The following is a 57489-nucleotide window of genomic DNA, read 5'->3' as shown; positions in this document are numbered from 1 at the left end:
GGCTTTCGCCGCCTGCTGCTGATTAACGGCGCATTAAACGTTTTGTCGCTGCTGGCCTGCGCTTTTTTAACGCCGCAAACGCCGGTTTGGCTGATCTTTGTGATTCTCTATCTTGGCGGGGTCTTCCGCTCTATCCAGTTTACCGGCATCAGCACGCTCGCGTTTGCCGATGTGCCTTCCGCGCAAATGAGCTACGCCAATACCCTGTTCAGCACCGCGTCACAGCTGGCCGTGGGGCTGGGCATCACGCTCGGCGCGATAGGTATTCGTCTTGGGGAAACGTTCAGCGAATGGTTTACGCTTTCTCACCTGCCGGGCATCAGCTTCCGCCTGTCGTTTATTTTTATCGCGCTGATTTGCCTGGTCGGCATGATTGATAGCCTGCATCTGGCCAAAGAGGCGGGTAGCAGCGTATCGAACAAAAAGAAGTAGCCAAAGAAAAGGCCAGCAGCGCTGGCCTTTAGCATCTCATCATGATGGGATATTAACCGACGATCTGGCGCACAAACGCTTCGATCTCTTTATCCTGGCAGTTCTCAAAGAAGCACTGCTGGAAACGAGGGCCAGAAACGGCGGTTTTCACCAGCTCCGGATCGATCGCGCGCAGCGTATCCAGATAGTTTTCCTTAACTACCGCCGCTTTTACCGCGTTCAGGATCCCGGCGTTACGCACCTGAGGCTCTTTACGCTCCGGCGGATAACCTTCACCGTTGCGGCCGGTAAAAGCTTTTTCAAAGATAAAGCGTACGTTCAGCTCTGCGCCCCAGCCAAAACCCTTCGCAAACGGCAGAGAAAGCGCGTTACCGTTGTTGATCTGCGCAAACAGGAAGGCATCCGCAGGGTCGATACAGTAGCCGCATACCACGCCAGGGTGAATATTCAGCGACATCAGCGCGCCCTGCCCGGTACCGCAGCCGGTCACCACAAAATCCACCGCTTTCGAATTCAGCAGGATGCTGGCCATGATCCCCAGATGAATATAGGTCAGGTGATGATCGTTTTCATCGCTCATACCGACGTTGTAAACCGGGAAGCCTTTTTCTTCAGCAACGGCGTTTAACTCATTGAGGATGATGGCGTTTTTGTTCGCCTGGCTGTTTTCCATCATCAGTGCGATTTTCATGCTTTACTCTCCTGAATGCTCTGCGGGCACTCCCGCGATAGTTCGTTAGCGTTGCTATGAACAATACTACCTTACGAACATACTTTCAAATTTTATGAAAAGTTGTTTTATAAATTGCATCTCGCCTCACACTTTTGACTTCCGTCCCCGGCTGGTACGGCATCCCCCCCACCCTTACCCGCGTCAGGCTAATCCCGCCGCGGCCGCCGGGCGGGTCTATTTTCACCGCTAAATTAGGCTCAACGATTTTTCGCATGGAATATTAAATTAAAACCATTCTCATTATTTTTAAATCGCCAATGCGTGTTATTCCCATTTGCATTATTAATAAATGATTTTATTAATTTACTTTTTGCAAATAAATTAATAACAAATTATAGTGAGCGCACAATAATCCTTAATTCTATTTTCCCGGAGCAGCCTGATGCTAAAAACTGAAATGATCGACAAGCTGAATGCGCAGATGAATCTCGAACTTTATTCCTCTCTGCTTTATCAACAAATGAGCGCCTGGTGCAGCTACCACAGTTTTGAAGGCGCCGCCGCGTTTCTGCGTCGCCACGCGCAGGAAGAAATGACCCATATGCAGCGCCTGTTCGACTATCTGACCGATACCGGCAGCCTGCCCTGCATCACGGCTATCGCCTCACCTTTCGCCGAATATGCGTCCCTGGATGAGCTATTTCGCGTCACCTACGAACATGAACAGCTGATTACGCAGAAAATTAACGAACTGGCCCATGCGGCAATGACCAGCCAGGATTATCCGACATTTAATTTCCTGCAGTGGTACGTTGCTGAGCAGCACGAAGAAGAGAAACTGTTTAAATCCGTTATTGATAAATTGACCCTTGCCGGTAAAAGCGGTGAAGGTCTGTACTTTATTGATAAAGAGCTGGCAACGCTCGATACACAAAATTAATCATTACGGCAGCGACGCCCGGCGTTCGCTGCCGTATGAGTATTAATGGCGGCAAATTTTACTTTCGTGCGTATTAAATCCTTCCTCAGCGGCAATAAATTTGCCTTTTTTCTGCAAAAACGCCACCAGCTCCGCCGCGCTCAGATTTTCCGCCGAGCAGGTATGGAATCGAACCTCTTTCCCAAAACGGTCGATAATCGCCGCTTCCAGCGTAGCAACAGTGTAAGACTCGCCTGATGAAATCATCATTTGCAGCACTTCGTGACCATGAATCGATGGCATAACCCCTCCCGTAAAGGCCGAAGAATAAACCAGCCAGAGCGGCGGATTCTTGCGCCAGCGCAGCTTTCGCGCAAACCCCTGGCATCGTAAAGTTATCATTACACTCCCTGTAACCCTCATTTGACGAACTCACTGATTTCACATACTCTGCGCGGCATAATTAATTGTGTATTCCGTGATGGATAGAGAAAAGCGTGAAGAACCGCACTCTGGGTAGTATTTTAATCGTTGCCGGCACCACAATCGGCGCAGGGATGTTAGCGATGCCGCTGGCCTCGGCGGGCGTGGGTTTCGGCGTAACGTTTGGTTTGCTGATAACGCTGTGGGCGCTGATGTGTTATACCGCCTTATTGCTGCTGGAAGTGTATCAGCACGTGCCGGCTGATATGGGACTGGGGTCGCTGGCCGCGCGCTATCTCGGCCGCTACGGGCAGTGGGCTACCGGTTTTTGCATGCTGTTTCTGCTGTACGCTCTCACCGGCGCCTATATTAGCGGCGCCGGCGAGCTGCTGGCCTCCAGCCTCAACCAGTGGCTGGACTGGCGACTGCCTCCTGCGGCAGGCGTCCTGATTTTTACCGGGTTCGGCGGGACGGTAGTGTGTATCGGAACCTCGCTGGTCGATCTTTTTAACCGCTTTCTGTTCAGCGCAAAAATTATCTTTCTCGCCATTATGCTGGCTCTTCTGCTGCCGCATATTCACCAGGTAAATTTATTGACGCTGCCGCTACAGCAGGGACTGGCTCTGTCAGCGATTCCAGTGATTTTTACTTCGTTTGGTTTTCACGGCAGCATACCCAGTATTGTGAGCTATCTGGGCGGGGATATTCGCAAGCTGCGTCGGGTATTTGTCATCGGGAGCTTTATTCCCCTGGTCGCCTATATTTTCTGGCAGCTGGCGACGCTCGGCAGCATTGACTCTCCCGTCTTTACCGCGCTGCTGGCAAAAAATGCCGGGCTTAACGGGCTGCTGGAAGCTATCCGCGAAGTGGTCGCCTCACCGCACGTTGAGCTGGCGGTGCATCTGTTTGCCGATCTGGCGCTGGCGACGTCATTTCTCGGCGTGGCGCTTGGGTTATTCGACTATCTGGCCGATCTGTTTCAACGCCAGAACAGCGCCGGTGGACGGATACAGAGCGGCCTGATTACCTTTTTGCCCCCGCTGGCGTTCGCGCTATTTTATCCGCGTGGCTTCGTGATGGCGTTAGGCTATGCGGGCGTCGCGCTGGCCGTGCTGGCGCTCATGCTGCCTGCGCTGCTGGTCATGAAGAGCCGCAAACAGCATCCTGATGCAGCATGGCGGGTCGCGGGAGGCTCAGCGGCGCTGTGGCTCGTCCTGCTCTGCGGGATCGGCATCGTCGCGATCCAGTTCGCGATTGCCGCAGGCTTGCTGCCCGCGGTGGGGTAAAAAGAAGGGGGCCATATTGGCCCCTTCTTTTATTTGGCTAAACAGCACTGCTTATATTTCTTACCGCTGCCGCACGGGCAAGGATCGTTGCGCCCCACCTTCGCCTCATTCCGGATGGGCTGCTGAACTTCCGCCGGTTGCGCGTGCTCAGTCCAGTAGTTATAAAGCGCCAGGGCGGCAGGACGAATTCGCTCAACGCTGGCGACAAACTCTTCCGCGGATAATTCATCAAGCGCCTCAAATCGCTCCTCGGTACCGTGCAGGGCAATCACGTCCAGCTCCGCCTGCAGCTCAGCCGGCAACGCGGACCAGTCGCTCAGCCCCACTCCGCGCATATAGCCGAAGCACCACTCTTCAACAATCGTGAGCTCCTGTCCTTCCTCTTCGCGGCTGCCGAACATCGGTTCGAACTGTTCGGGATAATCGCTCAAGCGCTCGGCAATATCGCTCATTTGCTGCAGCGTCAGGTTCACAAAACGATCCCGCTCGCGATCGTTGGCCCAGCGCGGCACGTTATCCGCTCCGCCCCAGATAGCAAGCAGCCACTGCGCGGGTTCAATCTCCGTCGGCCCGGAGAGAATGGCCGTCAGCAGCCCATCAAGCTCGGCAACGTCCATGATGGTGCCTTCTACCGCGTATTTCGACAGGATATCGTCCAGCCATTCAACTTCGCTTTCGTTCAGGGGTCCAGTTTTCATAAACAGGCTCATCGTCGTAAAAAATGGCGCTTACAGTAGCGGAAATAGCGAGAGAAAACCACCCGGCTACTCAAGGTTCAGGCTGCGCAGCGTCTCAGCAATCTCACGAAAGGCATCCGGCGAAAGCGGTAGCAGGGGACGCGGCAAACAATCCTCACCGCACAGACCGAGGATCGTCGCCGCTGCGGCAGTGACCCGCAGGCTTCCGCCATACTTCCTGTAGAGCGTCCACAGCGGCTCCAGCCTGGCGCTTATTGCCTCCGCCAGCTGAGCCTGCCCCCGCGTCGCGGCCGCCGTCAGCTCTTTGGCGACGTGCGGGAACAGGCCGCCGCACACCGAATACCAGACTTCGCAGCCGGCGTTCAGGCCATCGGCCGCGCAGGCGTCTCCGCTAATCCCGATCGTCACCTCAGCCGGTAGCTGCCGCCGCAGGCTCTGAACGCGCCGTGCGACGTCATTTTTAGCGGGGCCCGGTATTTTAATTGAGGCGATTCCCGGCAGCGCAGCGATCGCGCCTTTAAGCGCATCCGAGGTCGTCACGTGCGTGGTCACGGGATTATCGTAAACGCAGACGGGCACGGAGACTTCGCGGGTGACGGTCTGGTAAAAAGCAAAAATCTCCTCTTCCGTCAGGGGCTGATAGGCGATTGCCGGCAGGAGCAGCGCGTTGGCGCCAGCCCGCTGCGCATCCTCTGCCAGTCGAAGGACCCGATCGGTCCCCAACGCGCCGATCCCTGCCATAAGCGGCACCGCTCCGGCATGCGATTTGGCCTGTCGGATAACCTGCATTCTCTGCTCGCGGCTGAGCCAGGCATAGCTTCCCGTGGAACCGAGCACGCCGAGAGCATCGACGGCAGATTCGGCGAGGCGAGTGACAATCCGGGCAAAAGCCGTTTCATCAACGCCATGCTGATGTAACGGAGTCAGAGGAAAAGCGCAGAGGCCAGTAAACATTTCATCCCCACTTATTGAGATAATGATAGATTGCCGACACAGAGTAACAACAGATGCGGGTTTTGTCCTATGACAAAAATGAATGAGGTGGGGCTGAGGTTCAAAAGCGAGGTTATGGCAATACAAAAACAAAAAAACCACCCGTAGGTGGTTTCACGACACTGCTTATTGCTTTGATTATTCTGCTTTTATCCCAATGGTACCCGGAGCGGGACTTGAACCCGCACAGCGCGAACGCCGAGGGATTTTAAATCCCTTGTGTCTACCGATTCCACCATCCGGGCTCGGGATAGAAATTGGAGGCGCGTTCCGGAGTCGAACCGGACTAGACGGATTTGCAATCCGCTACATAACCGCTTTGCTAACGCGCCTTAATGCTTGAACACCCGCTGATGCCGATGTTGTAAACTGGAGCGGGAAACGAGACTCGAACTCGCGACCCCGACCTTGGCAAGGTCGTGCTCTACCAACTGAGCTATTCCCGCATCATCAAGCTAATTTGCTAATTACTTGATTTTGTTATCGTCTGTCAGACAGTGCTGCCGTTCGATGCGTTGCATTCTACTTACCTGGCGCAATGAGTCAACGATATTTTTTAAAACCTTGTGTTGTTTGCTGAAAATTGCGCCGAAACGATCACTGATCAAGCAAATCGCCGCGCGCAGCGTTCAAATACTGCAGCATGGACCACAGCGTCAGCACCGCCGCCACGAGGAACAGACCAATCCCCGCCCATTCAACCCAGATATTTGGGCGCCACAGCATCCACACCAGCGCGGCCATTTGCGCCGTGGTTTTGACTTTGCCTATCCATGACACCGCCACGCTGCTGCGCTTGCCCAGTTCGGCCATCCACTCGCGCAGCGCGGAGATAATAATTTCACGCGCGATCATGGTGGCGGCCGGTAACGTCACCCACCAGGTATGGTAATGCTCGGCAACCAGTACCATCGCAATAGCCACCATGACTTTATCCGCGACCGGATCGAGGAAAGCGCCAAAACGCGTGCTCTGATTCCAGCGACGCGCCAGATAACCATCAAACCAGTCGGTCACCGCTGCGACGAAGAAAATTAGCGCACAGGCAAAAGGGGCCCAGGTAAACGGCAGATAAAACGCCAGTACAAAGAACGGGATAAGAATGACGCGAAACAGAGTAAGCAACGTAGGGATATTAAATTGCATAGTAACGGGTAACTATCTGTTGTAAGTAAAAATTAGCCCTATGTTGCTACAGAGCCCCTAATGTTTCAACGAGTAGAAGATCTTTTCTGCCAGACCGTGAGATATACCCGGTACTTGCGCAATTTCTTCGACGCTGGCTTTCTGCAACCCCTGCAGACCGCCCATATATTTCAGCAGCATCTGTCGGCGTTTGGGTCCGACCCCCTCAATGGTTTCCAGCGTGCTGGTGCTTTTTACTTTTGCCCGTTTCTTACGGTGGCCAGTAATGGCGTGATCGTGCGACTCGTCGCGAATATGCTGAATCACATGCAGCGCGGGGGAATCCGGCGGCAGACTAAAGCCCTCGCCTTCCGGTTCAAAGAATAGCGTCTCCAGGCCCGCTTTACGATCGCTGCCTTTTGCCACGCCCAATAACAGAGGGTGACTTTTATCCCACGGCACGTCCAGCTCGGCAAAAACCGTCTTCGCCTGCCCAAGCTGGCCTTTACCGCCGTCGATCAGGATAACATCGGGAATTTTACTCTCTTCTATTGCCTTACCGTAGCGGCGACGCAGGACCTGATTCATCGCCGCGTAATCATCTCCCGGCGTGATACCGGTAATATTGTAACGGCGATACTCTGCGCGCAGCGGTCCGTTGCTATCAAAAACCACGCACGACGCCACCGTCTGTTCGCCCATGGTATGGCTGATGTCAAAGCATTCCATCCGATTGACGGCCGGAAGCTTGAGTAATGTCGCCAGCGCCCGCAAACGTTGCGTAATCGTTGAATGCTGGGAAAGCTTGGTGGTCAGCGCCGTCGCCGCGTTCGTGCGCGCCAGCTTCAGGTAACGGGCGCGATCGCCGCGGGGTTTGGTCTGTACGTTAACCCGGCGCCCGGCCAGCTCTGAGAGCGAATCCGCCAGCAGGGTTTTGTCACCCAGGTTAAAATCCAGCAGGATCTCGCCCGGCAGCGTCCGCATCTGGCTGCCCTGCAAATAGAACTGTCCGACAAAGGTTTCCACCACTTCACCGAGTTCGGTGCCATTCGGCACTTTGGGGAAATAGCTGCGGCTACCAAGGACTTTACCCTGGCGGATAAACAGCACGTGGACGCACGCCATGCCGGCATCAAACGAGACGCCGATAACATCCAGATCGTCACCGGTATTGGAGACGAACTGTTTCTCCGTTACCCGACGTACGGCCTGAATCTGGTCGCGGATCCGCGCTGCCTCTTCAAATTCCAGCGCCTGGCTGGCCTTTTCCATGCGGGCAATCAGCTGAGTCAGTACCTGATCGTCTTTGCCCGCCAGGAACAGGCGCACGTAGTCGACCTGCTGGGCATACTCTTCCTCGCTCACCAGTCCGGCAACGCACGGCCCCAGACAGCGGCCAATTTGATACTGCAGGCAAGGCCGCGAACGGTTGCGATAGACGCTGTTCTCACACTGGCGGATAGGGAAGATTTTTTGCAGCAGCGCTAACGTCTCGCGAACCGCGTAGCCGTTGGGGAACGGGCCAAAATATTCGCCTTTCGCATGCTTCGCCCCACGATGCGTCGCCAGGCGAGGATGCGTATCGCCGCTAAGGAAAATAAAGGGATAGGATTTATCATCGCGCAGCAGCACGTTGTAACGCGGCTGGTATAGTTTGATGTAGTTATGCTCAAGCAGCAGCGCTTCCGTTTCGGTGTGGGTCACGGTAACGTCAATCTGGGCGATAAGCGCCACCAGCGCTTCGGTTTTACGCGAAGCCAGGTTGCTGCGAAAATAGCTGCTCAGCCGCTTTTTCAGGTCTTTCGCTTTGCCTACATAGATAACAGTCCCGCCAGCGTCATACATACGATAGACGCCCGGCTGGCTGGTTACGGTTTTCAGGAAAGCTTTTGCATCAAAAACATCACTCACTGACTTGCTAACGACTCCGCATTGCACAGGCCATGGCGAATTGCCAGGTGCGTCAGCTCCACATCGCCGTGTATGTTCAGTTTACTGAACATACGATAGCGGTAGCTGTTCACCGTCTTGGGACTCAGATTCAACTGCTCTGAAATCTCGTTGACCTTCTGACCTTTAGTAATCATTAGCATAATCTGCAATTCTCGCTCAGACAAACTGGCAAACGGCGACTCCGCCTTCTCCGGTTCAATCTGGCTTAGCGCCATCTGCTGGGCGATATCAGAGGCGATATAACGCTGACCCGATGCCACGCAGCGAATCGCATTCACAACCTCCTGCGGCGCGGCGCCTTTACTGAGGTAGCCAGCAGCGCCGGCCTGCATGACTTTCGCCGGCAGCGGGTTTTCCGTATGCACGGTCAGCATTATCACTTTGGCATCAGCAACGGAACGGGCAATTTTTCGCGTAGCCTCAAGGCCGCCGATACCCGGCATGTTCATATCCATCAGGACTACATCAACGGGATTCGCGCGGCACCATTTCACGGCATCCTCACCGCAGCAGGCCTCGCCGGCAACTTTAATCCCTTTTATATCTTCCAGAATGCGTCGTATCCCTGCGCGCACCAGTTCGTGGTCATCAACAAGAAGGACGTTGATCAAAGGAATATTCTCCAGAATTAGGGATAACGCTACTGATAGCTTATCTCCCACATATTACCGGGTTTTAACCTAATTTTGAAAGCCAAAAAATGTGCTGGGAAAGATTTCTTACGCAATTATGGAAATTTGTCTGCACACCCGCTGGAAAGCCATACATAACATAGAGTTGTACAACAGTTATTTTTTAACATTCATCATACAGATTACGTAAAAACACAACACATTGCGTAGGCGATAAATATGTGCCTGAATATGTAACAATTATTAACACGAAAACGGGGCGTACGAAAAAATTAACACGCTTAGATCTCATGAATACGTATTATTCAGTCAATTAAATCATTCACCACTCGGATGAAAGAACAGAAATCAAGCACTCCTTTTTTTTCCTTTGCTTGTGGTATACTGCGCCGCCTTCACTTTTAGTCATGCGCAATTGCGCAGAAAGCAACCGAGGATATAGATGAGCACTCCAGATTTTTCCACTGCGGAAAATAACCAAGAACTGGCACAGGAAGTTTCGTGTCTGAAAGCAATGATAACGCTGATGCTGCAGGCCATGGGTCAGGCTGATGCAGGCCGCGTGATTATTAAAATGGAAAAGCAAATCGCGCAGATGGAAGATGAGGCTCAGGCTGCCGTATTCTCCAGCACCGTTAAGCAAATTAAGCAGGCATATCGTCAGTAATCAATTACCGGCTGAAGGTATTACTAACAGCCGGTCTTACGTCTGGCACGCAGAACAACACATGAGATCAAATTAGGCCCGTCGCTACGGCATAGCAGGCGATTTGGGTTTTGTTTGGCGCGTTGAATTTTCGTTGCATATTTTTCTGATGGAAATTGACGGTATTTTCTGAGATAGACAGAATCATTGCCACCTCAGCCGAGGTTTTCCCTTCCGCCGTCCATTTCAAAATCTCCAGTTCACGTCGACTAAATTTCATTTCCGGCGGCATAACCATCTCGTCCTCCAGGCGCAAAAGCGTCAGCAGGCTCAATTCGGTTAGCGTTCTTAAGCGCATCTCCAGCTCATCTTCCGCAAAGGGTCCCTGGCTATGGCTGGTTCCTGAAACGGATAAGAATCCCTGAGCATGGTTCGGTAGCGTCAGGCACTGCGTGACGCCCTTGCGTAATCCATGGTCGCGCGCGCCGTCCCATAATTCCGGTGTATCATGGAATAGCTTGTCGTTCCATGGCAGATGCCCACGAAGGAAATTCTCCTTGCGCAGCACCGGGTCGATCGCCAGATAATTCTCGGCTTGATAATGCGCCATCCAGGCCTGAGGATAGGTCGATTGCAGCGTCACCCTGGGCCGAGTAAAAGGCACGGGATGCCGTACGCAGAGTGCGAAGTAGTCATATTCCAGCCCTTTTGCTTCCTGCTGGAGAAGATGATAAACCCCCTCGCCTGCAGAAACGGACTGAAATTGTTGCAGCATTTCCCGCCGCCAGCTGAAAAAATCATTGTCCCTCATAACTAACCAAATAACTCCTGAGTGATAATCATTATTATAAATACATAAAACTAACACATAAACCCTGCTTATATGTATAAAAAATGGCAGCTACCGCATTTATTAGACTACGTCCGGCGAAAGTACCGGATACGTTAAAAAATTATGCCAATTGACGTGGCACAAAACCTTGACAGATGTATCGTCGTTGCTTATGACCACCATCCGGACATACTTTTTTTGCTGATAAACCGGTTATTCAGCGCTGCCCGGCCGCATCCGTCAGACAAGCCTGAGCGAATGCGGCCGGCGCGGGGCGATTACTGCATCAGGAATTTTTCGAGGAACTGGCGGGTACGCACGTGCTGAGGATTGGCAAACAGCGCTTTTGCTTCACCCTGTTCAACGATACGCCCCTGATCCATAAAAATAGCGCGGTCCGCCACGTCGCGGGCAAAGCTCATCTCATGGGTCACGATCACCATCGTGCGCCTCTCCTGCGCCAGCTGGCGAATGGTATTGAGTACCTCCCCTACCAGCTCAGGATCTAATGCCGACGTTGGCTCATCAAACAGAATGACATCCGGACGCATCGCCAGCGCGCGAGCAATCGCCACGCGCTGCTGCTGCCCGCCGGACAAACGACGCGGGTAGCTATTTTCTTTACCGGTAAGCCCAACTTTCGTCAGCAGTTCACGCGCCCGGGCGATGGACTCATTTTTATCCTCCCCTTTAACGATGACCGGCCCTTCGATAATGTTTTCCATCACCGTACGATGGGGGAAAAGATTAAAATTCTGAAACACAAAGCCCACGTGCTGACGCAGGCGGCGAATGGCCGTTTTTTGCTGGTTGATGCTGCGCCCGGCATCGATCGTCACGTCGCCTACGCGAATCGTGCCGCTTTCCGGCTGCTCCAGGAGATTAATACTGCGCAGCAGCGTCGTTTTCCCCGAACCGCTGGGACCGATAATCGCCACCACTTCCCCTTGTTGAACCTCAAGGTCGATACCATGAAGCACCGTCTGGCCATGGAATTTTTTCACCAGGTTTTTGACTTCAATCGCACTCATTTTGGATCTCGCTCCTGGCGGTTCAGCTGATTTTCAAAATAGTTTTGCAGCGTGGAAAGCACCGTTGCCATTACCCAGTAGATAAGCGAAGCGGCCAGGTACATGGTGAATACCTCCAGCGTCCGGGAGGTGATCAGCTGAGCCTGACGGAACAGTTCTGGCACCTGGATAGTTGCCGCCAGCGAGGTATCTTTCACCAGGCTGATAAAACTGTTGGAAAGCGGCGGTAACGCCACGCGCGCGGCCTGAGGAAGAATCGCGCGGCGCATAGCCTGCCAGCGCGTCATACCAATACTCGCCGCGGCCTCCCACTGCCCTTTATCAATGGAGGCAATCGCTGCGCGCAGCGTTTCCGCCGCGTAGGCCGCCGTGTTTAAAGACAGGCCGATCATCGCCGCGGGTATAGGATCCAGCTCAATGCCGAACTGCGGCAAGCCGTAATAGATCATAAACAGCTGCGCAATCAGCGGCGTTCCGCGAAAGATGGAGATGTACATCCGCGCCAGCCATTTAATCGGCCAGACGGGCGACATGCGCATCAGCGCCAGAATAAACCCCAGCACGAGGCCAAAAAACATGCCGCCGATGCTGAGCTGTAGCGTAAATACCGCGCCCTTCAGCAGAAAAGGCGCGGAATCAATAACCAGTTGGATACTCTCTTGCATTCTATGTGTTCTGCATTAGATATGAGGATGATAGGCGAACAGCGCAGGCGCGCCGCCGGTGTGAACAAACAGTATTGGGCCTTCATCCTTAAAGCGCTTCTGGCTGATACCATCAATCAATCCGGCCATCGCCTTCCCGGTATACACCGGATCCAGCAGGATACCTTCCAGCTGCGCCAGCAGCTTCACCGCCGCCATCCCTTCGTCGTTCGGTATTCCGTAACCCGGCGCAAAGTACTCATCCCACAGCTGAATACCGGCCTTTGCCTCCAGTTCCAGACTATTTGCCACCGCCTGCTGCAGCGCAGCCACTTTTGGCAGCTGGTCAGCCACGCTGCGCGATACGGTCACGCCGATAAGCTCGGCATTGGGCATCAGCTGCTCCAGTCCCACGGCGAGGCCGGCATGCGTACCGGCGCTGCCGGAGGCGACGACCACGGAGGAGAGCTCGACCGCCCCTTCGCACTGCTGGGCAATTTCCAGCGCGCTCTCCACATAGCCCAGCGCGCCCAGCGCGTTCGAACCGCCAACCGGAATCACGTACGGACGATAGCCCTGAGCTTCAATGCGGGTCGCCAGCGCTTCCAGCTGAGCATTAGGATCGGTCAGCGCGTCGCACATTTCGACCTGAGTATTAAACAGGTCAAGCAGCAGGCGGTTACCGTTGGTCAGGTAGTTCTCAGCCCGGGTACCCATTGGATTCTCCAGTAGCGCCACGCAGTGCAGGCCCAGCTTAGCCGCCACCGCCGCCGTCTGGCGCACATGGTTGGACTGGATAGCTCCGGCGGTAATCAGGGTATCCGCCCCTTCTCGCAGCGCTTCGGCAGCCAGAAATTCAAGCTTACGTAGCTTGTTGCCCCCCATCGCAAGCGGGGTCACATCATCGCGCTTGATAAAAATTTCGCGGCCAAGGTAATCGGACAAGCGCGGCAGATATTCCAGCGGCGTCGGCGCGCCAATCAGTTCCAGACGCGGGAATAGGGTTAAATTTTGCAGTGACATAAGACCTCCTGACTGAATTATCCTTGATTATGCACGCTGTGACGCGCGAAATAAAAAAAGGCGCTATCAGGAGCGCCTTTTTTCACCGCTGGCCGTTACTTCGTGACGTCAGCGCCAAACCATTTTTCCGACAGCGCCTTCAGGCTGCCGTCTTTTTGCATATCCGCAATGGCGCCATCAACCGCTTTCAGCAGGTCTTCATTACCTTTGCGCAGCGCAACGCCGGATTCCTGGCGAGAGAAGGCTTCACCGGTGACGGCAAGGGTGTTACCGGTTTTCTTCACCAGATCCAACGCTGCCAGACGGTCAACCAGGATAGCGTCAATTCGCCCTACGCGCAGATCCTGGTATTTCGTCGGGTCATCATCATAAGTCCGAATGTCGACGCCCTGTACGTTCTGGCGCAGCCACTCTTCGTAGTTGGTCCCCAGGCCGACGCCAACTTTCTTACCTTTCAGGTCGGCTGCGGTTTTAATCACGCCTTCGTTACCTTTTTTCACCAGCGCCTGGATCCCGGAAACGGTGTACGGCGTCGAGAAGTCATATTTTTGCTTACGCTGATCGGAAATAGTGACCTGGTTTATCACCACATCGATACGTTTAGAGTCCAGCGAAGCCAGCATGCCGTCCCATTTCGTGGGTTTAAGGTCAGCCTTCACGCCCAGATGTTTCGCCAGTTCATTAGCAAAATCCACCTCGAAGCCGGTCAGCTTACCGTCATCTCCCTGATAGCTGAATGGCGGATATGTCCCTTCCAGACCCACGCGTAGCGTGCCGCGTTCTTTAACCTGATTAAGCAGATTTTCAGCAGCAAAAGTTTTTACGCTGACGCCGGTCATTAATACGACGGCCATTGCGCCCATCAGCGCCTGACGACCCAGAAGTGTTAATTTCATAGATACCCCTAACAGAGTGATATTTTGCTGTAGTGTAAGGTGTTTAACCTTAGTCACCAACATCGATACGCTACATCTTATTCCAAATTATTATATATGATGCCTTTTAGGGCATAGTGAAAACGTATCGAAAACATCTCCATTTTGCTGGATATCTCTCATACTTCAATGGTCAGCTTGATGACGTATGGAGCATGGAAGATGAAAAACCCCACGTTACTGCAGTGCTTTCACTGGTACTACCCCACCGGCGGCGAATTATGGCGTGAAGTCGAAGCCCTGGCGCCAAACCTCAACGAAATCGGCATTAACATGATTTGGTTGCCTCCTGCCTACAAAGGCGCCTCCGGCGGCTACTCTGTCGGTTATGATTGCTACGATCTGTTTGACCTCGGCGAATTCGACCAGAAGGGGTCTGTCGCCACGAAATATGGCGATAAAACCCAGCTACTGGCCGCCATATCCGCCCTGCGCCAGCACGATATCGCCGTACTCCTTGACGTCGTGGTCAACCATAAAATGGGCGCGGATGAAAAAGAGCCGGTACGTATTCAGCGTGTTGATCAAAACGACCGCACGCAAATCGCCGAGGAGATTGTGGAATGTGAAGCCTGGACGCGCTACACCTTCCCGGTACGCGCCGGCAAATACTCTGAATTCATCTGGGATTATAAGTGCTTTAGCGGCATCGACCATATTGAGAATCCTGATGAAGATGGCGTGTTTAAAATCGTCAACGACTATACCGGCGAAGGATGGAACGATCAGGTTGATGATGAAATGGGTAACTTCGACTACCTGATGGGTGAAAATATCGATTTTCGCAATCGAGCGGTGACAGAGGAGATTAAGTACTGGGCCCGCTGGGTGATGGAACAAACCGGCTGCGATGGCTTCCGCCTCGATGCGGTTAAACATATCCCCGCCTGGTTTTATAAAGAGTGGATCGACCACGTCCAGGAGGTGGCGACAAAGCCGCTGTTTATTGTGGCGGAATACTGGTCGCATGAAGTCGATAAGCTCCAGCAGTATATCGACATGGTTGACGGTAAGACGATGCTCTTTGACGCGCCGCTGCAGATGAAATTCCATGAAGCCTCGCGGCAGGGACGCGACTATGACATGAGCCAGATTTTTAGCGGTACGCTGGTGGAAGCCGACCCGTTCCACGCCGTAACCCTGGTGACCAACCATGATACCCAACCGCTGCAGGCGCTGGAGGCGCCGGTTGAGGCCTGGTTCAAACCGCTGGCTTATGCGCTCATTTTGTTACGTGAAAACGGCGTTCCGTCCGTCTTTTATGCCGACCTGTTCGGCGCCAGCTACGAAGATACCGGCGACGACGGCGAGACCTACGCCGTTGAGATGCCGGTTATCGAGCAGTTACACGAACTGATCGATGCCCGTCAGCGTTTTGCTCACGGCGTACAAACGCTGTGGTTCGATCATCCGAACTGTATCGCTTTCAGCCGCAGCGGCACCGAAGAGGATCCGGGCTGCGTGGTGGTGCTTTCCAACGGTGACGACGGAGAAAAAACGCTTCCTCTGGGGGAAAACTACCGTAATAAACGCTGGCGCGATTTTCTCGGCAACCGCGAGGAAGTGATTGAAACCGACGATGAAGGAAACGGGGTTTTTACCTGTAACGGCGGCAGCGTCAGCGTCTGGGTCATCGAAGAGGTGCTATAAAATACAGAGAAACGCCGCGGGCTGAGAAGGGTTTCAGCCCGCAAAAAGCTTATTGCCCGCTTTTATCAGCCGAGGCCTTTTTCCATGCCTGTTCACACTCCGGGGTAAGACGATCCACCCGCTTGAGCGTCATCCGGTCGTAGCTCAGGGTATCGCCTTCGCGCTCAATCGGATAAACATCCAACGCGGAGGTGACGTTATAAACCGCATCATCACGCTTCATTAATTTACCCGGCAGGATGATAACCCGCTGCCACTGGCGACAGTCAAGGGTATTGCCCTCTTTGGTGACGATCAGGCTCGCAATCGCATCCGGGCTCATCATTTCACTCTGCGGGCCGGCCGATTGCCAGTACCCTTCCAGCCCAGCCGGCGCTGGCGCTTTAACCACCTCGCTGTAGCTATCAACCTGAACACACCCGGCCAGAGCCAGCAGAGCGCCAGCAAACACTATCTTTTTCATCATCCATCCCACAAACCGATAAAAAAACATTGTGGCATTAAAGCGTTAAGCTCGCCACCCTTCGCGATTCGGCAACAGCGCAGCAGGGCGAACGTCGGGCTCACCCAATATGGTAAAAAATAGCCTTCGAATGTTAAGTTATTCTAACCCATCGAATAAAACCTATAAATCAGCCGATGTTATTTTAACCATTCAATATAAGGATAATCCTATTTTAAAAAGCCGCTAAAATGGCAAACTTATATATGACGGGTATTTATTGTTTTTATTTCCTCCACATAGCGATTTGTAGCCTTTACTTTGAGAATATTCCTGGCAAATTATGGGGCTTATTACGGAATAGTTCAGGCTGCCTAATGGTTCCGCGGCAGCAGTCGTTTTTTATTGCTAACAAAATGGACTTCATCGCGCTTGTCAGCGAGGAATAAATTATCGTTACGTGTTGATTGAGGATGGGTCATGTCAACGATTATCATGGATTTGTGCAGCTTCACCCGGCTGGGATTAACCGGGTACCTGACGGGCAGAGGGGTAAGGAAGCGCGATATCACTGAAGTACACAGTGCGCAGAGCCTGAAGGCTCTCTGCGAGACTAGCCGCCCTACGGTGGTATTTATCAACGAAGACTGCTTTATTCATCATGAAGAGAGCAACCAGCTTATCCGGCAAATCATTAGCCAGTATCCTGCGACGCTATTTGTTATCTTTATGTCGCTGGCGAATATACATTTCGATCACTACCTGCTGGTGCGCAAAAACTTACTTATCTGCTCTAAATCACTAACCGAAAAAGACCTGGACGACATCCTTGCCATCCGCCTGAAATATGAAAACTATCGTCCCACCCGGATTAATATCCCCACGCTGTCCTTAAGCCAGACCGAATCAAATATGCTGCAGATGTGGATGGCCGGGCACGGAACCTCGCACATATCAGCGCAGATGAACATTAAGGCCAAAACCGTCTCATCGCATAAGGGCAATATTAAAAAGAAAATTCATACCCACAACAAACAGGTGATTTATCATATCGTACGACTGGCTGAAAACATCACCTCCGGAATTCACGTCAACCTGCGTTGAAAGACGCTGGCGGCCGCTGCCGCCAGTTCACTTGAGGCAAATCACTCGTCCCGCTCAACGAAAATACCGTCGGGATGACCGTTCTCATTAAAAAACCAGATCCCGAGCGGGTAATCTTCCAGCGAAACCAGATACATTACGCCTTCGCTAAACGACTCTATCGCCAGTACAACACCCGATCGACGTGGGCCACCATCGGTCTTCACCGTGACACGATCGTTTACCTGCATAACTCATCTCCTCTATTTTTGAGCCAGTGTAGAACAAAACTGCCGATCGCGCAGTGTCCTGCCCGGTAACTGCTGTTTTTGTAGACCGACTATACTTAAATAGCCCTGTCTGAGTTAAGCGAGGTACCCGCAATGAAAACCGCCAAAGAAAATCAAGGCGCAGGAAGCGTAGACGTTGACGCCCTGCTGGCGGCGATTAATGAAATCAGCGAAAGTGAAGTTCAGCGTACGCAAGACGATCCCCACCACGTCAGTATTGATGGCCGGGGTTACCACACCTGGCGCGAGCTGGCTGAGGCCTTTGAGCTCGATATCCATGATTTCAGCATCACAGAAGCCAACCGCTGAATTCTGAGCGAAAAAAATCCCGACTCGCAGGAGTCGGGATGAAGCTTGCTAATGCAAGAAGCACTTGAAAATTCGTTACACCAGGATATCCGATGCGCTACAAACATTACCCTCAATTATTTTGCATGACAACAAACATTCATGAAGCAAATTATTGAAAAACGTGGCTTAGTTTCCCCTTCACGCTGGCAACGCTCGCCAGGCAAGGACTGCAGACATTTGTTCTTCCACGAACGTCCGATCGCCGCCAAACGTTTTTTAAGAATAATCTCACTAAAATAACCGTAGTGGATGATTTCAATTCAATTTATTTACATCAGGAATTAATTTTACCCTTCGGCGCAGACCCGATCGCGTCCGTTTTGCTTGGCCAGATACAGGCGATGATCGGCAACAGACTGCAAATTTTCAAAGTTATACTCACCCGAATCCTCGCTACAGCTCACCCCAAACGAAGCGGTAATACGCAAAGACGTGCTGTTACCCAGCAAAATTTCGCGGCTATTGATCCGGATACGGATCCGTTCAGCAATCGCCTTCGCTTCTTTTAACGCGGTATTCGGCAGCACAATACAAAACTCCTCCCCGCCAACTCTCCCCGCAAGATCGCCTTGCCGAATATGGCTGGCGATAGTACTGGCCACCAGCGACAGCACGCGATCGCCCGCGTGATGGCCGTACAGGTCGTTAACGCTTTTGAAATAATCCAGATCGAGCTGAATCACCGCAACGGGCCGCTTTAAACGCTCGCTCAGGCGAGTTTCTGCAGTGGCGCGTTCAAACAGCGCGCCGCGGTTTAATAGGCGGGTTAACGCATCGTGCCAGGCCTGCCACTCCAGGGAGGTCTGCAGCACGCTCATATTGCGCACCATTCGGCGGATCACCAGCCAGGAGATCATCAACATCAGCGTGAACATGAGCCACATCAGCATTAAAGCAATGGTGATGCTGCCAAAGTCACCGCGGACGCCTTCCCGGATCGTATGGATACGGATCAGTACCCCATCAAAATTACGTAAGTTTTCCCAGCTGATATAACGCGTGACCAGGCGAATCCCCCCCTGATTCTCATGAGAAGACGCGCGGCTCAGCATCTCCTGTTCCCGCGGCGACAGCAGCGTCAGTACGTTGCCCGGCGCGGAAGAGGCAATCAAATTGAGCTGATTATCGTAAAGCTGGTACTCGCCCTCTTCGCCCGTTTTAATCGCATTGACCAGAAACGTTTTCATCTCTTGTACCGAGAAATCCATTGCCAGTACGCCGAGCCAATAGCGCTGGAAATCAAGCGGAATAGACGCCGTCACCACCTGCATTTCGCGCTGCGACGCCTCATCGGGAAAGGTTTGCCACACGATGCCGCGAGCAGGATTATTCCTCTGCGTTTGCCGGGTAAACCAGGGGGCGCTTGTCGCCCGCGAATACAGCGCCAGCGCCTGTGTCGCATTCTTCAGCGGCTCGGTGGTGGTAAAAAAGCCATTGCGCGACACGTACAGCATGCGTTTCGCAAAACCACGGTTGTTATTAGCCAGACGCAGCATATAGCCCAGCTCAAGAGTGGCCATGAGTTCATTGCCGGAAAAGGAATTATCGCGAGAGAGAAGCGCGTCGCCGTCGACAAACGCATCGGCAACGCCATAGACCGGCAGCGTCCGCCGGTTATGAATCTCAACGGACCAGAGGGGATCATGCCGCTTTTTTAAATAATCCTCTTCCGCCTTGCGCAATACGACAAAATCCAGCGGCGTTCCCAGCGCCGATTGCATCCCGTTACGAAAAAAAATCATTCTGTCGATATTAAACTGCAGCAGGCTGTCGAACTCATGGGAAACGTTTTCAAGATTATTGCGCTGGTTTGCGACGTAGGCTTCTTCAAGGACCTTGATCTCACGCCATATCAATAACGTGGAAAAGCAGAAGACGATAAAAAAACAGAGGTTAACCACATATCCTGGGCTTAAAATCTGGCGCAATTTTTTCACCCACATCAGCTTATCCATCGTTTTCTCGCAGCACGGTTAAAGAAGCAAACGTCATCCACGCTCCCTGTTCGTAAAACAACCATTAATATGAAAGCGCCCGACGAATGCCGGGCGCTGATAACGGGTCAGGAGCGGTTCAGCTTCCCTCCCCCTCCGCGAATAAGTTCATCTTCACGAAACGCCTCGCGCTTAACGCCGTAACCGTCATACCAGCGACATTCAACCATGCCGTTGGCGAACCCGGTAACGACCATTCGGGGGCCACCGCTTTTACGCCTGACTTCATCACTGACCAACAAGACCATTTTTGCCTCCGGTATCAGGAAGAAACAGATTTAACATAGACGAAGCTGAACCACTTTGCATGACCAGGAGCACATTTACTTTGCCGGACGACGCAGAGCGGCAATCGCTTTCACTCCAGCCAGCACGATGGCGCCAATGATGAATCCCAGCACCAGGTTGGCGCCCGTGGGCAGCAGCGAGGCAATGACCCCATTCTGCCCATGGGCCAGATTTTCAATAGCGTGGTGCAGCGGCGCAATACCGTGGACTACAATACCGCCGCCCACCAGGAACATCGCCAGAGTGCCAACAATGGACAACACTTTCATCAGACGGGGCGCGATCGCCAACAACGCCTTGCCTGTCCACTGCGCCAGCGAGCTGGTTTTCTCCACCAGCCAGTAGCCCATATCATCCAGCTTGACGATGATCCCCACCAGACCGTAGACCCCCACCGTCACCAGAAGCGCGATGCCGGATAAAATCAGGATCTGATTCAACAACGGCGCTTCCGCCACAATCCCAAGCGTGATGGCGACAATTTCAGCCGACAGAATAAAATCGGTGCGTATCGCCCCTTTCACTTTATCCCGTTCAAAAGCCATAGGGTCCTGGTTCGCCAGGGCCTCAAGCCGCCGCTGGCGAACCTGCGGATCCTCCTTGTGTTTGCGCGCCTGCAGGCTGTGCAGCACCTTCTCGACGCCTTCAAAGCACAGAAACGCGCCCCCCAGCATCAGCAGCGGCGTAATCGCCCACGGAATAAAAGCGCTGATCAACAACGCCAGCGGCACCAGGATGACTTTATTGATCAATGAGCCTTTGGCTACGCCCCAGACTACCGGCAGTTCGCGGTTGGCCCGCACGCCGGTGACCTGTTGAGCATTAAGCGAGAGATCGTCTCCCAATACGCCTGCCGTTTTTTTTGCTGCCAGTTTCCCCATGACCGAAATATCATCGAGCAACGTGGCAATATCATCCAATAAGGTTAATAGACTACTTCCCGCCAAAATTGCATTCCTTCATTTATGATTGTTCCTCCTGAAGTATGAAGCAAAAGCGCTTTTTCGCCCACCGGTGTCCATAGTCAACAAAAATTTAACCATAGCAGGCGAATTAAAGCACTCGCCAGCACGATAGTTTTCACGTTTACTATACGTCCCCTTTCTATCTCTGCACCGTCGTGAGGAAGTATGTCTACCCGTCAGCTGTTACCGCTCATCGGGGCGCTGTTTGCGCTGTATATCATCTGGGGTTCCACCTATTTCGCTATCGCCGTCGGCGTCGCCAGCTGGCCTCCGCTGATGATGGCTGGCGTGCGTTTTCTTTCCGCGGGCGCGGTGCTGACCGCCTGGCTGCTGGCAACCGGTCATAAGCTCCCTGCGCGAAAGCCGCTGCTTAACGCGGCGCTGATTGGTGTGCTGCTGCTGGCGGTAGGTAATGGCTTTGTGACGCTCGCCGAACATCAGCACGTGCCTTCAGGCATTGCGGCGGTCATGGTCGCGACGGTGCCGCTGTTCACCCTGTGTTTTAGCCGCTTTTTTGGTATTGCGACCCGTAAGCTTGAGTGGTTGGGTATCGCTATTGGCCTCGCGGGGATCGTACTGCTCAACAGCGGCGGCAACCTGAACGGTAATCCCTGGGGCGCGCTGCTGATACTTATCGGTTCAATGAGCTGGGCTTTTGGTTCCGTCTACGGCTCGCGAATCGAGCTTCCAACGGGGATGATGGCGGGCGCCATTGAGATGCTGGCGGCTGGCGTCGTGCTGATGATTGCCTCCACGCTAACCGGAGAAAAATTAACCCAGATGCCGTCGTGGTCCGGTATTTTTGCCGTCGCCTATCTGGCTATCTTCGGTTCGCTTATCGCCATTAACGCGTATATGTATTTGATTCGTAACGTAACACCGGCGGTAGCGACCAGCTATGCCTACGTAAACCCGGTGGTCGCCGTACTGCTGGGAACCGGTTTTGCCGGAGAAAGCTTATCTGCCGTAGAGTGGCTGGCGCTCGGGATCATCATCTTCGCGGTCGTTCTGGTGACGCTAGGCAAATACCTGCTCCCGGCGCGTCGTGAAATTACATCCTGTAGGGCGGAGAAGTAACGTCCAGCAAACCTATGCCCTGAGTATCGATCTGCGCGCACTGACCGCCGCCGCAGATCCACTCTTCCAGCCGTTCGCCCAGCGCGTCGTCATTGAGTTTCTTTCGCCCGCGCAGCGCGCACTCCCAGACCACCAGCACCCGCCATCCCTGCTCCGCCAGTCGCCCGATATCCCGGCGATCGCGCGCCACGTTTTTGGCTATTTTATCCAGCCAGAACGCGGTTCTTGTGGCGGGAACCTTGAACAGATAGCAATCATGATGATGCCAGAAGCAGCCGTGGGTAAAGATAACGCACTGATAGTCCGCCACGACAAAATCCGGGCGGCCGGGCAGCGCGGCATCCTGTACGGTAAAAGAGAATCCGGCGCCCGCCAGTAGCCCAGCCAGCCGTTTCTCTATTGCCGTATCGCGGGTGCCTATCGCGCGCATGTTTTTACTGCGGGTGGCTTTATCGTGAACGTCGGCCATGGTTAATCTCTTGCTCACGCCTGGCAACCGCTTGTGCAATACGCGGCGCCAGCAGCTTCGCCACCGCCGCAAATACCGGCACGACGACGGAATTGCCAAACTGGCGATAGGCCTGGGTATCCGAGACCGGAATACGGAAGCGATATCCCTGCGGCGTCTCAAAACCCATAAGCCTCGCGCACTCGCGGGGCGTCAGCCTGCGCGGACGACGAAGCTGGTTTTCAGGGTCATCAAAATGCTTTTCGCCCAGAGGCCGATCCCAGCCCCGGTCAATGAGGATTTCCGCGCCATCTTTGTAATAGCGGGCAGAGAGCGTTCGCGCCACGCTGTGCGGATTCGTTGGGTCGACGAGCCCGTAGCCAAAACCGTTCCCCCGCTCCTGGTGCTTACGCGCGTAGCGATAGAGATACTTCCACAGCACCCTGGTGAGAATAAATTTGTCGTCAACCGCGGGCTCCAGCAGCTCGCCAAAGGTCGGCCGGCGAGTGGGATAGAGAGTGGCGATATCGCGCAGGGTAAATCCCTCATGCAGCTGGAGATCGCGCCGGAAACCCACCAGCACAATACGCTCCCGGTGCTGGGGTAAAAAATAACGCCCGTCGATGACTTTAGGGTCATCCGCCCCGGTATGCGCCGCGTCGGCAACCTCGTACCCCAGCTCATCCAGCGTCTGCATAATGATACGAAACGTCCGCCCCCGATCGTGACTCTTCAGGTTTTTGACGTTCTCCAGAACAAAAATCGGCGGCTGACGGGCGGCGATAATCCTGACCACGTCAAAAAACAGCGTTCCCTGCGTTTCGCAGGCAAAGCCGTGAGCGCGACCAAGGGCATTCTTCTTCGACACGCCGGCGAGAGAAAACGGCTGGCAGGGGAAGCCGGCCAGTAAAACGTCATGCTGCGGGATAGTCTGGCGTATATGCTGCGCGGCTTCTTCCTCGCTCACCTCAGGGAGATGGCTCAAAGTCACATCGCGGATATCTTCATTGAAACGATGCTGCTCAGGATCGCAGTACCAGTTGGCTTTATAGGTGCGCACCGCATGTTTATTCCATTCGCTGGTAAACACGCATTGCCCGCCAATCGCTTCAAAACCGTGGCGAATACCGCCGATACCGGCAAACAGATCGACGAAGCGGAACCCATAATGCGGATGATGCGCCGGCGGCTCCGGCAGGAGCGTGCGCAGGTGGGCCTGCTCCTGGCGGGTGATACGACCTGCCGCGCGCGCTACCGTCGCAACGCGCTTGAGGATAGCCGGGCTCCAGTGCTGCTCGCCGACGGCAATTAACTGCGCGACCACCGTTTTGACATCGTATATCGCCATTAGCTGACGCAATAGCGCCTGCGCGTCTTCTCCGGTATGTTCAACCTTCAAAGACGGGGGATTTTCCTTGGATAAATTTTGCGCCATAACCTCAACCAGCCCGACTATTTTTGCAGAGGTTACCATAAATAGCGCGGCCAGTTTTATGCTAGTGGATCAAAGCGCTGCAAAACCTCAGCATCAAGCGCCATCGGCTCTCCGCGAAGCTCTGCGCTCAGCTTGGCCATAAACTGCACCAGAAAACGCGCATTGTGCACCGCCATTGCCCTGCCCTTTTCTGTCTGCATCGTTTTCGGTAAACGCAGCAGCTTGCACTGGAAGTGATCCAGCGCATACGTTTTGTCATCCAATTCCCGCCGGTCAGCAAAGGGATCGCGGGCATCAAACAAGCTATTGTTCAGCGCGCCGGACACCGCAAATACGCGCGCCAGCCCTATCGCCCCCAGCGCCTCAAGGCGATCGGCATCCTGGACGATTTTCGCTTCTTCGCTTTGCGGAGCAATTGCCGCGCTAAAACTGTGGGCTTCAATCGCGTGTAAAACCGCCGCGTAGCGTTCCGGGGGGAAATCAGGAAAAGCGGACTGAAGGATAGCCAGCGTTTTTTCCGCAGCCATCGCAGAAGAGCGGCTTCGCTCAGGATGGTTTTTCGCCAGGCTGACAATGTCATGAAAGTAGCAGGCAGTGAGGATCACCAGGCGGTCGGCAGCGGTCTCTTCGGCCAACTGCTGCGCGGTAGCCCATACCCGGCGGAAGTGTGAAATATCGTGAGCAGCATCCTCTTGCCCGTGATGTTGGCTTAGCCAGGCTTCAAATCGTTGCTGCCAGTGATAAAGGTCCATGCGCGTTCCTTTGATATAAGGCCAGCAACGAGCATAGCAATTTTAATCGTGATGTTCATACATCTGCGGATTAGGACGCGTGTACCAGGCGATCGCCCCGAGAAGGGTCCCGACAATACCCAACACAAGAAAACCCAGCAGCGCGCCAATCCATTTTCCTGCCGTTGAGCCGAGCTCGCCGTCAATCGTCGCTCCGGGCACGCTTTCAATCTTCCCGACAACCCACCAGTAACGCGCCATCGCCCACAGGAAATAGCCGCAAAAGGCGTAAAATGCCCACAGCGCCAGTTTCCCGCCAGGACTTCTTTTCGCTTTATCTTCCATTCATTTGTTCTCCATCTACTTCACAACCCCTATCACCCACCGGTAAAAATGTGATATCGGTCACATTATATAGCGAAAACGCCTGCAAAACAGCAGATCCCTCTCTCACGGGTTCGATTTTGCGCCCTGGTCGGGAGCACGACCCTATCGCCTGCTACATATAGTCAATGAATTCATTTCGTTTTTAAATAATACAAATTAATGAATATAACTGAATTTCTGAGACTATATTTACCCCCACCCTCCCTGCCTCAAATATCATATTTGCTTGCTCGCTCTTCGTTTTATCCTTACAAAAAAGCGGCGGCAATCAGAGATTGAGAAATAAACATATAATATATAAATACAATCTAACAATACATAGAGCACATGAAGCTTATGGACAACAAAAATCATACAAAACCAATCATAACTCAATGTTATTAAAAGACATAAATACAATAAATAAATTTTCAAACATCAATACAATTTAAATATAATGAATAGAACGGAAACATTTTGTAATATTAGATATAATTTACTTACATTTTTAATTTAAAGAAAAATGAACTTCGTCGTTATTATTTAATAGTCACCCCGGAAGGAATGACACAATTCATATTAATTATAATCAAAAGGGAATGTATAATGAAAAGAAAAGTACTGGCAATTCTGGTTCCAGCTTTATTAGTTGCTGGCGCGGCTAATGCAGCAGAAATCTATAATAAGAACGGCAACAAACTGGATTTCTACGGCAAAATGGTTGGCGAACACATCATGACCCATGATGGCGGCAACAACAACTCTGACGATACCTCCTATGCGCGTTTCGGCGTCAAAGGCGAGACCCAGATTAGCACTGAACTGACCGGCTATGGCCAGTTTGAATACAACATCAAAGCGGACAAACCGGAAGGTCAGCAGGGCAGCGCTACTCGTTTAGCATTCGCCGGTCTGAAATTCAGCGACTACGGTTCATTCGATTATGGTCGTAACTACGGCGTGGTTTATGACGCGGCTGGTTACACTGATATGCTCGTTGAGTGGGGTGGTGACGGTCTGGTTTACACCGATAACTTCATGACCGGCCTTACCAACGGCGTAGCAACCTACCGTAACACCGACTTCTTCGGCATGGTGGATGGCCTGAACTTTGCTCTGCAGTATCAGGGTAAAAACAACGATACCACCGCGAAAAAATCAAACGGCGACGGTTTTGGTTTCTCCGTTAACTACAACTTTGACGGCTTCGGTTTCGTTGGCGCCTACAGCAACTCTGACCGTACTGATGAACAAGCTGCGGACCGCAGAGGCGAAAAAGCTGAAGTCTGGAACCTGGCGGCTAAATACGATGCAAATAGTCTGTATGCATCAGTCATGTACGGTGAATCCCGTAACATGACTCCGCTGGAGAAAACGACTTTTGGCAGCTTTGCCAATCACACCCAGAACATCGAAGCCGTTGTTCAGTATCAGTTTGATTTTGGCCTGCGTCCATCCCTGGGCTATGTCTACGCGAAAGGTAAAGACCTGGGCGCCAAAGAAGACACTAATGCGGATATCATGAACTACGTTGAATTGGGTGCATGGTACTATTTCAACAAAAACTTCAACGTTTACACCGCATACAAATTCAATCTGATCGATGATGAAGACGCGGCGGTAAGTGGCGCAGCCACCGACGATCAGTTCGCCGTGGGTATCACCTACCAGTTCTAAGACTGCCTGGTTAATCTAAAGCCCGCCTCGTGCGGGTTTTTTCGTTTTTACCAACGACTCCTCATCCTTGCATCGCGAATATCGCTACACGGCAGAAAGATGAGGCGTTGCGATCTATTAACGATTGCTCCGCAGTAAATCAGGAAGATGATAATTGTAGCCCCTTCGAGGCGTGATATCCTTTGTGACGGGAGACGTTGGAAGAAAATTACGTCATCATGCAAATGATATAATTAACAATAAAAAACAAAAAACTCACAATATTTTCACTCCCCGCCCTCAGCCCTATCCGGGAGATTTAAACTGTTTTTTCTTCTTGAGCGCAGCAACGTCCGCGCATAAATACCGTAACAGTAGACAAGTTAATACCGCAGCTCTGCCTGGTATGACTGCACCAGAGCTCACGCCTCCGATTGCTTTCCGGCTTTTATATCGCCGCCATTCGGCATTATCATATCCATACAAGCTCGGCCAGAGAAACGTAAAACAATACCCGCCGAGGAATATGTCCACGGTAATAAAAACCCGGGTTGACACCGACCACGAGTTGGCGTCAAATACTTATATTCCAGGGGCTCATTGCTTATATCGACCGTGCATTCAGTCTCTTAACCGCCCTTTTCAAAATTGATGTAAATCAATAAATGATTAATTATACCTTGAAAAAAAATATATCCAGAGAAGCGGTCAGGTACATTATCGTTGGCCTGGCAAATACAGCCATTACGGCAGTTGTTATATTTGGCCTGATGCATGTCGGCGTGGGAGTCTACCTTTCAAATGCAACAGGTTATGTCGCTGGCATTATTTTCAGTTTTGTTATGAATGCGAAGTTCACTTTCTCAACGACATTGAGTCCCCTGAGATTTATCAAATTCGTATCCACATGCGCTTTTTGTTACATTTTAAATTTAATAGCAATGAAAGTTTTTTTCATTGTCATACCTAATGCTATTTATAAAGCGCAAGTTGTAGGCATGGTGATTTACACAACAGCTGGTTTTATTCTAAACAAATACTGGTCAATGAAATGAAAGAAATTAATATAAACCACACGAGGAGCAAAATACCTTCGTTAGCAATCGTTGTTCCTTGTTATAATGAAAAAGAGGCCTTTCCATACTGCCTGGAGGGGCTTACCACGGTATTACAAAACCTCCTTGCAAAAGAAAAAATCGCTCGAAATAGTTATATCCTCTTTGTCGATGATGGCAGTAAAGACAACACCTGGGAACAAATTAAATCCACATCACAGGAAAAGTCATTCGTCCGCGGTCTGAAATTATCAAGGAACCGGGGCCATCAGATCGCCCTGCTGGCGGGGTTGGCAAACGCGGATACGGACGTTACCGTAAGTATTGATGCAGACTTACAGGATGATATAGGTTGCATTGAGAAAATGATCGACAAATATCATGAAGGGTTTGAGATTGTTTATGGCGTACGCGACAACAGGAGTAGTGACTCAGTATTCAAAAGGGCAACAGCCAATAAATTTTATTCTCTGATGTCAGGGCTGGGTGTCAATCAGGTTCCTAACCATGCGGACTTCCGGCTTCTTAGCCGTACAGCGTTGACAGCATTAAAAGATTTTAAAGAACAAAATTTATATTTAAGGGGCTAATTCCGCTGTTGGGTTATAAGTCCAGCAGCGTTTATTATAGCAGAGATGAAAGGGTTGCAGGCGAATCAAAATACCCCTTAAAAAAGATGGTAGCACTGGCGTTAGAAGGAATAACGTCTCTGACAATTACCCCATTACGTATGATCGCCGCCGCTGGGGTTGCCACATGCCTTCTATCTTCACTAGCTGCAATCTATGCCTTCATTGAGAAGCTCCTGGGAAATACCGTTGCGGGTTGGACATCTGTAATGATTGCGATTTTCTTCCTTGGCGGTGTCCAGATGCTTTCTTTGGGGATAATTGGCGAATACGTTGGGAAAATATATATGGAATCCAAAAATCGGCCCAAATATTTTATCGAAGAGGTAGCAAAACACGAAATGAGAGGCGAGCAATGAACACTGAGGACGAACGGATGACGTCTTACACTAAAAAAATTATTGCAATGCTTTACCTCGCGGCAATTTTCTTAGTTTATAGCCCAACGATTATATTTAGTTACGCATTTTCAGATGACTGGTCGACACTTTCCGATGTTTTTTCAGGGAAGGGTTCTCCGTTTCAATGGGATATGCAATCCGGCAGACCCTTGTATGCCGTTGCCAGACGACTTGCCTTTACGCTAGTTCACAATCTCGATGACCTTGCCTATCTTAGATTTTTTACCGTAATATCGGCATTTGTTTTTTGCTTTTTCCTTTTTTCATTTATAGAAAAAAGAAACATATTCGAGCGTAAGATAACAACAATCGCATTCCCTTTACTAATATGCCTGACGCCCGCAGTACAGGTTTATAATTCCTGGGCGACATGTTTCCCTTTTGTACTCTCCATACTCCTTGCCGGAATAAGTTATGCGACATTAAAACCCATCAATAAGAAAACGACAATTATAAGATTTGCAGCATCCGTCATTATTTTATGGTTTGCATTTGCCATATATCAACCAACGGCGATGGCATTTTTATTTTTCGTCATGCTTGATAACTGTCTGAAAAAAGACAAACCATTTTCCATCAACATTGTTCTAATCAGTGGCGCAGTTTTATTTATCGGCATGCTTGGTAGCCTGCTGTTTTCAAAATTTGTACCTGTATGGTTATATGGCAGCTCAATTGCACGTGCCGAGTTAACTAATAATCCACTTGAGAAATTACGATGGTTTATAAAAGAACCGTTGATTAACGCTATCAACAACTTTAATATAACTCCAGGCACCTTTTTCACAACGCTCTCATTAATAATTTGCGCAATAGGTTTACTTTCAATAATAAAAGGCAAATCAGGCCCGATTAAGGTTCTCATGTTTATTATCATGGGGATTGGCGCCTACTCTCCAAACTTATTAGTCAAGGAAAACTGGGCTGCATATAGGTCACTGATAGCACTGGAATTCTTCACATGCGCTCTTATTATTATTGGGTTAGATGCCTTGACAAGCAAACTCAACATAGCAAAAAAAGCGCTACCCATATTGACGGTATTCGCGATGATCGCTGCATCATACAATATCTTTAATGGTTTCATTATCCCACAAAAATCGGAGTTAAACGCATTAGCCAGCGCGCTTTCCTACAAGGTGGGGAAAACATTTACAGGGGATGTTCTTTTTGACATTCAAGATCCTGCCTATAACGCCTTTACTAAAACACAACGTTATGACGAGTTTGGCAATATTTCCCTTGCGGCTCCCTGGGCTATCAAGGGGATGGCGGAGCAAATCTTAATTAGCAAGTCAATGCATTTCAGGCTTCCCGATAATGTTATTCTGACGGCAAAGGAGCAATGCGCCACTGATTGCATCATTATAAAAACGGGCGATGCGATGAGGAGTTCAACCTCCAACTACTGAAACTTTTCGCCACCACGCATACCTGTATATGATCCCGCGCCAGATCCGCGCGGGATAGTTTTTATCCCGGCAGCTCGGGCCTGGGTCATAAGTCTCTCTATCACCTCACAGCGCTCGACAGTCAACCATGCTTCCAGTGCTTTTCTGAGTTCGCTTCTTTTCATCCATCATCCCTTCTCTTGAGGATATCCTTACAGAATCCGAGTGTAGCAAGGGCAGTTAACTGCTTTGTTATCTGTGATACAAGACGGGCTAAGCTATTGTAAAGAGTGTGAGCTTGTGAACTAAAGAGGATAAAAGTGGATGCCCCGCAAGAGGCAACATGGTAAAAAAGACAGCGTTAGAGGCGAGAAAACAGAGCGATAGAAAGAAATTTTAATGCAGGGATTCGTGCAGGGCAAAATCAAAAGCGCTTTGCGACTGACTGATTTTGTTGAATAGTGGCGGAGAGAGGGGGATTTGAACCCCCGGTAGAGTTGCCCCTACTCCGGTTTTCGAGACCGGTCCGTTCAGCCGCTCCGGCATCTCTCCGCTGTTGAGGTTGCTATAATGCCAGGTTCTTTGGCATTTTAATAGTTCCTGTCTCTTTAATTCAGTTCAAGTGACGACTTTGCGAGCAATATGATGTTTAAATGGCCCTGGAAAGTAGATGAAGAGTCCGGCAACGCGGAAATCCCCTGGGAAAAGGCGCTTGCCATCCCTGTATTAGCCAACCTCTCCGACCATGAGCAGCAGCAGCTGGCGCAAATGGCATCCCGCTTTTTGCAACAGAAGCGTCTGGTTGCATTACAGGGGCTGGAGCTCACTCCCCTACAGAGCGCTCGTATCGCGCTCCTGTTTTGCCTGCCGGTTCTCGAACTGGGCATCGAGTGGTTAGATGGTTTTCACGAAGTGCTTATCTACCCTGCCCCCTTCGTTGTCGACGACGAATGGGAAGATGATATCGGCCTGGTGCATAGCCAGCGAATCGTGCAATCAGGGCAAAGCTGGCAGCAAGGGCCCATTGTTCTAAACTGGCTGGACATTCAGGACTCCTTCGACGCTTCCGGTTTCAATCTGATTATTCATGAAGTGGCGCATAAGCTGGATACCCGCAATGGCGATCGCGCGAGCGGCGTGCCGTTTATCCCCCTGCGCGAGGTGGCTGGCTGGGAACACGATCTCCATGCTGCCATGAACAATATTCAGGATGAGATTGATCTGGTCGGTGAAAGCGCCGCCAGTATTGACGCCTACGCGGCCACCGATCCTGGCGAATGTTTCGCCGTGCTCTCTGAATACTTCTTTAGCGCGCCAGAGCTGTTCGCCCCGCGTTTTCCCGCGCTTTGGCAGCGTTTTTGCCTGTTCTATCGCCAGGATCCGCTGGAGAGATTACGTGAGAATACCCCACCGGATGACGGCAATAGCCCGGCAGTACACTAAAACAACGACCTGCACTAAATTTAGCCATTTGAATCAGCAAGTTAAATTTAATGTTGACACAAAAATCCGAGACCAGTAGTATTCGCCCCGTTCACACAATTCCTCTGTAGTTCAGTCGGTAGAACGGCGGACTGTTAATCCGTATGTCACTGGTTCGAGTCCAGTCAGAGGAGCCAAATTTGAAAAGCCTGCTTTTGAAGCGGGCTTTTTTATTTTCATTTTCTCCTCCACATCGGAAGAATTTTGAGGTCAAGCGGATTCGAGGACGGCGTGCCCACAGTGTCCCTTAACGCCTCAAAATCAGAAAATTAGTACCATCCGAAAAGCGCTTCTAATAGCATCCTGCCGCCACGCACTCATCCTGGTCAAACTCGCGTCATGGCTTCATCACGATCCGGCCAAGCGGTTTCGCTGTCTCAGCAAATTCGTGGGCCGCGGCAGCGTTAGCCAGGGGAAAGATGCGGTCAATGACAACCGTGACGCGCCCTGCTGCTACAGCCTGCAGCATCTCGTCCACGCTTGTTCGAACTCCATGTCTTGCAAAAAGAGGTCCCATGAATACCCCCATGAGCGTCTGGTTAGACTGCATTGCCGGCCATAAGTCGACAGTCAGACTGTCGCCGCCGGCATTACCGACGAAGACCAGACGTCCTTCCGGAGCGAGTGCAGAAAGCGAAACAGGCAACGTCGTTCCCACCGGATCGATGACGAGATCAACACCGGTGCCATGGGTGTACTGTCGGACACTGTCCACGATGTTATCCTTTGTACGATCCACAACATGATCGGCACCAAGTTCACGCAACCGACCTCGTCGCTGCGTTCCGCTTACCACGGCGATGACCGTTGCGCCTGCTTGTGAGGCAAGCTGAACGGCCGCGAGCCCTACGCCACCCGCTGCGGCCTGAATAAGAACGGTTTCTCCCTGCCGGAGCATGCCTCGTGTGAAAAGGCAATGATGCGCGGTTCCAAATGAAATCGGCAACGCTGCCGCTTCTGCCATTCCCACCCCATCGGGTATAAGCCAGGTGCGTTCCGCGGGCACGGCCCAACGTTCCGCATGCGATCCCTGCATGTGAAAAGCAGCGACTCTGTCCCCAACCGTACGGCTTCGGACTTTCGATCCGACGGCAACAACTGTGCCCGCGGCCGCGTAGCCAACGATCCATGAAGGAAGCGGCGGCGGCGTTGAACGGCGGTTGATCAAATCGCCACCCTCAATCGAGATAGCCTCGACAGAAATCAGGATGTCGTCGGGCCCTGTGACCGGCTCCGGGACATCGGCATATTTCAGGACGCCGGGAGCGCCTTCCACGTCATAGACCGCTGCTTTCATAAATTTTCCTCTGTCTTATCTTTCGACTGGCGGAAAAACCCGTCACGCGCAGGGCAGCCTGGCAATCACCTTAATCTCAAACTGGAATCCGTAAAGCCACGTCACGCCGATCCCGGTCAACGTAGGGTAAGGCGCTTCCCCCCAATATTCTGGCAGGATACTCCAGATAGCGTCGAGATTTGACTCGGGGTCGACAACAAAGAGGGTCACGTCAACCACGTCACCGAACGTGCAGCCCGCAGCCGCGAGAACAGCATTGAGATTATTGAATGCCAGCCTGACCTGCGCTTTTAGTTCGGGCTCAGGCGAACCATCCTCGCGGCTACCAACCTGCCCGGAAACGAACAGAAAACCGTTGGATTTGATGGCCGGGGAATAGCAATTGCGCTCATAGAGCGCCTGCCGACCGGTGGGGAAAACTGCATCGCGTGCCGTCATGTTTGTACCTCTGCAATGGGGCGAAATCAGCCCGGTGAACATAAGGACACTTTACAGGTGCAGGATCGGGCGGATAAACAAGCGACTTTGTCCATCATTGTTTGTAATATCCAAACAATCGGCGAAAAGGGAGGATTAGGAATGGATCGTTTCGATGCGATGCGCGCCTTTGCTCGCGTGGTGGAAGCAGGGAGCTTCACAAAGGCTGCCCAAACGCTTCATATGAGTAAAACCACGGTGACGCAGCTCATTCAGCAGCTGGAAGCGCGCCTGCGCGTCAAGTTGCTCCATCGCACCACCCGCAGGCTCGGCGTGACTGCCGATGGCGCGGTCTACTACGAGCGCGTCATCCGCCTGCTGGCGGACATGGAGGATGCTGAAAACAGCCTGTCCAGTGCGGCGATGACGCCCAGGGGACGGCTACGGGTGGATGTGCCCAGTCCGCTGGCCCGCCTAGTCCTGATACCGGCGCTACCGGCTTTCCACGCGCGCTACCCTGACATCCAGTTCGACATGGGCGTCAGCGACCGGGTGGTGGACCTGATCGGCGACAACGTGGATTGCGTCCTGCGCGGTGGCGACATCAACGACCAGTCCCTGATCGCGCGCCATGTCGGCGATTTGCAAATCGGCGTCTACGCCGCCCCTGGCTATGCGGAACGCCTTGGCGCCCCTGCGCACCCCCGAGAGCTGGAAAACACCGACCATCGCATAGTGGGATTCTTGTCCTCACGCACCGGTAAGATTGATCCTCTGGTCCTGCGCAGTGGGAGTGAACATATTGAAATCACAGGCCGCTATGTACTTGCCGTGGATGATGGCAACGCTTACCTCGAAGCGGGGCTCGCTGGCTTAGGCGTGATTGCGCTGCCAACCTATATGGCGGCAAAACATCGGGCCAGTGGCGCTTTAATTCCGTTATTTGAACAATGGCATATCAGTCCAATGCCATTGTACCTGGCGTTTCCGCCGAACCGCCATGTCAACGCCAAACTACGTGTTTTTATTGATTGGATCGTTGAATTGATGCAGCAGCATGTTCCCAATTCCAACAATAAGTAACGCCATCCCGGTCTGAGGATCCCTGTTTAAGAAACCCGGCAGCCATCGCGCAGCCGGGATCACCCCCTGCGGTGCCAGCGCAGCGCGTCGACCACCAGCGTAAACGCCGCCGGAAGATGCTGTCGGCCCGGGTAGTAAAGATAGTATCCCGGGAAATGAGGGCACCAGTCGGCAAGTAGCGGTACCAGTTCCCCCGTGGCGATATATTTCGCCGCTAAGTCATGAGGAACATAGGCAATCCCTGCTCCGTCCAGCGCGGCCTGAATCATCAGAAAGGTATTGTTGAAAACGGTTTGCCCGTCAACGCGAACGCGGGTCTTTTGACTTCCCTTTTCAAACTCCCAGGCGTAAAGCGCGCCGTGGGTGGGCAAACGCAAATTAACGCAGTTATGCGCCATCAGATCCTCAGGACGTCTTACTGCCGCCCTGCCGGCAAGATAAGCGGGGGCGGCAACCACCGCCATCTGCACATCGGGCGTGATGCGCACCGCAATCATGTCCTTATCCACCTGATCGCCCATCCGTACGCCTGCATCAAAACGCTGGGCGGCAATGTCGGTCAGCTCGTATCCGACGCTGAACTCAATATGAATATCCGGGTATTGCGTTAATAAAGGCCGCAGACGGGGCCACAGGACGGTGACGATGGCATGATCGTTGGCGGTAATGCGTACCGTTCCGGCGGGTTTATCTCGTGAAGCGCGCAGAGAAGCCAGTTCAGCTTCGATTTCATTCAGCCGCGGCGCCAGAACGGCCAGCAGACGGTTCCCGGCATCGGTTGGCGAGACGCTGCGCGTGGTGCGGATTAACAGCCTTACCCCGAGACGCGCTTCCAGAGCCAGCAGCGTATGGCTCAGCGCTGACCGGGAAACACCCAGAATCGCGGCCGCCCGGGTAAAGCTGCGCTCGTGAGCCACCGTGGCAAAAGCCTGCAGGTCGTTGAGTTTTTCTTTGCTCATCATTGGTGAATTCTGTGCACCAGTGTATTCATATTTGCGCATCTTATCATTTAATCAAACCTTCTCTACACTTTGTTCAACGAGTCGTAAGGGGCCGCTTAAAAGCCCAAAACTGAAATGTGGAGACATCATGAACCAACAATTTGACGGTAACGGTATCTTCCCTAAGGGGGAGAAAAACGAGGCCTATGCGCAGTATTTTCAGGGTACCAGCTACCTGAATATGCTCTCCACGGAAGGGGTCACTATCGGCAACGTGGTCTTCGAGCCCGGCTGCCGTAACCACTGGCATATCCACCATAAAGGCGGGCAAATTTTACTGGTGACCGGCGGTCGCGGCTGGTATCAGGAGTGGAATCAACCGGCGCGCGAGCTTACCGCTGGGGACGTCGTGAATATTCCCGCAGGCGTCAAGCACTGGCACGGCGCGGCCGCCGATAGCTGGTTTGCCCATATCGCCGTTGCCGTCCCTGCCGAAGGTGCGTCTAACGAATGGCTGGAGTCGGTCGCCGACGACGCCTATCGTCAACTGCCTTAAACATCGAAACAGCAGGGCTCGCCAGTTAATGCGCCCTGCTCTCATTCGGCGGTATGCGAAAATGCATCTTCGACTAATTGCCCGAGCCCCGGGGAAAACCGCTCATCGCCAGCAGCGCGCTTTGCAGCGAGGCGCTAAACATCTCCCCGTGAGACAGCCCGGGATAGGGCCACCAGTTGACCGCCACGCCATTTTTCTTGAGCAGGGAAACCGTCTGCAGAACGTTGCTCCGGATCTCTTCTGCCCCTGCGAAAGAGGCCCGCTGGGTCGCAACCGCCCCCTCCATCAGGTACAGGGACTTCCGGTTAAACGCATCCGCCTTCGCCGCGGCCATTTTTGCTAACAGCGAGGCGTTGCCCCGTCCCAGAGAAGGACTGGCAGAAAAATAGATTTGGAAGCGGGATGACGCCAGCCAGGCGTCAATGATGAATAATCCGCCATAGGAGTGCCCCCAGATAGCCCGCTGCTGAGGGTTGATAGCGATCCCGCGCTCAACTTTTTCCACGATGGTATTTTCTAATAGCTGGCGAAATGCCTCGCTGCCGCCGCTCTTCCGTCGGTCCCATCCGGCGTCGGCAGGATTCTCCTCTACTTTCGGCCGGTAGTCATAGGCTCGGGCAGGCTGATCGAAGGGCAAATTCGTTTGATAGCCGATGGCCACAATAACGGGCGGCGTTTTTTGCGTAAACGTCTCAAGCAGCGAGTCAGACAACCGGTCCATCACCGCGTTGCCGTCCAGGGCGTACAGAATCGGATACCCCTGCGCGGGCGGCGCCGCGTTCGGTATCGCCGTCCAGACCTTATAATGCCGTTCGCCATCAAGGGAGTCGAAATAAGCAACGTTGAAGTGATAATACGCGGAACCGCGGTCGGCGATATTCGGCCCCAGCGGGCGCATATCCGGCCTGGCGTAAGCGTTAATGCCATAAAGCGTGGAGACCAGCGCGGCGATAAAAATCCGCCCTTTCGGCGGAGAAGCAAAACAAAACTTGCGAAGCGACATCGGTTGATTGTTTCCAGCACACCCTCGGTAGTGATAATGATTGCTAATATCAATCTCAATTGCAAGCAACGAGGTTATCCCGGGAGCGGCGCGTTGCGCCTGCCCGGGGAACCCATCATCACATCACGGGTAGCCCGGCTCGCGCTGCGCTTAGCCGGGCTACCGGGAATGCCGCGTTCTGCTCAATATCAGGCCGTACGCCATCTCCGGGTCAGCGGCTTCTCGACTTCCACAATCAGGAACATCACAAAACCGATAATAAAGGTGATAACCCAGTAGCGGAACGGCAGCGCTTCGGTACCAAACAGCATCTGCATAAACGGCGCGTAGATAATCAGCAGCTGCAGCACCAGCAGCACCCCGCTGACAATCCAGATCCCCCGGTTCGCCAGCAGCCCTTTACTCAGCGAGAAGCCGTCCGCCACCCGGCAGTTGAGCATATAGAACCACTGGGCGGTAACCAGCGTCTGCAGCAGCACCGTGCGGATAAACTCAGGCGAATAGCCGCGCGGCTGTAGCCAGGCTTCAAGCACAAAGGCACTGACGGCAATCATCGAACCGACAAAAATCACCCGCCAGATAGCAAAGCCGTCCATTACGTGCAGTTTGGGATCGCGCGGCGGACGCCGCATGATGTTCTTCTCGCCCGCTTCGAACGCCAGGCCGAACGACAGCGTGGCGGAGGTCGCCATGTTCATCCACAGGATCAGCACCGGCGTCAGCGGAATTAAATTCCCCGCCAGCAGCGCAATAATGATCAACAGCCCCTGCGCCAGGTTGGTCGGCATAATGAAGAGAATGGTTTTCTTCAGGTTGTCGTATACCCGACGCCCTTCCCTGACGGCGCTGGCGATGGTGGCGAAATTATCGTCGGTCAGCACCATATCCGCGGCCTCTTTGGTCACTTCGGTGCCCTTAATCCCCATCGCGATACCGACATCGGCCTGCTTCAGCGCCGGGGCGTCGTTCACGCCGTCGCCGGTCATCCCGACCACCTCTTTCCTGCTTTGCAGCGCCTGCACCAGGCGGAATTTATCTTCCGGGCTGGTACGCGCGAAAATATCGAATTTCTGCGCCGCTTCGCTGAGCTGGGTATCGTCCATCACCTCCAGTTCTCTGCCGGTGATGGCGTTTTCCGCATTGCCGATCCCCAGCATCTTGCCGATGCTCATCGCGGTTTGCGGGTGGTCGCCGGTGATCATCTTCACGCGGATCCCGGCCTGCAGGCAGTCGCCGATCGCCGTAATCGCCTCCGGTCGCGGCGGATCCATCATCCCGGCAACCCCCAGCAGAATGACGCCCTGCTGCAAATCCTCATGGCTAAGCTCCGTTTGCCCGTCGGCTGCCGGTTTCCACGCCGCCGCCACCATCCGCAGCCCTTCCCGCGCGTACTCTTCGATTTTCGCTTCCCAGTAAGGCTGATCGAGCGGCGCCAGGCCATGGTCGGTTTGCTGATGCTGACACAGACGGAACAGGACATCGGGCGCGCCGGTAATCAAAATCATCTCTTCATCGCCGATGCGGTACAGCGTCGACATATATTTATACTGTGAATCGAAGGGGATTTTGCTGCGCAGCTCGGTGTTGACCGTCGGGAGCGGGACTTTCGCCGCCAGCACCTTCAGCGCCCCTTCGGTCGGGCCGCCGGTAATTTTCCACAGCCCGCTTTCGTCTTTGATAAGCTGACTGTCGTTACACAGATCGATAGTGCGCAGATAGCGTTCCAGCAGCGTGCCGGGGGCAACGGTTATCGGATCGGGCTCATCGATCGGATGAATATTCCCTACCGGTTCGTAGCTGTCGCCCTCCACCCGATAAACGTTATCGGCGGTAATAACGGCCTTCACCGTCATCTCGTTCATGGTCAGCGTTCCGGTTTTATCCGAGCAGATCACCGTCATCGCCCCGAGGGTTTCCACTGTGGGCAGCTTGCGGATAATCGCCTTCTGACGGGCCATGGTTTGCACGCCGAGCGAGAGGATTATCGAGATAATCGCCGGTAAACCTTCCGGCACCGACGCCACCGCGAGGCTAATCAACGACAGCATCAGCTCAGAAACCGGCATATCGCGGAACAGCAGGCTGAAGACAAACAGCGCGGCCATCATCACCAGAATGATGATAAAAATGGCTTTGCCGAGCTTATCCATTTGCACCAGCAGCGGCGTACGGTGTTTTTCGATATCCGACATCATCTGGTTAATATGGCCCAGCTCGGTATCGCCGCCGGTGGCGACCACCAGGCCTTTTCCGCCGCCCGAACTCACCGTGGTGCCGGAAAACAGCAGATTGGTACGATCGCCTAGCGGCAATTCGCCGCTGAGCGCCTCAGTGCTTTTCTCCACCACCGTAGATTCGCCGGTCAGAATCGCCTCTTCCACCCGCAGGTTATGCGCTTCGATCACCCGCAGGTCGGCGGGAATGCGATCGCCTGCGCGGATGACGACGATATCGCCGGGGACCAGAGCGGTGGTCGGGATCGTTTCATGGTTGCCCTGACGAATAACCACCGCCTCGCTGGAGAGCATGTTGCGAATGCTCTGAAGCGATTTTTCCGCATTGCTCTCCTGGATATGGCCGATCAGGGCGTTAATCACCGCCACGCCGAGGATCACCAGGGTATCCACCCAGTGCCCCATGACCGCCGTCAGCAGCGCCGCCGCCAGCAGCACATAGATAAGCACATCGTTAAAATGCGCCAGAAAACGCAGCCACGCCGGCTTTCCCGCCTTTTGCGGCAGCGCATTTTCGCCATACTGCTGCAAACGCGTCGCCGCCTCGGCGCCGCTGATGCCCTCCGGAGTGCTGTTGGTGCTGGTCAGGGTTTCTTCTACGGAGAGCTGATAGAACGGGCCGCCCGGTTTTTCTGTATTCATAGTTATCTCCTCACTCCTGTAACGGAAATCAGAACAGCCTCAGGCCGCCCTTAACGCACCACAAAAACCGGAACATGGGCATAGCGAACGATTCCTGCCGCCTCCGACCCCAGCAGATGCGTCTGAATATTCGGGTTGCGCGAACCGATGATCACCACATCCGCTTTCAGTTCATCGGCCAGTTTGGTCACCTCATCGCGAATGTTGCCGCTGCGAATGTGAATCTGAATATCCTTTTCCGTCAGCGCGAGTTTCTTGATCAGCTCTGCCAGCTTTTCCTTAGCAGTATTAATCAGATAGTCTTCCATTTTTCGTGCATCGGAAATAAAACCGCGCGTCAGCACCGGAGAAAAAGAGGGAATGATGTGTACCAGATGAATCTGTCCCGAAGAGCTTTGCGCAAGGAATTGGGCGTGGGACAAGGCCTTGTCCGCCAGACCGATTTCAAACACATCAACCGGCACGAGGATATTTTTATACATAGAGACAATCCTTTTATTACCTATAAAAAAAGGTGGTGAAAACAGCCCGGGCAATGGCGCTGAGGAAAAGATCTCAAGAACAAAATCTGCAAGACGTGTAGGTATAATTAAACGTAGCACACCACGATAAACATTATTAAGTCGCCAATTAATATATTGAAAAATATCAAAGAGTCAGGCGCAGCCAGACAATTCGACTACAAACCCGGTAAAATCGTCGCCATTGCCGTAATTTTTGCTCTTTTTAACATTTCCGTTTTACTACGACTATCCTCATTATCAGTGGCTTGTTCGCTTTCTGTCGCCCCACAATAATTATTACGATAAGAATTTACTTAGCTAAGCGTTAGCGCTAAAGGAGGAACGATGTTCGGTTACAGTCTGTTTCGCCTGAGCCTGTTTATTGCCCTGGCAATAATCGCCTGTACGGCTACCGGGTTAATTACCTATTTCGTTGTCTCGGCCCTCGCTGAATAAATACAGCGATTGTGAATAATATGTAAAACATAGCCTTTTACTTCGAGGGGAATACAGTGAACCGTTATTTTTCTCTCATTCCGCTTGTTATTTTAATAACAACGGCTTGCGATCGGAAAGCGCCTGAAATTACGCCGTTACCGCGGATGGTCAAAGTTGCCGAGGTGGTGGCTATCGGTGATGCGCAGCAGCGCGTATTTCCCGCCCGCATTGAGTCCGGGGACTCCACCGATTTGTCTTTCAAACGCGGCGGGCAGATTGAATCGCTTGATGTGCGTCAGGGAGCCGCTATTACTCAGGGGCAAACCCTTGCCCGCCTCAGCGCGCGGGAAGCGCAGCAGCGGGTGAATGAGCGGCAAACCGCTGCCACCCTCGCCCAGCGGCAGTTCGATCGCTTCCAGACGCTGGCCGGGCGTCAGGCGATTTCAAAGGCGGAAATGGATATCCAGCGGGCCAACCGCGACGCCGCTAACGCCGCGCTGAAAATCGCCCGCGAAGAGCTGTCGCAAATGACGTTGACCGCCCCGTTCAGCGGCGTCGCCGCCAACGTGCCGGTACGTAACCACCAGGTTGTCGCCGCCGGACAGCCCATTGTGACCCTGACGCGAACCGATCTGCTCGACGTGGTGTTTAGCGTTCCGGAAAATCTCTTTACCGCGCTCGATATTCGCAACGCGCAGTATCGTCCTGTCGTCAAAATTAACGCCATGCCGGACCGCCAGTTTACCGCTGAATATAAAGAGCACACCGGCAGCAGCGACAGCAATACGCTCACCTGGCAAATCATCCTGACCATGCCGAGGCCGGCCGACTTCCCCGCGGTGGGCGGCGTTAGCGGAACGGTGACAATCAACCTGGCGAACCTGCCCGCCAGCGCCGGTCAAAACGCGGTGGTGGTGCCGGTTGAAGCGGTGTTTAACCCAGATAATCGCCCGCGCAATGAGCCCCACGTCTGGGTGGTACAGGGAAGCGGCGACCAGCTCAAGCTGGAAGAGAGAAAAGTCGGCGTGGGCCCGGTGACCTCTCAGGGCGTGGTGATTACCGAAGGGCTCAGCGTCGGCGAGCGCGTAGTGGCGGCAGGCGTCAGCGAATTACATGCGCAACAGCCGGTTCGTATCTGGACGCGTGAACGAGGTTTGTAATGGATATTTCCCGCCAGTTTATTAACAACCCGGTCCGCGTCTGGCTGACCATTTTGCTGCTGGGCATCGGCGGGATCTTCGCTCTGCTGAATATTGGCCGCCTGGAAGATCCGGCGTTTACCATCAAAACCGCGGTGGTGGTCACCCACTATCCCGGCGCGTCGGCGCAGCAGGTGGAAGAAGAAGTCACCCTGCCGCTGGAAAACGCGCTGCAGCAGCTGCCGTATCTCGACAACGTCAGCTCAATTTCCTCCAACGGCCTGTCGCAAATTACCGTCAATATCGCCTCGCGCTACCACTCCCGCGAGCTGCCGCAAATCTGGGATGAACTGCGCCGCCGGGTGGGCGACGCCGCCCGCCAGTTTCCTCCCGGCGTCGCCGCTCCGTTTGTGAACGACGATTTTGGCGATGTCTTTGGCTTCTTCTTTGCCCTCTCCGGCGAGAGCTTTACCAACCCTGAGCTGGTTCGCTATGCCGAGCAGCTGCGTCGCGAACTGGTGCTGGTCCCCGGCGTCGGCAAAGTCGCCATCGGCGGGGCGATCCCCCAGCAAATCAACATCGATATCTCGCTGGCGAAAATGGCCGCCCGCGGAATCACGCTCAACCAGCTGGCGGCGATACTGAGCAGGTTGAACGTGGTGTCTAACGCCGGTGAGATTAAATCCGGCAGCGAATCGATTCGCCTGCATCCCACGGGCGAGTTTGCCAACCTCGACGAGCTTGGCGACCTGTTAATCAGCCCGCACGGCTCGGCAACGGCGACGCGGCTGCGCGATATTGCCACGCTCTCGCGCGGGCTGAGCGAATCGCCTTCCAGCATTTACCACGCCAACGGTCGACAGGCGGTCACTATGGGGGTGTCGTTTATACCCGGGGTTAACGTGATTGACGTTGGCCGCGCGCTGGAAAGCAAGCTGGAGCAGATGTCGGCGGAAAAACCGGCCGGGATCAACATTGACCTGTTCTACGATCAGGCGGCGGAAGTCGCCCATTCGGTCAACGGCTTTATCACCAACTTCCTGATGGCGCTGGCGATTGTGGTTGGCGTGCTGCTGATCTTTATGGGCGTACGCAGCGGCATTATTATCGCCCTGTCGCTGGCGCTCAACGTGCTCGGTACGCTGCTGATCATGTACCTGTGGGGTATCGAGCTGCAGCGTATCTCGCTGGGGGCGTTGATTATCGCCCTGAGCATGCTGGTCGATAACGCGATCGTCATCGTCGAAGGCGTGCTGATCGCCCGCCAGCAGGGGTCAACGCTGCTCATGGCGATTAACTATGTGATCCGCCGTTCGGCGCTGCCGCTGCTGGGGGCCACGGTGATTGCTATTCTCGCCTTTGCGCCGATTGGCCTGTCGCAGGACTCGACCGGCGAATACTGTAAATCGCTGTTCCAGGTGCTGCTGATTTCGCTCATGCTGAGCTGGTTCTCGGCGCTGACCATTACCCCGGTGCTGATTAAATGGTGGCTGTTTAAAAATCAATCGCAGCCGGTGGCGCAGGCCGACGCCAATCCGTACGGCGGGCGATTTTACCGTCTGTACCAGCAGGCTCTGCGTGCTCTTCTGCTGCGCAAAACCATTACGCTGACCGTCATGGCGGCGCTGCTGGCCGCCGCTATCTGGGGATTCGGCTCGGTGCGGCAAAACTTTTTCCCCTCTTCAAACACGCCCATTTTCTTTGTCGATCTCTGGCTACCCTACGGTACCGATATCGCGACCACCGAAAAGATGACCAGCGATATTGAGACCACCATTAACGGCCAGCCGGGCGTGGTCACCACCGTGGCCACCGTCGGTCAGGGCAGCATGCGGTTTATCCTCACCTACAGCGGGCAACGGCAGTACAGCAACTATGCGCAAATCATGGTGCGCATGGACGACCAGCGCAGCATTGCCGCCCTGACGCAGCACGTGGATCGCTATATTGCGCGCAACTACCCGCAGGTGAACGCCAGCACGAAACGCGTGATGTTCGGTCCCTCCGGCGACAGCGCCATCGAGGTGCGGATTAAAGGTCCGGACCCCGACCGTCTGCGCCTGCTCGCCAGCCAGGTTGGCGATATCCTCTCCGCGGACCCGGCCACCGACGGCGTTCGCAACGACTGGCAAAACCGTAGCAAAGTTATTCGTCCGCAGTACTCCCCCGCGCTTGGGCGCGAGCTGGGCGTTGATAAACAGGATATTGATAACGCCCTGGAGATGAACTTCTCCGGCAGCCGCGTTGGATTGTACCGTGAGGGGGCCGACCTGCTGCCGACGATCGTCCGCCCGCCCGCCGCCGAGCGCCAGGACGCGAATCACCTGAATAACGTGCTGGTCTGGAGCCAGAGCCGCCAGCAGTATATTCCGCTCAGTAACGTGGTCAGCGGCTTTCACCTTGAATGGGAAGATCCGCTGATTCTGCGCCGCGATCGCAGCCGGGTGCTGACGGTACAGACCGATCCCGACCCGCTCAGCCACCAGACGTCGGGGGATATCCTGTCCCGCGTGAAGCCGCAGATTGATGCGCTCGCTCTGCCGCACGGTTACAGCATTGAGTGGGGTGGCGATGCGGAGAACTCCAGCGAGGCGCAGCAGGGGCTGTTTACTACCCTGCCGCTGGGTTACCTGGTGATGTTTGTCATCACCGTCCTGATGTTCAGTTCGCTGAAAAATGCGATCGCCATCTGGCTGACCGTGCCGCTGGCGCTGATTGGCGTTACGCCGGGCTTTTTAATTACCGGGATCCCTTTTGGATTTATGGCGTTAATCGGTCTGCTGAGCCTGAGCGGAATGCTGATCCGTAACGGCATCGTGCTGGTAGAAGAGATTGAACAGCAGAAACAGGAAAAAGCGCAGCAGGAGGCGATTATTGATGCCGCCACTTCGCGTCTGCGCCCTATCCTGCTGACGGCGTTTACCACCGTGCTCGGCCTGGCGCCTTTATTACTCGACGTTTTCTTCCAGAGCATGGCGGTCGTTATCATGTTTGGTCTGGGTTTTGCTACTATTCTGACGCTGCTGGTTCTGCCGGTAATCTACGCCTGTTTCCACAATCAGAATATGAAGCGACAACCATGAACAGTACCGGATTAAATATTATTAAAACGCTGGGATGCATGACGGCGGTGACCTTCTTCACCATTTACAACACCTGGGATAGCTATGATTATGACTATCACTGGATCCTCGGGTTTTTGACGTTTATTTCCACTATCGCCACGCCGCTGTTTTTTGTGGTGGCGGGCTATCTGGATTCACAGTCTCGCCACGACTCACAATGGCAGTTGGGCAAAATCAAAAGCGTGGTGATCGTCTTTCTGTTCTGGATGACGGTGTACTATCTCTGGGAGCCCTACCAGCGCGGCTATCTTATCCAGCCGTGGTTTGTATTTGCGTTTATCGTCATTTACACCTTTCACCCGGTTATCGAGTGGCTCAGCCAAAGACGCACAGCGTTCTTTGCCGCGGTGTTCACGCTGCTGCTGCTCTCGTATGGTTACGATCTTTTGTCCGCGCTGTACCCGAATGTTCATGCGCTGAGCCTGGCGCCGCAGTACCGCCTGTGGACCTGGCTGCTGTTTTATCTGACCGGTCAGCTCTTCAGCGACCCGCTGGTCGCCGACTGGCTCAGGCGAGAAAAAGTGGTCAAAGGCGCGATGATCGCCATTCCGTTTATTTACCTTTTTACCTGGTTTTACGAGCGGCATTTCTTTTTCGCCCTGTTTAAGGCCGACAGAAATGCGTTCATTCTGACCGGTTCACAAATCTATATTCTGGTGGTTGCGCTGGTTATTGCCGCCAACGGCGTGCGGTTTCGCAAAAACAGCGAGTTTAAAGAGACCCTTCTCGCCACCATTAGCAAAACGATGACCGGCGTCTATATTCTCCACTACTCCGTTTTTCACCTGCTCACCGCGTTTATCCCGATTAACTCGCTGGGGACAAAATTAATGCTGATTGTCCTTACGTTTATCACTTCGGTACTGATTTCGATGCTCGCGCTGTCCAATTCGGTGGTCAAAAAAGTGATTACGATTTGACGATCGCCGGTTCAGCTCATGGCCGCCTGCGCATTTAAAAACCGTAGCGCAGCCAGGCAAACAGTACGTTGCCGTTATTATAGGTGCCGGGAATATAGGTGAACTGCACGCTCAGACGGCGGTAGCTGGCGGAGAAGAGCGGCAAAATAATCGGCAGAGGTACGTAGTTGGCAAAGTCATCGCGGGCGGTGATCCCGGCGGTGACGCCAAGACCCAGGCGAAATTCACGACGGCTATCAAGATACCAGCCCTTTTCCCAGCCGTAGCCGACAATCGGCTGCCACTCGTTGTGCGAATCTTTGAACATCATGGCGTAGAGCGAGCTCCAGTTACCCTCCGCGTTATATCTGGAAACGCCGAAACCTCCGCCCCACGGCATTTCATTATAGTTATCCGTTTTCTCTTTATCGTACATAAAGCGGTTGTGCCAGCTGAGAAACGGCAGATATAAATCGTAGTTTTGCGGCTCATTCCAGGTCTGCGAGACGTCGTTTTTCAACCAGCTCCACCAGCCGCTGATGCGCTGCTCGCCATAGACCTTCGTTTCAGCCTGTACCGACAAGGCGAAAATAAACGCTATTCCCCACGCTAGCCGCAGACAACGTCGCATCGTTTTATCCTTAAAGAAAGTCGCCCGGTGTTCATTCAGTTTGGGAACAAAAAACAGGCTTTGCAAATATCAACCAACAAATTTTCTGCACCGTCCCGGGCTAATTGCAAGTCCAGTTAAACGCCCGTTTCAGGACAGAGAGCGCCGCCGCGGTGATTTCATTTCCTTGCTGCTGGGATTATGATGGCGCTAATTATCCTTTCTGCCCGCAGTGATTGAGAAATAGATGGACTTCATCAGCATTATTATGTCGGCGGGGAAAACCTCCGTCGATGTGGCGCTTTATACGCTGTTGCCAATCATGGTCGTCATGCTCATCGTGATGAAATATCTGGAGGTCCGCGGGGTACTGGACGCCATCGTTCGCTGGCTCGCCCCGCTGCTTAAGCCGTTCGGCTTAACCGGGATGAGCGCTTTTGCCCTGATTCAGATGAATTTTGTCAGCTTCGCCGCCCCGCTGGCGACCCTCGCGATTATGGACAAACGCGGCGCTTCGGACCGGCATATGGCCGCCACGCTGGCGATGCTTTTCGCCATGGGTCAAGGCAACGTTTTCTACCCGTTAACGCCCTTCGGCCTGCACTGGCTGGCCTCAATCATCATTTCGATTGTCGGCGGGCTGTGCGCCGCCGCGGTCACCTGGCATATCGCCGGCCGCAGGCTATCGATGGTTGAAAACGTGCGGGCCGACGCGCTGCCTGAGGCGGAGCAAAATAGCCAGGGGATTATCGCCGTTATCAACAGCGCCGGTGCCGACGCCATCCGCCTGGCCCTCGGCGCGGTGCCCATGCTGATCCTGTCGCTGGCCATCGTCGGATTTATGCAGGCGGCAGGCCTGATTGAGATGCTTCAGCGCCTGCTGCTGCCGCTGCTGCTGTGGCTGAATATTCCGGTTAACTTCGTGCTGCCGGCGCTGGTCAAATGCGTTGCCGGCGGTACGGCCTATTTCGGCGTGGTCTCCGAGCTCGTCCAGCAGGGTAAAGCCACCGTAAGCCAGATCAACGCCTCGGCGGGCCTGCTAGTGCAAACGTTCGATCTTCCCGGCATCGGCATCTTTCTGGGCGTCAGCTCGCGCTTCGTACGCCTGTTCCGCTTCGCCGCGATTGGCGCTATCGCCGGGATCGCCATCCGCACCGTGATGCACCTCACGCTATTCTGAGGCCGCCGCCTGCGAACGGAGACAGGCAGCGATATCCGCCTGCTCGCTACAGGCGATATGATGGTTAATGCGCGCCATCATCCACGGGAAAAACGGGTTGGACGTGACGCGCATCAGCGTATCCAGCCCGACGCTCAGGGTTGAGGTTTCCCCGCGCAACGAGATCGTGCCGATGCTGATCCCGTAGCGATTTTTCTCCGCCGGTTCGCGGCCATAGAGCGAGTCGGTCAGCGGGAACGGCACCGCCACGTGCGATAGTGAATACATATCCTGCGGCCAGGCGATATGCAGCGGCGTCACGGTTTCGCTTCGCGTCCCGGCAAGCGTGGTGCGGGCCACCGTCTCGTAGGTGTCGGGCGCGGCGTTGGTAATCACCGTGGTGCCGTAGGGCCGAGGCGCCGGCGGCAATAACGTATTCACCGCCGAATAGAGCGAGGGACGAAATAGGGCGCGCAAATTCGCCGCCTGGTTAATGTCGAAAATCACCAGTTCGCTACCGTTATCCGGCAGATAACGATAGAGCGAATCCACCACCGCCCGGGTGCTCACCGTTGAATCCATCACCGACTGAAAAGTTAACACCGGCGCCAGTTCAGAAAGCCGCTGACGCTGCGCTTCCTGCACGATTTGCTGCTGCAGCGCCTGCGACAACAGCCATGACTGCCTTGCCGCCTTCACCGGGAACGAATTGTATTTATAGGGATTAAACTCCGGGACGACGTTCAGCCACGCCGCGCGGGCGAAAGCCGGAAATACAGAAGGTAAACCGGCCAGCCCGGCAAAACGCGCAAACGCGGTAACGCCAATCATCGGCGACAGCAGGATGACCTGCTGCGGCCGCCGCAGCGACTTATCTTCCAGGCTATCGAGGGCGTATTTTAGCGCCAGCGCCCCGCCGTTGGAGTAGCCCACCACGTGCAGCGGCGCGTCATCCCCCACCAGCCGCGTCGCTTCGCGCACCGCAAGCCGGGTTGTCGCGATCCACTCTTCGCGGTCCACCGCGGTGAGCGCGCCGGGGGCGGTACCGTGTCCAGGCAGCCGCGGCGCGACGGCAACAAATCCCAGCTGCTGATAGCGCTGCGCCAGATAATGTACGCTGTAGGGCGAATCCGTCAGGCCGTGCAGCAGCACCGCCGCGCCGCGCGGTTTGCCCTGCGGCAGCAAAATAAAGGAGCGGTTCCAGTCGGGATGAAACTTATCCGGATAGACCAGGCTTTGCGCGTAAAAGCGGTTAATGGCCGTTTTTTCATCGTCGCTCAACGTGTCGGTAATGCTGCTTTTCATATCGCGGAAAATCGCCGCTTCCCGCGTCTGGTATTCGGCAAAAGTGGCGCGGTCAATCTCGCTGGCGCTCATTTCATTCGCCGTCCAGGTATGCCAGCGGTGCAGCGCCGGACCGCGCTGCGATTCGTAAATACGGCCAATAAAAAAGACGATCACGACCACCAGCAGCCCAATGATGGCTTTTTTCGCCACCGAGACTAATCTTAATCCCGACTTATTCAGCAGCCGGGTAAAACGCATCATTGCCATATTTCTGTCCGAATTATCTCTTTAGCTGCCAGGGCGGGCTATTATGCAGAAGGAATCCGATCCTGCGATTCACTTATTAAACATAGACTAAACCAACCGCCTGTTCTTATTGTCAGATGAGGAGCAAACATGAATTATCGCCGGAGTGTAACAGGTCAGGAATAAACAAATGGAATGGTGGATTAAGAAACTACGCGAGGCCTCGACGTCTACACATACCCACGCGGTTCTGCAAAGCGGCCAGCTAACCATCATTGCGGAACTCACTTCCTGCGGCCGGCGTCTACAGGAGGGCGATAAGCTGACGCCGTTGGCTAACGCCCTGTACTGCATTAACGACAATAAGTCGATCACCCTAAAAGTGCTCAACGCCACGCATTTCAGCGCTGAACGCTGGGGCGCCATCGCGAATATCACCGCGCATTAATCGACATCCCCAGCATCAACTGGTTCTAATCTCAGTACTTTCTCAACTAAGCGGGTTAAATTGTCCTGCGCCTTTTTCAGTCTGTGACATACTAAGCAAAACGTCAGCAGAGCAGAAACAAGGAGTACGTCATGAATCAGAAAGCCGCCAGGCTGACCCCAGAACAGGCGCTTACGCAGCTCGAAGCGCTCTATGAAAAATCGGTCAATGCGCTGCGTAAAGCCCTCGGCGATTATATTCACCAAAATATCCTCCCCGAGAATAGCGCCCGTGCGGAAGGACTGTTCGTTTACCCGCAGCTGTCGGTATCATGGGACGGAGCGGAACATAAAGCGTTAAAAACCCGGGCCTGGGGTCGCTTCACCCATAGCGGTTGCTATACCACCACCATCACCAACCCTAAACTGTTTCGCGCCTATCTGCTGGAGCAGCTCACCATGCTGTATCAGGATTACGATGCCGCGATTACCGTCGGGCTGTCGCAGCATGAGATCCCCTATCCGTACGTTATTGATGGCTCTGAACTCACGCTCGATCGCTCAATGAGCGCCGGCCTGACGCGTTTTTTCCCCACCACCGAGCTGTCGCAAATTGGCGATGAAACCGCCGATGGCCTGTTTCATTCGACGGAATACTATCCACTTTCCCACTTCGACGCCCGCCGCGTCGATTTCTCGCTGGCGCGCCTGCGCCACTATACCGGCACGCCGGTTGACCATTTCCAGCCGTATATGCTGTTTACCAACTACACCCGCTACGTCGATGAGTTCGTGCGCTGGGGCTGTAGCCAAATTCTCGATCCCGAGAGTCCCTATATCGCCCTCTCCTGCGCGGGCGGGATCTGGATAACGGCGGACACGGAGGCGCCGGAGGAAGCGATTTCCGATCTGGCGTGGAAAAAGCATCAGATGCCCGCCTGGCACCTGATAACCAAAGACGGACAGGGGATCACGCTGATTAATATTGGCGTCGGCCCGGCAAATGCCAAAAATATCTGCGACCATCTGGCGGTGCTGCGTCCGGACGTCTGGCTGATGATTGGCCACTGCGGCGGCCTGCGTGAAAGCCAGAATATCGGCGACTACGTGCTGGCCCATGCCTATCTGCGCGACGACCACGTGCTGGATGCGGTGCTGCCGCCGGATATCCCTATTCCGAGCATCGCCGAAGTTCAGCGCGCGCTCTACGACGCCACGAAGCAGGTCAGCGGCATGCCGGGCGAAGAGGTAAAACAGCGGCTGCGTACCGGAACGGTGGTCACCACCGACGATCGCAACTGGGAGCTGCGCTACTCGGCCTCAGCGCTGCGCTTTAACCTCAGCCGCGCGGTGGCTATCGATATGGAAAGCGCAACCATTGCCGCCCAGGGCTATCGCTTCCGCGTCCCCTACGGCACCCTGCTGTGCGTCTCCGACAAACCGCTGCACGGCGAGATTAAGCTGCCGGGACAGGCTAACCGATTCTATGAAGGGGCCATTTCCGAACATTTGCAGATTGGTATTCGGGCGATTGACCTGCTGCGCGCCGAAGGCGACCACATGCATTCGCGCAAGCTGAGAACCTTCAACGAACCGCCGTTCCGCTAAGCGCTGATATCATACGAGCAGAATACACTCAGTCCGGATCGCGTGAAATATTTACGCGGCCACCAGCCGGACTGAGCGTTATAAAATAAAGCGTTTATTTTTGTTAGGGGTAAAAATTCTCAGAACACATCCATACGTGTATATCCGCGCAATATTATTCCCACTATGAAAATCAACAAATAAACATTTTATTAACATGTCAGTATTATTTTCCCTGTGGTCATAAAACGCCCAGTCGAGGGCTGATTAATACTTGAACTGAGTCTCGTAACCTATTAAATTAATTACATAAATTCACATGGAACAAAAAAGCGGTACAAAATAGCCAGCGCCAGGGAGAGATCAAAATAATCAAAGAGTTACCTATGGGCGCTACTCTACTCTGGAATCATCCTTTAATAGCGACAGGTTGTTTGCAACAAATGCCTTGTTACTAAATTACCAGAGATAAAATTGCGCATGTCGACAGTAAGCAACCATGAATATGCTTATCTATCGCGACCGGCAATGTACTATTTTCGTAAAAGTATGGACGACAGCTTTATGAAATTAACCGTAGGGAATATCCGCCTGTTTATTTTATTAGCAACTCTTTTTTTCTGGACTGCCGCGATCGGGCTAATTTCCCTTATTGTATCCTGGTTTTAAGACCCTGACGATGCGCAGGGAATGTTCTTCTGCGCCCCGGCGTTGCCACCATCGTGGCTATGGAATAGAAAGCAAAAAGCCCGCTTAAGTTTCCTTAAGCGGGCTTCTTAAATATGGCTCCTCTGACTGGACTCGAACCAGTGACATACGGATTAACAGTCCGCCGTTCTACCGACTGAACTACAGAGGAATCGTTTGAACGAGGCGCATATTATCGATGGCGCCTCACCTTGTCAAAGGCTGTTTTCACATTTCAAACCGTTTGCCGAATAATTCTCCACTTTGGGCGAAAAGTCCCGTTTCCCCCACCGCATGTTACGTTTCTTCAACCTGCGCGCGGGTCTCGTCGGCCTGCGCTTTCGTTCGCGGATACTTCCACAGCCAGCGCCCGCTGACCATCCGGCAGTAAAACAAAACGCCGCGCACCGCCCAGTCAAGCACCATACCCAGCCAGACGCCGATCACCCCCATTCCCAGCACAATCCCCAGCGTGTAGCCCGCCACCACGCGACAGCCCCACATGCCGAGCATTGAGACCCACATAGTGTAACGCACGTCGCGCGCTCCTTTAAAGGCGCACGGCAGCGTCCAGGCCATCGCCCAGATCGGCATAAAGAAGGCGTTCAGCCACAGCAGCTCTTTCACCACCACTTTGACGTCCTCTTCGCTGGTATAGAACGAGGCGATCAGGCCGGCAAGCGGCGCGGTTCCCCAGGCGATCGCCGTCAAAATGATGGTCGACAGCCAGAAGACGTGCCACGCCTGACGCTCCGCCTGAGCGATCTGCCCTTTTCCGAGGCGTCGGCCGGTGATAATAGTCGATGCTGAACCGAGCGCGTTCCCCGGCAGGTTGATCAGCGCGGCCACGGAGAAAGCGATAAAGTTACCGGCAATCACGTTGGTCCCCATCCCGGCAACAAACATCTGCGTCAGCAGCTTACCGCCGTTGAACAAAACCGATTCAATGCTGGCGGGGATCCCGATGCCCATCACTTCCCAGATAATGGCGAAGTTAAACGGCTTAAAATAGCTCTTCAGCGAAATGCGCAGCGCCGGGTTAAAACCGATCATTAGCACCCAAATGGTGGCCACCGCGCCAATGTAGCGGGCAATCGTTAATCCCAGCCCCGCCCCGACAAACCCCATGCCGGGCCACGAGAAAATGCCGTAAATCAGGATGCTGCTGATAATAATATTGAGGATATTCATCCCGCCGTTGATCAGCAGCGGAATTTTGGTGGTCCCGGCGCCGCGCAGCGCGCCGCTGCCGATCAGGGCAATTGCCGCCGCCGGATAGCTCAGCACCGTCAGCTCCAGATAGGTCAGCGCCAGAGCTTTTACCTCTTCTGTCGCATCCCCGGCGACAAAATTAATGATTTCCGCGCCGAAGGCATGGATGACCGCCGCGAGAATAATCGAGAACAGGGTCATTATCGCCAGCGACTGGCGCGCTGCCGCCCTTGCCCGCCGCCGGTCCCGTTTGCCCAGGCTAAACGCCACCACCACGGTCGTACCGAGGTCGATGGCGGCAAAAAAGGACATGATCACCATATTGAAGCTGTCGGCCAGGCCTACTCCCGCCATGGCCTCTTTACCGAGCCAGCTGACCAAAAAAGTACTCAACACGCCCATCAGCAATACGCAGGCGTTTTCCAGCAAAATGGGGACCGCAAGCGGGCTGATTTCACGCCAGTAGAGGACGCGATAGCTCTTGCGTTTTTTAAACCAGGACGTGCGTTCGACGGACTGGCGTAATGCGGCGGTGACGTTCAAGGGAGACCTTAGTGAGAAAAGTTGAAACTACATTTCAAATGATGATAGAGAAAAGCTAATCCTGCAAAGCATTTTTCCCGATAAATTGTCGATAATGGCGACAATTTGTTGATGGATGCGCCAGTTGAGCCTCGGACGGCGAATAGATGTTTGACAAAAGTTTTTTCGCCGCTAAGATACGACTCCACAACGATTCCTCTGTAGTTCAGTCGGTAGAACGGCGGACTGTTAATCCGTATGTCACTGGTTCGAGTCCAGTCAGAGGAGCCAAATTCTTGTTTTCATGCCTCTTTGCGAATCCTTATGTGAGTTAGATTCAATAAGTTAGCGTGAAAAATCTTCCCGATGCATTTTCATTTCCCCCTCCGCATCGGGCAAGATTGGTGGTCTGAGTCAGAGAACCACGCCTCCCGTCTGCTTGCCAGCATGAACAATCATATATTTCCTGTGATTGGACACTTGCCGGTAGCTGAACTGAAACCTCGTCACTTTATCGACCTGCTGAAAGGCATTGAGCAAAAAGGCCTGCTGGAAGTCGCAGCACGTACCCGGACATCATGCGTCATGCCGTGCATCAGGGAATGATTGAGAACAATCCGGCGTCGAATCTCGAAGGTATCATCGCAGCATCGGTTAAACGACACTACCCAGCCCTTCCCCTTGAACGACTACCCGAACTGTTGAACCGAATTGATGGTTATCGTCAGGGACGGGAATTAACCCGGCTGGCTGTTTCTCACACCCTGCATGTCTTTATTCGCTCCAGCGAACTGAGGTTTGCCCGCTGGACGGAAATAAGTTTCAAAAACAAAATCTGGACTATCCCCACCACACGAGAGTCGATCCCCGGAGTCCGCTATTCCGACAGGGGGACGAAAATGCGTACGCCACATATTGTGCCGCTGTCACATCAGACCATCGGCATACTGAAGCAGATAAGAGAAATCTCCGGTGATCAGGCGCTGCTGTTCCCCAGCATCAGTAAACCATCCAGACCAATGAGTGAAAATACGGTTAATAAGGCGCTGCGGCTGATGGAATATAATACTAAAGAGGATGTCTGCGGTCACGGATTCCGGGCAATGGCCTGTAGCGCCCTGATAGAATCAGGTCTCTGGTCACAGGATGTGGTTGAGCGTCAGATGAGCCATCAGGAGCGCAATAGCGTTCGGGCAGCATACATCCACAAGGCGGAGCATCTGGAAGCCCGCAAGGCGATGATGCAGTGGTGGTCAGATTATCTGGACAGATGCAGAGAGGAATTCGTGCCATCCTATATTTTGGGCCATCAGCAGTCCAAAGTCTGAACTTCGGTATATACCGATTGATAAGCTTGAAAAAGGGCTCAGCTAATGAGCCCCGTTTAAAACTAAATACTTCGCATATATAGTTAAAACACCATCAGCTTCATACAGAGCTTGGTTTTTAGTGACAGAATTGAGCAGAATATTGAATTTTAACGCTCACAAATCAAGCACAATTGCATCTGTGTTGGGGGTCAAGTATTTATTCCTAACGCCGCCAGCAATGTACTGATTTTAGGCGAACGATGGCACGATTTTGCATAAATTAATGAAAGCGGAATCGAAGCCTCGGAGTATTCTTGTAGTAGCTCGACCAGTTTACCGTTTTCCAGATATTTACCGACCGCAAAGTCCATTAAATGGAATACAGCATATGCACCTCGTCTCGTGCATAGATCAACTCCACATAGAAAAGACGACGGCTTTGGTACAACCTCTCTGGTGTCTCATTACGTCAAGTCAGGTTACCCAGCCCCATGCCGACCATGATGGCCACGTCGTATTCACAACCTTTGGCTGAGTGGATCGTCAGCAAATTGAGGTGCATCAATAGCCTCGGTAACGGAAATTTCGGCGGTCCCGGCATAGAAACCCCATCTACATCCCTTTAAGCCCTCAACCACACCAAAGCATCATGGAACCAAGGTCGTCGACCGCCTGCGTACGTACCCACTTGCCGGTACTTCAGTGATCTGTACAGAAATATCCACCTTTTGTTGCTGCAAAACAGGCTCGAAAATATCAGCAAGCACATCCAGCAGCGTACCGCTGATCGCCCGCCGCTGCTCATCATCTCCGGCCTTTCCGGACACGGTCGAAACATTCAGGTGGATGAATTCCTGAGGTTCATTGCAGTCACCAATGAAGTAGTCGTCGTACCGAATAAGTCGTGTCTTGACCAAGTCCAGTCGCAATCCGGATACCTCGACGAGCGCCTGATGAATGAATCGCCACGGATAACCTAGACACTTCTGAGTCGTTGATAATATAGGTTTTCATATTCAACTGGTGGCATCTGCTCGCTCGAACCATGCCGACGCTTACTGTTATAAAACATTTCGATGTAATCAAAAATATCGCTTCTGGCTTCGTCTCTAGTTCCGTAGATCTTTTTCTTAATCCGTTCGCGCTTCAGTAGCTGGAAAAAGCTTTCCGCAACCGCATTGTCGTGGCAGTTTCCGCGACGGCTCATGCTGCCTTCCAGAGCGTGTGATTTCAGGAACGACTGCCACTCATGGCTCGTGTACTGACTGCCCTGATCAGAGTGAACCAGTACCTGCTTTTGAGGATTACGCCTCCACACCGCCATAAGTAATGCGTTCAGGACAATCTCTTTTGTCATTCGGGGTTGCATTGACCAGCCGATAACTTTTCGGGAGAACAGGTCAACCACCACGGCCAGATACAACCAGCCTTCGTGGGTTCGGATGTAGGTTATGTCCGTAACCCAACGTTCATCCGGTGCTTCCGGGTTGAACTGCCGCTGGAGCTTGTTGGGCGTCACAATACTGGCTTCACCTTTACGCGCCCGTGGACTTCGGTATCCGACCTGAGCCTTTATCCCCACACGTTGCATCAACCGCCAGACTTTGTTTACACCGCATTGTTGCCCGGAATCCCGCAGATCGAGATAGATCTTGCGATAGCCATAAACACAGCCCGACTCCAGCCAGAACTGCTTAATATGTCCCGTCAGCTTCAGGTCAGCATGAAACCGTCGTGAATGTGGCTGCTTAAGCCAGGCGTAAAACCCACTCGGATGCACATCCAGCACCTGGCAGAGCAGACGGACAGGCCAGCAACGATTGTTGTCACGGATAAAGGCGTACCTCAGTCGGACAGCTTTGCGAAGTACGCCGCGGCTTTTTTTAATATATCCCGTTCGTCAGTAACCCGCTTTAACTCCTTCTGGAGTCGGCGGATCTCGGCCTGAGCATCTGACTGTTCATTATTAGTGGAAGAATCCGGACCGTACTTCTTTATCCAGGCGTAAAGGCTGTGGGTGGTGATATCGAGACGAGTTGCAACGCTGGAAACAGAATGACCACGATCAACAACCTGTTTGACTGCTTCAATTTTAAACTCTTCAGGATAACGCTTACCGCTCATGGGCACCTCTCTTTAAGTCATCTTAAATGACTCTGGGGTGTCTGTTAAACCCGTGGCGATTCA

The 57489-nt window shown here is 53.4% G+C and carries 53 protein-coding genes, 7 tRNA genes and 3 pseudogenes (1 of these 63 only partly in view); 24 read left to right on the top strand and 39 right to left on the bottom strand.

What is annotated here, in order from left to right; translation table 11 throughout:
• A protein-coding gene (locus F8562_RS17435; protein WP_014229870.1) for an MFS transporter crosses the window boundary here: on the top strand, positions 1-432 show its end. It extends 990 nt beyond the left edge of the window; only the last 432 of its 1422 coding nucleotides appear in the window; its start codon lies off the left edge, out of view; the stop codon is at positions 430-432.
• 52 nt (positions 433-484) lie between these two features.
• Here F8562_RS17435 and F8562_RS17430 read toward each other — a convergent pair whose 3' ends face one another.
• A complete protein-coding gene (locus tag F8562_RS17430) occupies positions 485-1123 on the bottom strand; it encodes an RpiB/LacA/LacB family sugar-phosphate isomerase (RefSeq protein ID WP_014229871.1) in 639 nt (212 codons plus the stop codon).
• A gap of 424 nt (positions 1124-1547) precedes the next feature.
• On the opposite strand from F8562_RS17430, the gene ftnA reads away from it, so the two are divergent.
• Positions 1548-2045: a non-heme ferritin gene (gene ftnA, locus F8562_RS17425; RefSeq protein ID WP_004852185.1), complete on the top strand. Its 498-nt coding sequence runs from the start codon at positions 1548-1550 to the stop codon at positions 2043-2045.
• Between the two features lie 42 nt (positions 2046-2087).
• On the opposite strand, the gene F8562_RS17420 is transcribed toward ftnA, so the two are convergent.
• A complete protein-coding gene (locus F8562_RS17420; protein WP_004852186.1) occupies positions 2088-2327 on the bottom strand; it encodes a YecH family metal-binding protein in 240 nt (79 codons plus the stop codon).
• Between the two features lie 194 nt (positions 2328-2521).
• On the opposite strand from F8562_RS17420, the gene tyrP reads away from it, so the two are divergent.
• On the top strand, positions 2522-3733 hold the full coding sequence (gene tyrP / locus F8562_RS17415; RefSeq protein WP_014838845.1) for a tyrosine transporter TyrP: 1212 nt from the start codon (positions 2522-2524) through the stop codon (positions 3731-3733).
• Positions 3734-3762: 29 nt separating this feature from the next.
• On the opposite strand, the gene F8562_RS17410 is transcribed toward tyrP, so the two are convergent.
• The 8 genes from F8562_RS17410 to uvrY all read right to left on the bottom strand — a co-directional run bounded on the left by F8562_RS17410 (position 3763) and on the right by uvrY (position 9113).
• The gene (locus F8562_RS17410; RefSeq protein ID WP_014229873.1) at positions 3763-4431 is read right to left on the bottom strand and encodes a YecA family protein; all 669 of its coding nucleotides are present in this window, start codon (positions 4429-4431) and stop codon (positions 3763-3765) included.
• A gap of 66 nt (positions 4432-4497) precedes the next feature.
• The gene (locus F8562_RS17405; protein ID WP_014838847.1) at positions 4498-5385 is read right to left on the bottom strand and encodes a dihydrodipicolinate synthase family protein; all 888 of its coding nucleotides are present in this window, start codon (positions 5383-5385) and stop codon (positions 4498-4500) included.
• 197 nt (positions 5386-5582) lie between these two features.
• Positions 5583-5669: transfer RNA gene (locus F8562_RS17400), tRNA-Leu, on the bottom strand.
• A 13-nt stretch (positions 5670-5682) separates the two neighbouring features.
• Positions 5683-5756: transfer RNA gene (locus F8562_RS17395), tRNA-Cys, on the bottom strand.
• A gap of 38 nt (positions 5757-5794) precedes the next feature.
• Positions 5795-5870, bottom strand: a tRNA-Gly gene (locus F8562_RS17390).
• Between the two features lie 151 nt (positions 5871-6021).
• Positions 6022-6570, bottom strand: a complete 549-nt coding sequence (gene pgsA, locus F8562_RS17385) for a CDP-diacylglycerol--glycerol-3-phosphate 3-phosphatidyltransferase (RefSeq protein ID WP_004122100.1) — start codon at positions 6568-6570, stop codon at positions 6022-6024.
• Positions 6571-6627: 57 nt separating this feature from the next.
• Positions 6628-8460, bottom strand: a complete 1833-nt coding sequence (gene uvrC, locus F8562_RS17380) for an excinuclease ABC subunit UvrC (RefSeq protein WP_004852196.1) — start codon at positions 8458-8460, stop codon at positions 6628-6630.
• Entirely contained in the window at positions 8457-9113 is a 657-nt protein-coding gene (uvrY, locus tag F8562_RS17375) for a UvrY/SirA/GacA family response regulator transcription factor (protein ID WP_004122102.1), read from the bottom strand. Before uvrY ends, uvrC begins: the two co-directional genes overlap by 4 nt.
• Positions 9114-9576: 463 nt before the next feature.
• Here uvrY and F8562_RS17370 point away from each other — a divergent pair, with 463 nt between their 5' ends.
• Complete coding sequence (locus F8562_RS17370; protein WP_004122104.1) at positions 9577-9801, top strand: DUF2594 family protein; 225 nt, start codon at positions 9577-9579, stop codon at positions 9799-9801.
• Between the two features lie 67 nt (positions 9802-9868).
• Here F8562_RS17370 and sdiA read toward each other — a convergent pair whose 3' ends face one another.
• From sdiA to tcyJ, 5 genes are all read right to left on the bottom strand, one after another.
• The gene (gene sdiA, locus F8562_RS17365) at positions 9869-10591 is read right to left on the bottom strand and encodes a transcriptional regulator SdiA (protein WP_014229875.1); all 723 of its coding nucleotides are present in this window, start codon (positions 10589-10591) and stop codon (positions 9869-9871) included.
• A 299-nt stretch (positions 10592-10890) separates the two neighbouring features.
• Positions 10891-11643: an L-cystine ABC transporter ATP-binding protein TcyN gene (tcyN, locus tag F8562_RS17360; protein WP_014838848.1), complete on the bottom strand. Its 753-nt coding sequence runs from the start codon at positions 11641-11643 to the stop codon at positions 10891-10893.
• Positions 11640-12308 (bottom strand): cystine ABC transporter permease, encoded by a 669-nt coding sequence (gene tcyL, locus F8562_RS17355; RefSeq protein ID WP_004103458.1) that lies wholly within the window; start codon positions 12306-12308, stop codon positions 11640-11642. Before tcyL ends, tcyN begins: the two co-directional genes overlap by 4 nt.
• A gap of 15 nt (positions 12309-12323) precedes the next feature.
• A complete protein-coding gene (gene dcyD / locus F8562_RS17350) occupies positions 12324-13310 on the bottom strand; it encodes a D-cysteine desulfhydrase (protein ID WP_014838849.1) in 987 nt (328 codons plus the stop codon).
• A 95-nt stretch (positions 13311-13405) separates the two neighbouring features.
• Entirely contained in the window at positions 13406-14206 is an 801-nt protein-coding gene (tcyJ, locus tag F8562_RS17345; RefSeq protein ID WP_032750417.1) for a cystine ABC transporter substrate-binding protein, read from the bottom strand.
• A 201-nt stretch (positions 14207-14407) separates the two neighbouring features.
• On the opposite strand from tcyJ, the gene amyA reads away from it, so the two are divergent.
• Entirely contained in the window at positions 14408-15895 is a 1488-nt protein-coding gene (gene amyA / locus F8562_RS17340; RefSeq protein WP_014229878.1) for an alpha-amylase, read from the top strand.
• Between the two features lie 49 nt (positions 15896-15944).
• Here amyA and yedD read toward each other — a convergent pair whose 3' ends face one another.
• The gene (gene yedD / locus F8562_RS17335; protein WP_014838851.1) at positions 15945-16361 is read right to left on the bottom strand and encodes a lipoprotein YedD; all 417 of its coding nucleotides are present in this window, start codon (positions 16359-16361) and stop codon (positions 15945-15947) included.
• A gap of 456 nt (positions 16362-16817) precedes the next feature.
• On the opposite strand from yedD, the gene rcsA reads away from it, so the two are divergent.
• Positions 16818-17441, top strand: a complete 624-nt coding sequence (rcsA, locus tag F8562_RS17330) for a transcriptional regulator RcsA (RefSeq protein WP_014229880.1) — start codon at positions 16818-16820, stop codon at positions 17439-17441.
• 41 nt (positions 17442-17482) lie between these two features.
• Here the strand turns inward: rcsA and dsrB are convergent, their stop codons facing one another.
• Complete coding sequence (gene dsrB, locus F8562_RS17325) at positions 17483-17671, bottom strand: protein DsrB (protein WP_004136599.1); 189 nt, start codon at positions 17669-17671, stop codon at positions 17483-17485.
• A gap of 132 nt (positions 17672-17803) precedes the next feature.
• On the opposite strand from dsrB, the gene yodD reads away from it, so the two are divergent.
• On the top strand, positions 17804-18019 hold the full coding sequence (yodD, locus tag F8562_RS17320; RefSeq protein WP_014229881.1) for a YodD family peroxide/acid resistance protein: 216 nt from the start codon (positions 17804-17806) through the stop codon (positions 18017-18019).
• Positions 18020-18348: 329 nt separating this feature from the next.
• Here yodD and dgcQ read toward each other — a convergent pair whose 3' ends face one another.
• From dgcQ to F8562_RS17305, 3 genes are all read right to left on the bottom strand, one after another.
• Complete coding sequence (gene dgcQ, locus F8562_RS17315; RefSeq protein WP_014838854.1) at positions 18349-20016, bottom strand: cellulose biosynthesis regulator diguanylate cyclase DgcQ; 1668 nt, start codon at positions 20014-20016, stop codon at positions 18349-18351.
• Between the two features lie 107 nt (positions 20017-20123).
• Complete coding sequence (locus F8562_RS17310; RefSeq protein ID WP_025106102.1) at positions 20124-20303, bottom strand: YodC family protein; 180 nt, start codon at positions 20301-20303, stop codon at positions 20124-20126.
• 75 nt (positions 20304-20378) lie between these two features.
• Complete coding sequence (locus F8562_RS17305; RefSeq protein WP_004852222.1) at positions 20379-21290, bottom strand: DUF808 domain-containing protein; 912 nt, start codon at positions 21288-21290, stop codon at positions 20379-20381.
• 183 nt (positions 21291-21473) lie between these two features.
• On the opposite strand from F8562_RS17305, the gene yedA reads away from it, so the two are divergent.
• Positions 21474-22385, top strand: coding sequence for a drug/metabolite exporter YedA (gene yedA / locus F8562_RS17300; RefSeq protein WP_014229885.1), 912 nt, complete (start codon positions 21474-21476; stop codon positions 22383-22385).
• Here the strand turns inward: yedA and F8562_RS17295 are convergent.
• The 4 genes from F8562_RS17295 to drpB are packed head-to-tail and all read right to left on the bottom strand — an operon-like array spanning position 22360 to position 25344.
• Positions 22360-22854: a very short patch repair endonuclease gene (locus F8562_RS17295; RefSeq protein WP_014229886.1), complete on the bottom strand. Its 495-nt coding sequence runs from the start codon at positions 22852-22854 to the stop codon at positions 22360-22362. The genes yedA and F8562_RS17295 overlap by 26 nt on opposite strands.
• Positions 22835-24268 (bottom strand): DNA cytosine methyltransferase, encoded by a 1434-nt coding sequence (locus tag F8562_RS17290; RefSeq protein ID WP_042934379.1) that lies wholly within the window; start codon positions 24266-24268, stop codon positions 22835-22837. The genes F8562_RS17295 and F8562_RS17290 overlap by 20 nt, the downstream gene beginning before the upstream one ends.
• Positions 24269-24324: 56 nt before the next feature.
• Positions 24325-25020: a phosphohydrolase gene (locus tag F8562_RS17285; protein ID WP_014229888.1), complete on the bottom strand. Its 696-nt coding sequence runs from the start codon at positions 25018-25020 to the stop codon at positions 24325-24327.
• A gap of 42 nt (positions 25021-25062) precedes the next feature.
• Complete coding sequence (drpB, locus tag F8562_RS17280; RefSeq protein WP_004852229.1) at positions 25063-25344, bottom strand: cell division protein DrpB; 282 nt, start codon at positions 25342-25344, stop codon at positions 25063-25065.
• A gap of 627 nt (positions 25345-25971) precedes the next feature.
• On the opposite strand from drpB, the gene F8562_RS17275 reads away from it, so the two are divergent.
• From F8562_RS17275 to F8562_RS17260, 4 genes and pseudogenes are all read left to right on the top strand, one after another.
• Positions 25972-27042, top strand: a complete 1071-nt coding sequence (locus F8562_RS17275) for a porin (RefSeq protein ID WP_151891928.1) — start codon at positions 25972-25974, stop codon at positions 27040-27042.
• Between the two features lie 644 nt (positions 27043-27686).
• A complete protein-coding gene (locus tag F8562_RS17270; RefSeq protein WP_089046374.1) occupies positions 27687-28076 on the top strand; it encodes a GtrA family protein in 390 nt (129 codons plus the stop codon).
• Positions 28073-29064, top strand: a pseudogene (locus tag F8562_RS17265) (glycosyltransferase family 2 protein). The gene F8562_RS17270 and the pseudogene F8562_RS17265 overlap by 4 nt, the downstream one beginning before the upstream one ends.
• On the top strand, positions 29061-30518 hold the full coding sequence (locus tag F8562_RS17260) for a glucosyltransferase domain-containing protein (RefSeq protein ID WP_014838856.1): 1458 nt from the start codon (positions 29061-29063) through the stop codon (positions 30516-30518). Before F8562_RS17265 ends, F8562_RS17260 begins: the two are co-directional and overlap by 4 nt.
• A 441-nt stretch (positions 30519-30959) precedes the next feature.
• Here F8562_RS17260 and F8562_RS17255 read toward each other — a convergent pair.
• Positions 30960-31049 (bottom strand) — tRNA-Ser (locus F8562_RS17255).
• 90 nt (positions 31050-31139) lie between these two features.
• Here F8562_RS17255 and mtfA point away from each other — a divergent pair.
• Positions 31140-31940: a DgsA anti-repressor MtfA gene (mtfA, locus tag F8562_RS17250; RefSeq protein WP_161505340.1), complete on the top strand. Its 801-nt coding sequence runs from the start codon at positions 31140-31142 to the stop codon at positions 31938-31940.
• Positions 31941-32040: 100 nt separating this feature from the next.
• Positions 32041-32116 (top strand) — tRNA-Asn (locus F8562_RS17245).
• Between the two features lie 200 nt (positions 32117-32316).
• Here F8562_RS17245 and F8562_RS17240 read toward each other — a convergent pair.
• On the bottom strand, positions 32317-33276 hold the full coding sequence (locus tag F8562_RS17240) for a quinone oxidoreductase family protein (RefSeq protein WP_014838857.1): 960 nt from the start codon (positions 33274-33276) through the stop codon (positions 32317-32319).
• A gap of 42 nt (positions 33277-33318) precedes the next feature.
• Complete coding sequence (locus F8562_RS17235; protein ID WP_014838858.1) at positions 33319-33714, bottom strand: RidA family protein; 396 nt, start codon at positions 33712-33714, stop codon at positions 33319-33321.
• Positions 33715-33855: 141 nt separating this feature from the next.
• On the opposite strand from F8562_RS17235, the gene F8562_RS17230 reads away from it, so the two are divergent.
• A complete protein-coding gene (locus F8562_RS17230; protein ID WP_032720329.1) occupies positions 33856-34776 on the top strand; it encodes a LysR family transcriptional regulator in 921 nt (306 codons plus the stop codon).
• A gap of 59 nt (positions 34777-34835) precedes the next feature.
• Here the strand turns inward: F8562_RS17230 and F8562_RS17225 are convergent, their stop codons facing one another.
• On the bottom strand, positions 34836-35738 hold the full coding sequence (locus tag F8562_RS17225) for a LysR family transcriptional regulator (protein WP_014838860.1): 903 nt from the start codon (positions 35736-35738) through the stop codon (positions 34836-34838).
• 127 nt (positions 35739-35865) lie between these two features.
• Between F8562_RS17225 and F8562_RS17220 the strand changes: the two genes are divergently transcribed.
• The gene (locus F8562_RS17220; RefSeq protein WP_014838861.1) at positions 35866-36273 is read left to right on the top strand and encodes a cupin domain-containing protein; all 408 of its coding nucleotides are present in this window, start codon (positions 35866-35868) and stop codon (positions 36271-36273) included.
• A gap of 73 nt (positions 36274-36346) precedes the next feature.
• On the opposite strand, the gene F8562_RS17215 is transcribed toward F8562_RS17220, so the two are convergent.
• From F8562_RS17215 to F8562_RS17205, 3 genes are all read right to left on the bottom strand, one after another.
• A complete protein-coding gene (locus F8562_RS17215) occupies positions 36347-37276 on the bottom strand; it encodes an alpha/beta hydrolase (RefSeq protein WP_014838862.1) in 930 nt (309 codons plus the stop codon).
• Between the two features lie 188 nt (positions 37277-37464).
• Positions 37465-40152: a cation-transporting P-type ATPase gene (locus tag F8562_RS17210; protein WP_014838863.1), complete on the bottom strand. Its 2688-nt coding sequence runs from the start codon at positions 40150-40152 to the stop codon at positions 37465-37467.
• A gap of 50 nt (positions 40153-40202) precedes the next feature.
• A complete protein-coding gene (locus tag F8562_RS17205; protein WP_014229901.1) occupies positions 40203-40634 on the bottom strand; it encodes a universal stress protein in 432 nt (143 codons plus the stop codon).
• Positions 40635-41167: 533 nt separating this feature from the next.
• Here F8562_RS17205 and F8562_RS17200 point away from each other — a divergent pair.
• From F8562_RS17200 to F8562_RS17190, 3 genes are read left to right on the top strand one after another with little or no spacing between them, the layout of a single operon-like run.
• On the top strand, positions 41168-42253 hold the full coding sequence (locus F8562_RS17200) for an efflux RND transporter periplasmic adaptor subunit (protein ID WP_014838864.1): 1086 nt from the start codon (positions 41168-41170) through the stop codon (positions 42251-42253).
• Positions 42253-45315: an efflux RND transporter permease subunit gene (locus F8562_RS17195; RefSeq protein ID WP_014838865.1), complete on the top strand. Its 3063-nt coding sequence runs from the start codon at positions 42253-42255 to the stop codon at positions 45313-45315. Before F8562_RS17200 ends, F8562_RS17195 begins: the two co-directional genes overlap by 1 nt.
• A 38-nt stretch (positions 45316-45353) precedes the next feature.
• Positions 45354-46277: an acyltransferase gene (locus tag F8562_RS17190; RefSeq protein WP_162140813.1), complete on the top strand. Its 924-nt coding sequence runs from the start codon at positions 45354-45356 to the stop codon at positions 46275-46277.
• A gap of 34 nt (positions 46278-46311) precedes the next feature.
• Here the strand turns inward: F8562_RS17190 and pagP are convergent, their stop codons facing one another.
• Entirely contained in the window at positions 46312-46887 is a 576-nt protein-coding gene (gene pagP / locus F8562_RS17185) for a lipid IV(A) palmitoyltransferase PagP (protein ID WP_014229905.1), read from the bottom strand.
• 226 nt (positions 46888-47113) lie between these two features.
• Here pagP and F8562_RS17180 point away from each other — a divergent pair, with 226 nt between their 5' ends.
• The gene (locus F8562_RS17180; RefSeq protein WP_014229906.1) at positions 47114-48046 is read left to right on the top strand and encodes a nucleoside recognition domain-containing protein; all 933 of its coding nucleotides are present in this window, start codon (positions 47114-47116) and stop codon (positions 48044-48046) included.
• Here the strand turns inward: F8562_RS17180 and F8562_RS17175 are convergent.
• Positions 48038-49579, bottom strand: a complete 1542-nt coding sequence (locus F8562_RS17175; protein WP_094909341.1) for an alpha/beta hydrolase — start codon at positions 49577-49579, stop codon at positions 48038-48040. The genes F8562_RS17180 and F8562_RS17175 overlap by 9 nt on opposite strands.
• A 169-nt stretch (positions 49580-49748) precedes the next feature.
• Here F8562_RS17175 and F8562_RS17170 point away from each other — a divergent pair, with 169 nt between their 5' ends.
• Complete coding sequence (locus F8562_RS17170; RefSeq protein WP_014229908.1) at positions 49749-50006, top strand: histidine kinase; 258 nt, start codon at positions 49749-49751, stop codon at positions 50004-50006.
• Positions 50007-50137: 131 nt separating this feature from the next.
• Complete coding sequence (locus F8562_RS17165) at positions 50138-51592, top strand: AMP nucleosidase (protein WP_094909343.1); 1455 nt, start codon at positions 50138-50140, stop codon at positions 51590-51592.
• A 762-nt stretch (positions 51593-52354) separates the two neighbouring features.
• Here the strand turns inward: F8562_RS17165 and F8562_RS17155 are convergent.
• The 3 genes from F8562_RS17155 to F8562_RS29790 form a co-directional block, all read right to left on the bottom strand.
• Positions 52355-52430: transfer RNA gene (locus tag F8562_RS17155), tRNA-Asn, on the bottom strand.
• A gap of 125 nt (positions 52431-52555) precedes the next feature.
• Positions 52556-54013 carry an EmmdR/YeeO family multidrug/toxin efflux MATE transporter gene (locus tag F8562_RS17150; RefSeq protein ID WP_014229916.1) on the bottom strand — a complete coding sequence of 486 codons (1458 nt, stop codon included), beginning with the start codon at positions 54011-54013 and terminating at the stop codon, positions 52556-52558.
• A gap of 8 nt (positions 54014-54021) precedes the next feature.
• A complete protein-coding gene (locus F8562_RS29790; protein WP_219538927.1) occupies positions 54022-54201 on the bottom strand; it encodes a DUF5951 family protein in 180 nt (59 codons plus the stop codon).
• Positions 54202-54207: 6 nt separating this feature from the next.
• On the opposite strand from F8562_RS29790, the gene F8562_RS17145 reads away from it, so the two are divergent.
• Both F8562_RS17145 and F8562_RS17140 read left to right on the top strand, forming a co-directional pair.
• Positions 54208-54283 (top strand) — tRNA-Asn (locus F8562_RS17145).
• Positions 54284-54406: 123 nt separating this feature from the next.
• Positions 54407-55320: pseudogene (locus F8562_RS17140) on the top strand (tyrosine-type recombinase/integrase); the annotation flags it as partial.
• A gap of 358 nt (positions 55321-55678) precedes the next feature.
• Here F8562_RS17140 and F8562_RS17135 read toward each other — a convergent pair.
• From F8562_RS17135 to F8562_RS17125, 3 genes and pseudogenes are all read right to left on the bottom strand, one after another.
• Positions 55679-55861, bottom strand: a pseudogene (locus F8562_RS17135) (3'-5' exonuclease); the annotation flags it as partial.
• 88 nt (positions 55862-55949) lie between these two features.
• On the bottom strand, positions 55950-56261 hold the full coding sequence (locus tag F8562_RS17130) for a hypothetical protein (protein WP_224393886.1): 312 nt from the start codon (positions 56259-56261) through the stop codon (positions 55950-55952).
• 17 nt (positions 56262-56278) lie between these two features.
• Positions 56279-57426 (bottom strand): IS3 family transposase gene (locus F8562_RS17125; RefSeq protein ID WP_094909581.1). Its coding sequence is split into 2 segments (ribosomal slippage): positions 56279-57189 and positions 57189-57426, totalling 1149 coding nucleotides; the frame shifts between segments, so codons are not numbered across the junction.
• Positions 57427-57489 lie beyond the last annotated feature (63 nt).

The organism is Klebsiella sp. RCJ4, assembly GCF_009025755.1.
In the GTDB taxonomy this organism is placed as follows: domain Bacteria; phylum Pseudomonadota; class Gammaproteobacteria; order Enterobacterales; family Enterobacteriaceae; genus Klebsiella; species Klebsiella michiganensis.
Note: the sequence above shows the minus strand (reverse complement) of the source record. Positions and strands in the feature narration are given on the sequence as shown.

Bases quoted from the DNA above. Each gene is read 5' to 3' on its own strand.
- F8562_RS17205 (WP_014229901.1), bottom strand. From the start codon at position 40,634: ATGTATAAAAATATCCTCGTGCCGGTTGATGTGTTTGAAATCGGTCTG.
- F8562_RS17195 (WP_014838865.1), top strand. From the start codon at position 42,253: ATGGATATTTCCCGCCAGTTTATTAACAACCCGGTCCGCGTCTGGCTG.
- drpB (WP_004852229.1), bottom strand. From the start codon at position 25,344: ATGGAAGATAAAGCGAAAAGAAGTCCTGGCGGGAAACTGGCGCTGTGG.
- F8562_RS17240 (WP_014838857.1), bottom strand. From the start codon at position 33,276: ATGAAAGCAGCGGTCTATGACGTGGAAGGCGCTCCCGGCGTCCTGAAA.
- F8562_RS17405 (WP_014838847.1), bottom strand. From the start codon at position 5,385: ATGTTTACTGGCCTCTGCGCTTTTCCTCTGACTCCGTTACATCAGCAT.
- rcsA (WP_014229880.1), top strand. From the start codon at position 16,818: ATGTCAACGATTATCATGGATTTGTGCAGCTTCACCCGGCTGGGATTA.
- F8562_RS17370 (WP_004122104.1), top strand. From the start codon at position 9,577: ATGAGCACTCCAGATTTTTCCACTGCGGAAAATAACCAAGAACTGGCA.
- F8562_RS17290 (WP_042934379.1), bottom strand. From the start codon at position 24,268: ATGGCGCAAAATTTATCCAAGGAAAATCCCCCGTCTTTGAAGGTTGAA.
- F8562_RS17230 (WP_032720329.1), top strand. From the start codon at position 33,856: ATGGATCGTTTCGATGCGATGCGCGCCTTTGCTCGCGTGGTGGAAGCA.
- F8562_RS17270 (WP_089046374.1), top strand. From the start codon at position 27,687: ATGATTAATTATACCTTGAAAAAAAATATATCCAGAGAAGCGGTCAGG.
- tcyL (WP_004103458.1), bottom strand. From the start codon at position 12,308: ATGCAAGAGAGTATCCAACTGGTTATTGATTCCGCGCCTTTTCTGCTG.
- dsrB (WP_004136599.1), bottom strand. From the start codon at position 17,671: ATGCAGGTAAACGATCGTGTCACGGTGAAGACCGATGGTGGCCCACGT.
- mtfA (WP_161505340.1), top strand. From the start codon at position 31,140: ATGATGTTTAAATGGCCCTGGAAAGTAGATGAAGAGTCCGGCAACGCG.
- F8562_RS17310 (WP_025106102.1), bottom strand. From the start codon at position 20,303: ATGGTCTTGTTGGTCAGTGATGAAGTCAGGCGTAAAAGCGGTGGCCCC.
- yedA (WP_014229885.1), top strand. From the start codon at position 21,474: ATGTCTACCCGTCAGCTGTTACCGCTCATCGGGGCGCTGTTTGCGCTG.
- F8562_RS17165 (WP_094909343.1), top strand. From the start codon at position 50,138: ATGAATCAGAAAGCCGCCAGGCTGACCCCAGAACAGGCGCTTACGCAG.
- F8562_RS17260 (WP_014838856.1), top strand. From the start codon at position 29,061: ATGAACACTGAGGACGAACGGATGACGTCTTACACTAAAAAAATTATT.
- F8562_RS17215 (WP_014838862.1), bottom strand. From the start codon at position 37,276: ATGTCGCTTCGCAAGTTTTGTTTTGCTTCTCCGCCGAAAGGGCGGATT.
- pgsA (WP_004122100.1), bottom strand. From the start codon at position 6,570: ATGCAATTTAATATCCCTACGTTGCTTACTCTGTTTCGCGTCATTCTT.
- sdiA (WP_014229875.1), bottom strand. From the start codon at position 10,591: ATGAGGGACAATGATTTTTTCAGCTGGCGGCGGGAAATGCTGCAACAA.
- F8562_RS17190 (WP_162140813.1), top strand. From the start codon at position 45,354: ATGACGGCGGTGACCTTCTTCACCATTTACAACACCTGGGATAGCTAT.
- F8562_RS17295 (WP_014229886.1), bottom strand. From the start codon at position 22,854: ATGGCCGACGTTCACGATAAAGCCACCCGCAGTAAAAACATGCGCGCG.
- F8562_RS17275 (WP_151891928.1), top strand. From the start codon at position 25,972: ATGAAAAGAAAAGTACTGGCAATTCTGGTTCCAGCTTTATTAGTTGCT.
- ftnA (WP_004852185.1), top strand. From the start codon at position 1,548: ATGCTAAAAACTGAAATGATCGACAAGCTGAATGCGCAGATGAATCTC.
- F8562_RS17235 (WP_014838858.1), bottom strand. From the start codon at position 33,714: ATGACGGCACGCGATGCAGTTTTCCCCACCGGTCGGCAGGCGCTCTAT.
- F8562_RS17180 (WP_014229906.1), top strand. From the start codon at position 47,114: ATGGACTTCATCAGCATTATTATGTCGGCGGGGAAAACCTCCGTCGAT.
- dcyD (WP_014838849.1), bottom strand. From the start codon at position 13,310: ATGTCACTGCAAAATTTAACCCTATTCCCGCGTCTGGAACTGATTGGC.
- yodD (WP_014229881.1), top strand. From the start codon at position 17,804: ATGAAAACCGCCAAAGAAAATCAAGGCGCAGGAAGCGTAGACGTTGAC.
- yedD (WP_014838851.1), bottom strand. From the start codon at position 16,361: ATGATGAAAAAGATAGTGTTTGCTGGCGCTCTGCTGGCTCTGGCCGGG.
- tcyJ (WP_032750417.1), bottom strand. From the start codon at position 14,206: ATGAAATTAACACTTCTGGGTCGTCAGGCGCTGATGGGCGCAATGGCC.
- F8562_RS17210 (WP_014838863.1), bottom strand. From the start codon at position 40,152: ATGAATACAGAAAAACCGGGCGGCCCGTTCTATCAGCTCTCCGTAGAA.
- tcyN (WP_014838848.1), bottom strand. From the start codon at position 11,643: ATGAGTGCGATTGAAGTCAAAAACCTGGTGAAAAAATTCCATGGCCAG.
- F8562_RS17225 (WP_014838860.1), bottom strand. From the start codon at position 35,738: ATGATGAGCAAAGAAAAACTCAACGACCTGCAGGCTTTTGCCACGGTG.
- F8562_RS17170 (WP_014229908.1), top strand. From the start codon at position 49,749: ATGGAATGGTGGATTAAGAAACTACGCGAGGCCTCGACGTCTACACAT.
- F8562_RS17220 (WP_014838861.1), top strand. From the start codon at position 35,866: ATGAACCAACAATTTGACGGTAACGGTATCTTCCCTAAGGGGGAGAAA.
- pagP (WP_014229905.1), bottom strand. From the start codon at position 46,887: ATGCGACGTTGTCTGCGGCTAGCGTGGGGAATAGCGTTTATTTTCGCC.
- F8562_RS17285 (WP_014229888.1), bottom strand. From the start codon at position 25,020: ATGGACCTTTATCACTGGCAGCAACGATTTGAAGCCTGGCTAAGCCAA.
- F8562_RS17410 (WP_014229873.1), bottom strand. From the start codon at position 4,431: ATGAAAACTGGACCCCTGAACGAAAGCGAAGTTGAATGGCTGGACGAT.
- dgcQ (WP_014838854.1), bottom strand. From the start codon at position 20,016: ATGGATAAGCTGATGTGGGTGAAAAAATTGCGCCAGATTTTAAGCCCA.
- F8562_RS17430 (WP_014229871.1), bottom strand. From the start codon at position 1,123: ATGAAAATCGCACTGATGATGGAAAACAGCCAGGCGAACAAAAACGCC.
- F8562_RS17420 (WP_004852186.1), bottom strand. From the start codon at position 2,327: ATGCCATCGATTCATGGTCACGAAGTGCTGCAAATGATGATTTCATCA.
- amyA (WP_014229878.1), top strand. From the start codon at position 14,408: ATGAAAAACCCCACGTTACTGCAGTGCTTTCACTGGTACTACCCCACC.
- F8562_RS17175 (WP_094909341.1), bottom strand. From the start codon at position 49,579: ATGGCAATGATGCGTTTTACCCGGCTGCTGAATAAGTCGGGATTAAGA.